Annotated in this window: 39 protein-coding genes (1 of these 39 running past the window's edge); 12 read left to right on the forward strand and 27 right to left on the reverse strand. The window is 43.2% G+C overall.

Annotated elements, in window-relative coordinates:
• Nucleotides 1-1,914 precede the first annotated feature (1,914 nt).
• Nucleotides 1,915-2,418 (forward strand): helix-turn-helix domain-containing protein, encoded by a 504-nt coding sequence (locus DCO56_RS28195; RefSeq protein WP_108637012.1) that lies wholly within the window; start codon nucleotides 1,915-1,917, stop codon nucleotides 2,416-2,418.
• Between the two features lie 315 nt (nucleotides 2,419-2,733).
• Here the strand turns inward: DCO56_RS28195 and DCO56_RS28200 are convergent, their stop codons facing one another.
• From DCO56_RS28200 to DCO56_RS28260, 13 genes are all read right to left on the reverse strand, one after another.
• Nucleotides 2,734-4,197, reverse strand: a complete 1,464-nt coding sequence (locus DCO56_RS28200; RefSeq protein WP_108637013.1) for a polysaccharide lyase 6 family protein — start codon at nucleotides 4,195-4,197, stop codon at nucleotides 2,734-2,736.
• A 26-nt stretch (nucleotides 4,198-4,223) separates the two neighbouring features.
• Nucleotides 4,224-4,991 (reverse strand): hypothetical protein, encoded by a 768-nt coding sequence (locus DCO56_RS28205; RefSeq protein WP_108637014.1) that lies wholly within the window; start codon nucleotides 4,989-4,991, stop codon nucleotides 4,224-4,226.
• Nucleotides 4,992-5,015: 24 nt separating this feature from the next.
• Nucleotides 5,016-6,560: a RagB/SusD family nutrient uptake outer membrane protein gene (locus tag DCO56_RS28210; RefSeq protein WP_108637015.1), complete on the reverse strand. Its 1,545-nt coding sequence runs from the start codon at nucleotides 6,558-6,560 to the stop codon at nucleotides 5,016-5,018.
• A gap of 12 nt (nucleotides 6,561-6,572) precedes the next feature.
• Nucleotides 6,573-9,671, reverse strand: coding sequence for a SusC/RagA family TonB-linked outer membrane protein (locus DCO56_RS28215; RefSeq protein WP_108637016.1), 3,099 nt, complete (start codon nucleotides 9,669-9,671; stop codon nucleotides 6,573-6,575).
• Between the two features lie 273 nt (nucleotides 9,672-9,944).
• Nucleotides 9,945-12,080 (reverse strand): glycoside hydrolase family 31 protein, encoded by a 2,136-nt coding sequence (locus DCO56_RS28220; RefSeq protein ID WP_108637017.1) that lies wholly within the window; start codon nucleotides 12,078-12,080, stop codon nucleotides 9,945-9,947.
• Between the two features lie 5 nt (nucleotides 12,081-12,085).
• Nucleotides 12,086-13,222: a glycoside hydrolase family 88/105 protein gene (locus DCO56_RS28225; protein ID WP_219929471.1), complete on the reverse strand. Its 1,137-nt coding sequence runs from the start codon at nucleotides 13,220-13,222 to the stop codon at nucleotides 12,086-12,088.
• A 117-nt stretch (nucleotides 13,223-13,339) separates the two neighbouring features.
• The gene (locus DCO56_RS28230; RefSeq protein ID WP_108637018.1) at nucleotides 13,340-14,509 is read right to left on the reverse strand and encodes an NRAMP family divalent metal transporter; all 1,170 of its coding nucleotides are present in this window, start codon (nucleotides 14,507-14,509) and stop codon (nucleotides 13,340-13,342) included.
• Nucleotides 14,506-15,264: a LamB/YcsF family protein gene (locus DCO56_RS28235; RefSeq protein ID WP_108637019.1), complete on the reverse strand. Its 759-nt coding sequence runs from the start codon at nucleotides 15,262-15,264 to the stop codon at nucleotides 14,506-14,508. Before DCO56_RS28235 ends, DCO56_RS28230 begins: the two co-directional genes overlap by 4 nt.
• Nucleotides 15,257-16,213 (reverse strand): 5-oxoprolinase subunit C family protein, encoded by a 957-nt coding sequence (locus DCO56_RS28240; RefSeq protein WP_181390703.1) that lies wholly within the window; start codon nucleotides 16,211-16,213, stop codon nucleotides 15,257-15,259. The genes DCO56_RS28235 and DCO56_RS28240 overlap by 8 nt, the downstream gene beginning before the upstream one ends.
• The gene (gene pxpB, locus DCO56_RS28245; protein ID WP_108637021.1) at nucleotides 16,203-16,928 is read right to left on the reverse strand and encodes a 5-oxoprolinase subunit PxpB; all 726 of its coding nucleotides are present in this window, start codon (nucleotides 16,926-16,928) and stop codon (nucleotides 16,203-16,205) included. Before pxpB ends, DCO56_RS28240 begins: the two co-directional genes overlap by 11 nt.
• A gap of 90 nt (nucleotides 16,929-17,018) precedes the next feature.
• A complete protein-coding gene (locus tag DCO56_RS29955) occupies nucleotides 17,019-17,150 on the reverse strand; it encodes a hypothetical protein (RefSeq protein WP_281259452.1) in 132 nt (43 codons plus the stop codon).
• Nucleotides 17,151-17,653: 503 nt separating this feature from the next.
• Nucleotides 17,654-19,189 carry an IS1182 family transposase gene (locus DCO56_RS28255; RefSeq protein ID WP_108634802.1) on the reverse strand — a complete coding sequence of 512 codons (1,536 nt, stop codon included), beginning with the start codon at nucleotides 19,187-19,189 and terminating at the stop codon, nucleotides 17,654-17,656.
• A 128-nt stretch (nucleotides 19,190-19,317) separates the two neighbouring features.
• Entirely contained in the window at nucleotides 19,318-22,629 is a 3,312-nt protein-coding gene (locus tag DCO56_RS28260) for a TonB-dependent receptor (protein WP_108637023.1), read from the reverse strand.
• 471 nt (nucleotides 22,630-23,100) lie between these two features.
• Between DCO56_RS28260 and DCO56_RS28265 the strand changes: the two genes are divergently transcribed.
• From DCO56_RS28265 to DCO56_RS28285, 5 genes are all read left to right on the forward strand, one after another.
• Nucleotides 23,101-23,577, forward strand: a complete 477-nt coding sequence (locus DCO56_RS28265) for a hypothetical protein (RefSeq protein ID WP_108637024.1) — start codon at nucleotides 23,101-23,103, stop codon at nucleotides 23,575-23,577.
• Nucleotides 23,578-24,214: 637 nt separating this feature from the next.
• Nucleotides 24,215-27,340 (forward strand): SusC/RagA family TonB-linked outer membrane protein, encoded by a 3,126-nt coding sequence (locus tag DCO56_RS28270; RefSeq protein ID WP_108637025.1) that lies wholly within the window; start codon nucleotides 24,215-24,217, stop codon nucleotides 27,338-27,340.
• 18 nt (nucleotides 27,341-27,358) lie between these two features.
• Nucleotides 27,359-29,314: a RagB/SusD family nutrient uptake outer membrane protein gene (locus tag DCO56_RS28275; RefSeq protein WP_108637026.1), complete on the forward strand. Its 1,956-nt coding sequence runs from the start codon at nucleotides 27,359-27,361 to the stop codon at nucleotides 29,312-29,314.
• Nucleotides 29,315-29,351: 37 nt separating this feature from the next.
• Complete coding sequence (locus tag DCO56_RS28280; RefSeq protein ID WP_108637027.1) at nucleotides 29,352-30,623, forward strand: DUF4959 domain-containing protein; 1,272 nt, start codon at nucleotides 29,352-29,354, stop codon at nucleotides 30,621-30,623.
• A 24-nt stretch (nucleotides 30,624-30,647) separates the two neighbouring features.
• The gene (locus DCO56_RS28285; protein ID WP_219929472.1) at nucleotides 30,648-32,324 is read left to right on the forward strand and encodes a DUF4998 domain-containing protein; all 1,677 of its coding nucleotides are present in this window, start codon (nucleotides 30,648-30,650) and stop codon (nucleotides 32,322-32,324) included.
• Nucleotides 32,325-32,497: 173 nt separating this feature from the next.
• Here DCO56_RS28285 and DCO56_RS28290 read toward each other — a convergent pair whose 3' ends face one another.
• The 4 genes from DCO56_RS28290 to DCO56_RS28305 all read right to left on the reverse strand — a co-directional run bounded on the left by DCO56_RS28290 (nucleotide 32,498) and on the right by DCO56_RS28305 (nucleotide 35,414).
• Nucleotides 32,498-33,310 (reverse strand): M48 family metallopeptidase, encoded by an 813-nt coding sequence (locus DCO56_RS28290; RefSeq protein WP_108637028.1) that lies wholly within the window; start codon nucleotides 33,308-33,310, stop codon nucleotides 32,498-32,500.
• A 43-nt stretch (nucleotides 33,311-33,353) separates the two neighbouring features.
• Entirely contained in the window at nucleotides 33,354-34,004 is a 651-nt protein-coding gene (gene plsY / locus DCO56_RS28295) for a glycerol-3-phosphate 1-O-acyltransferase PlsY (protein ID WP_108637029.1), read from the reverse strand.
• Between the two features lie 16 nt (nucleotides 34,005-34,020).
• Nucleotides 34,021-34,878, reverse strand: a complete 858-nt coding sequence (gene nadC / locus DCO56_RS28300) for a carboxylating nicotinate-nucleotide diphosphorylase (protein WP_108637030.1) — start codon at nucleotides 34,876-34,878, stop codon at nucleotides 34,021-34,023.
• 77 nt (nucleotides 34,879-34,955) lie between these two features.
• A complete protein-coding gene (locus DCO56_RS28305; protein WP_108637031.1) occupies nucleotides 34,956-35,414 on the reverse strand; it encodes a DUF4783 domain-containing protein in 459 nt (152 codons plus the stop codon).
• A 174-nt stretch (nucleotides 35,415-35,588) separates the two neighbouring features.
• On the opposite strand from DCO56_RS28305, the gene gpmI reads away from it, so the two are divergent.
• The 5 genes from gpmI (at nucleotide 35,589) to DCO56_RS28325 (ending at nucleotide 40,723) form a co-directional block, all read left to right on the forward strand.
• Nucleotides 35,589-37,121, forward strand: a complete 1,533-nt coding sequence (gpmI, locus tag DCO56_RS28310) for a 2,3-bisphosphoglycerate-independent phosphoglycerate mutase (RefSeq protein ID WP_108637032.1) — start codon at nucleotides 35,589-35,591, stop codon at nucleotides 37,119-37,121.
• Nucleotides 37,102-37,692, forward strand: a complete 591-nt coding sequence (locus DCO56_RS28315; protein ID WP_108637033.1) for a hypothetical protein — start codon at nucleotides 37,102-37,104, stop codon at nucleotides 37,690-37,692. The genes gpmI and DCO56_RS28315 overlap by 20 nt, the downstream gene beginning before the upstream one ends.
• 156 nt (nucleotides 37,693-37,848) lie before the next feature.
• Nucleotides 37,849-38,163 (forward strand): hypothetical protein, encoded by a 315-nt coding sequence (locus DCO56_RS29680; RefSeq protein WP_146191161.1) that lies wholly within the window; start codon nucleotides 37,849-37,851, stop codon nucleotides 38,161-38,163.
• A gap of 12 nt (nucleotides 38,164-38,175) precedes the next feature.
• Nucleotides 38,176-38,442, forward strand: a complete 267-nt coding sequence (locus DCO56_RS28320) for a hypothetical protein (RefSeq protein ID WP_108637034.1) — start codon at nucleotides 38,176-38,178, stop codon at nucleotides 38,440-38,442.
• Nucleotides 38,426-40,723, forward strand: a complete 2,298-nt coding sequence (locus DCO56_RS28325; RefSeq protein ID WP_108637035.1) for a TonB-dependent receptor — start codon at nucleotides 38,426-38,428, stop codon at nucleotides 40,721-40,723. The genes DCO56_RS28320 and DCO56_RS28325 overlap by 17 nt, the downstream gene beginning before the upstream one ends.
• A 110-nt stretch (nucleotides 40,724-40,833) precedes the next feature.
• Here the strand turns inward: DCO56_RS28325 and DCO56_RS28330 are convergent, their stop codons facing one another.
• Nucleotides 40,834-41,388 carry a ferritin gene (locus DCO56_RS28330; protein WP_108637036.1) on the reverse strand — a complete coding sequence of 185 codons (555 nt, stop codon included), beginning with the start codon at nucleotides 41,386-41,388 and terminating at the stop codon, nucleotides 40,834-40,836.
• Between the two features lie 213 nt (nucleotides 41,389-41,601).
• Nucleotides 41,602-42,252: a tetratricopeptide repeat protein gene (locus DCO56_RS28335; protein WP_108637037.1), complete on the reverse strand. Its 651-nt coding sequence runs from the start codon at nucleotides 42,250-42,252 to the stop codon at nucleotides 41,602-41,604.
• A gap of 346 nt (nucleotides 42,253-42,598) precedes the next feature.
• Between DCO56_RS28335 and lon the strand changes: the two genes are divergently transcribed.
• Nucleotides 42,599-45,076 (forward strand): endopeptidase La, encoded by a 2,478-nt coding sequence (gene lon / locus DCO56_RS28340; RefSeq protein ID WP_108637038.1) that lies wholly within the window; start codon nucleotides 42,599-42,601, stop codon nucleotides 45,074-45,076.
• A 126-nt stretch (nucleotides 45,077-45,202) separates the two neighbouring features.
• Here lon and dctA read toward each other — a convergent pair whose 3' ends face one another.
• The 8 genes from dctA to xylA form a co-directional block, all read right to left on the reverse strand.
• Nucleotides 45,203-46,456, reverse strand: coding sequence for a C4-dicarboxylate transporter DctA (gene dctA, locus DCO56_RS28345; RefSeq protein ID WP_108637039.1), 1,254 nt, complete (start codon nucleotides 46,454-46,456; stop codon nucleotides 45,203-45,205).
• A 4-nt stretch (nucleotides 46,457-46,460) separates the two neighbouring features.
• Nucleotides 46,461-47,516 (reverse strand): alpha/beta hydrolase, encoded by a 1,056-nt coding sequence (locus DCO56_RS28350; protein WP_108637100.1) that lies wholly within the window; start codon nucleotides 47,514-47,516, stop codon nucleotides 46,461-46,463.
• Between the two features lie 191 nt (nucleotides 47,517-47,707).
• Nucleotides 47,708-49,618, reverse strand: a complete 1,911-nt coding sequence (locus tag DCO56_RS28355; RefSeq protein ID WP_108637040.1) for an amidophosphoribosyltransferase — start codon at nucleotides 49,616-49,618, stop codon at nucleotides 47,708-47,710.
• A 120-nt stretch (nucleotides 49,619-49,738) separates the two neighbouring features.
• Nucleotides 49,739-51,616: an Nramp family divalent metal transporter gene (locus tag DCO56_RS28360; RefSeq protein WP_108637041.1), complete on the reverse strand. Its 1,878-nt coding sequence runs from the start codon at nucleotides 51,614-51,616 to the stop codon at nucleotides 49,739-49,741.
• 83 nt (nucleotides 51,617-51,699) lie between these two features.
• Nucleotides 51,700-52,302: a 2'-5' RNA ligase family protein gene (locus DCO56_RS28365; RefSeq protein ID WP_108637042.1), complete on the reverse strand. Its 603-nt coding sequence runs from the start codon at nucleotides 52,300-52,302 to the stop codon at nucleotides 51,700-51,702.
• Between the two features lie 122 nt (nucleotides 52,303-52,424).
• Nucleotides 52,425-54,377, reverse strand: coding sequence for a gamma-glutamyltransferase family protein (locus DCO56_RS28370; RefSeq protein ID WP_245935932.1), 1,953 nt, complete (start codon nucleotides 54,375-54,377; stop codon nucleotides 52,425-52,427).
• A gap of 253 nt (nucleotides 54,378-54,630) precedes the next feature.
• Entirely contained in the window at nucleotides 54,631-56,307 is a 1,677-nt protein-coding gene (locus DCO56_RS28375; RefSeq protein WP_108637043.1) for a sodium/sugar symporter, read from the reverse strand.
• A gap of 52 nt (nucleotides 56,308-56,359) precedes the next feature.
• A protein-coding gene (xylA, locus tag DCO56_RS28380) for a xylose isomerase (RefSeq protein ID WP_108637044.1) crosses the window boundary here: on the reverse strand, nucleotides 56,360-57,671 show its 3' portion. 17 nt of this gene lie beyond the right edge of the window; only the last 1,312 of its 1,329 coding nucleotides appear in the window; its start codon lies off the right edge, out of view — the gene reads right to left on this strand; it ends in the stop codon at nucleotides 56,360-56,362.

A 57,671-nucleotide genomic window follows, 5' to 3' on the forward strand; every position in this document is an offset into this window, starting at 1 on the left:
TTTTAAGCCAGAGAACGTTTGAACTTGTATATCCCTTTTTTTATTTATCACTGGCAATTTCAAACCAAGTTCAGAAACGGAATTACGAGTTGTTACCACCCCTTATTTTGAGATTACCCATATCGATTATCTATCCGATACATCCATTGATCTAGCTGTTTATATCCCACATTCTGAGATCATCAACAGCATTCGACGACTCTGATTTAATAGACTTACAGTTGTATATACCCTATATTTTGAGGTCATCAACATCTTTTTGTAAAACCGAATATAATTATAGTTAGTTGTGTATACCCTACTTTTTGAGGTCATCAACATCCTACCTTCTAGTATCATAATAATAATCAATAACATAGCATCAATTTTAACCAACATCTTTATAAAAAAGGGTATTCAGTGAGTCGCCCTGGCGCTCACCCTACGGCATAACAAGATGCCTCAATATATAATTTTGAAAATTCTAATATCACGCAAAGAAACAGTAGTAGCCCATGAGCTAGTTGCATAAACCCTAAATTTTGAGATCATCAACATAATCTGGATCCAAGCAACCGCTGGATTGTTCTCGCCGACAAGCCAGTGGCAACAATTGTCTACATATAAAGAAGCTATTTTAAAAAAAATGCATGCGCTTTATACCGAATCAAAGACATGATGGCATATCTTCGGATCGTTCTGCTCCAACTCGCCATCGAGATGCCCCGAACCGTATATAAGTTACGACAAATTGCAGCTATCTTGGCGTAAATCGCTAACCCTATGGGTCGAAACAGAACTAAGTTGCTTCAGCGCGCTGTCGTTCCCGTGCATAACGGGTCCGTTGTGCGACAGCATGCTTACGGTTTGGCCCAAAAAGGATACAGGATGCTCCATTACAGTTCCATTTTGTTTCATTTCGTATGAAAATCACTTCAAAACGTATACGAAATGAGGAAAAACGTATACGTTTTGGAGCAAAACGTATACGAAACGGTAAGCAAACACTCACCAAAAAACAGGGCTCCATTGCCGTCAAACATCGTTTTTTAGCCAAAATGCCAGCCGACAGGGTCTATCGGTTCACAACTATCCCCTACCGGACGTAAAGTTGACCCGATTAGCCCCCCTAGTACGATAACCGCTGTATTACCTTTAGCCATTAATTAAATTATTATAGAGACTGCCTGACTTTATCAGCAGACCCTATTTAAAAAGCTGTGGAAACCCCTCATTTTGAGATCATCAACATCCAGAATTCCTTAATACATACTACAGGATCAGTTGTGTATACCCTTCATTTCGACATCATCAACATCCTCCCCCAGCATCTCAATAAGAATCAAGGACATAGTATAGAATGTAACTCGACACTTTTAAAAAAAAGGGTATTCAGTGAGTCGCCACTGCGCTCACCCTACGGCATAACAAGATGCCTCTTATCATCATCAAACCGATCAGCAAAACATCCGATCAGCCTATATTTTTATATTCTCCTTTTTCAATACCAATAAGTCAAAGAACATCCCTCACGCAAAATAATTATGCTATTTTTGCGCAAAAACAGGGCTCAAATAAACTCCTTAAGGAGTCCATTTCAACGATTCAAATATTTTATTTTTTATTAATCCTATGCTTTGAATGGCAGTTACAAGTCAATAATAGGGGTTATCAACATAGGATGCTAGATACAAGTCTATAAAATTGAAATCAATTTTATTCTGGTGACTTTGCGATATTTTTAAAACTTAACTTTCTCATTCATTAGATTTTAGTCATAAACAACAGATTCAACCTCCTCTCCAAGGCTGTTGTTGCCTCCCATATTTTTTATCGGCTCTCGTTGAAACAAATATAAAAACAAATATTTATTTGCGCAAATAAAATTAAAATTTATTTATTCTAAAAATGCGCAAATAAGTTTTCCATTTGTATATGGGAGATATTAATGAGCAAATACTTGAGGAAATTGGCGAGCAATTGCGCATTCAACGTGAGAAAATATACTACTCACTGAAAGATGTAGCCAATATGACGGGATTAACGACCAATACAATAGCGGCTGTTGAAAGAGGAAAAGGCGCCTCGCTGAACAACTTTATCCTGATCTGCCGTGCTTTGAAAATTCAACCACATACCATATTCAAAAAACAGATAGATTTAACACCGCTCTACAATATCCCGCCTGAGTCAAAGCGCCGCATCGAAATGACCAAAGAACTGGATGACCTTGTTTACAATTCCAATTTTTTCGAAATACCCCGCCGCGTTTCTGATATCATACGACAACTGAATGCCAACAAAGAACAAAGCAATAAATTTTCTGTGTATCTCAGCAGTTATTGTGAGGAAGGTACACTGGAATACGAAAAACATGGAAATTATAAAGAATACCGAAAAAAGCATTCTCCAAAACCTGTCAAAAAGTATAGTAAATGATCGGTTTCGCACAGTAAAATTGCGATCCAGTCTCATGGAAGTTTCGCGAAGTCCTATGACTGCTACAAACAAAGCAATGGAACTTTGATTTCCCCTCGTGGAAAAATGAAACAAACGCGTGTTTGTCTCATCTTCCCGGGTAACTGAACGAAAAACTCCCCTGACTGCTTGTTGCAGTCAGGGGAGTTTTTCGTTCAGTCGATGGACTGTTTGATTTCCCCACGTGGAAAAACCGAACAGTCATCGGTTTGTTTCATACTTTTAGGTGGGGAATAGGTTTCCTTGTACAATGAAGAAAAATAATGTTCAGGATCATTAAGGATTAATAACCAAACTATTTCCCAATCCGGTCATAAATCCCGGACCGATATTTTGTGCTTTCAGAAGATCACGGTGTTTGTTGTCCAGTTTCGGAGCTCCGGCATCGGCTGCTGCCGCGAAAGGATAGTTACCTACAAAAGCATCCAGTACCGGGCTATTTCCGGTCGGTTCATAGATTCCCTCAGCGGTCAATGTATACTGTGGATTCTGACGTGTAAAGCCCGCCGGAAGCTGTTGGCTCGTCGGCACGTCATAGACGATATTTCCCTGATAGGTAAAGTTAACGGGTTGATCTGTGAAGGTCAGCATGGTTGAAGTCGCCGCTTGCGACACCACATTATTGGCGATATGTCCATCTGTCGGTGGCAAGGTACGGCTGCTCCCCCCTTTCCCCGAACCGATATCAAATGACTGTTTACATTTAATCATGGTATTGGCCACCACCTTTGCACGTTTTACTTGATAGTAACCGCTTAATGGTGAATTAGGTACCCCGTCCATTAAAACCAAGGGTGCTTTTTGTCCCGTTCCCGCCATATGTTGAAAATAATTATTGTAAACAATATGATCCTCACCGATGATACGGATTCCGCCGGCGGCGCTATTGCCGTTACCGACAAAATAGTTTCCATAGACGGCAGAACCGTTTCCATGTCTCAGGCACAATGTCCCTTGACTCTCGTGGAAGAAATTATTGCGAATGGTATCAGCTCCCATTTTGTTTGAGATAATTTCCATCTCACCATTGCAACGCTGAAAGATATTATCCTCGATCGTCGTATAGGCATTGGTCATGGACCAGTCACTCGTTCCGATACGGATAGTTTCGCCGCCGTTATTGGGCAGTTCCGCCCGCTCCCCAAAAAAATTATGGTCTATCCGGTGCTTCATGGTTTTGTTTGTTCCCCAGACCACCATCGTAGGGCCCTGATGTGATTTTCCTTTGAGATAGCAATGGTCAACACGGTGATTAGAGCCATTGATCGAAACCCAACGGTAGTCCGTTGTTGCCGTAGGTGGATTATAATCCACGATAGCACTATTTGTTAACCGGCAATTCGATGAAGATGAGGTGAAATCAACGACATTTTTGCCTGATGTATATCCATTCTGGAAAACCAGCCCGCTGACCACAAGCCATTTTCCCGTAATACTAACGGAAGACATACCTTTCAGAATCACTGTGCCGGGTTGTTCAGCCATCAGCACGATAGGCTGCTGACTTGTCCCCTGGGCGGCAAAGGTCAATTCCTGGTCTGTCCATTGCCCCGATTTCATAATCACCGTATCACCCGGATGCAGACTTAGGGCCTGCAGATCGGCCGCAGATTGAATGGTATGACATTGCACACAGGCGACACCATTTAATTGCATGTTGATCATAACCGGTTTCTCACAGCTGCTCCCGATCACGAATAAGAGTGAGAGCGAAGCAAATACCATTTTTTTTGCGTTCATATTTAAGTTTATCGAAGGTCTTTAATTTACTGTAAGGAAATAAAAGGATAGACAGTGGTGTTTCCCTTTACTCCGTAAACATGCACCACACCATTCGTGACCCCATATCCCCCCGATCTATTGGTTGTTTTATTATTAATCTGAATCGGAGCCAGATCACTATTGTTCACCAGCTTTAAATACATGGCTCCCTCCTGATCAAAACCTTTCCCCTCATTCAGGTAGCCCAGCAGCGATCCTTTACTGGCGACCGTATTTGCCGGCAATAAAGTTTTTGCTTTCACATTGTCGATGCTCAGATCAGCGAAGTTATATTTCCCTTGCAAGATGAGATAAAGAAAATAATTCCGTACGTCCTCTTTGCTATAATCTTCCCATTTCGCCGCAGGTTTGGTCAGTGGCTTTCCGGTTCCATCTACTCCTGTCACAATAGGAAAATCTAAAAAGAGTCCACCCGTTACCTTTTTTGTCTTCACATCCCAGATTTTAATGGCATCATTGTGCAAAAAAATAAATGTTCGATCTGCTTTTTCCAGTTCATTCAGATCAATGCCGGCGTATTCCAAACCCATGCGCATCCATTTGAAGGCGGTATCTGTTGGATTTTCAGGAGTTCCATAGGAACGGTTTTCTAAAAACTTCCTCGCGCTAATGCCAATATTAGGATCGAGCGTTTTATGTTCATAATCGTAATTTTCCTGCAATTCCATATCAAAAAGGGAACAGCCAGTTGTCAGTAAAGTCAGGAGCATCACTCCCACTTGTATCCACTTGATGTTAAAATTTCTTTTCATAATTTCCTTTTCTAAATTCCCGCATTAATCTGTGTACCCCGGATTTTGAACCAACAAACTATTGGAGTTCAAAACATTTCTATTCAATGGCCAGTAAGCTCGATTTTTAGGGTCTAAGAATCCCGGCATTTCCAGGTTTCCGGCATCCTCTTGTCTACGTTTCAGAATAGGGTCCATCACGACCTTGACACGGTTTGTTCTGACCAGGTCGAACCATCTTTTCCCTTCTCCGAAAAGCTCCAGCTGCCGCTCGTTCAGAATTGCGGTTTCCAGTGCATAAGGGGTTGCCAATTCGGGTGCGCTCACATCATATGCTGGAAGCTGAGCACGTTTGCGCACAAAATTCAAGTATTTAATGGCTTTTTCCCTGTCGCCCCTTGCGTTCAGGGCCTCGGCATACAGTAGATAAATGTCACTCAGGCGGTACATGGTCAGATAGACCGGAAGCAATTGATTGGTTGCAGGCCAGGGATCCGCTTTAGTTGGATTTGCTTCTGTCGGATACCATTTAATAAATCGATCCCGCTTATTGCTTGGCATACCGAAATAAACATCCAAGGTCTGTTTTGGCCGAATATCCGGACTTGGTGTACTTGTTGTCTGTGGCAGAAACCAGCTGGTCCAGATCCCTTCATCCACAATCACCTGTTTGTTATTTGATGTCCAGGAAGTTTGCATGCAGGCACAGCCATTTTTCAGGTAATCCCAGTGGATACTCCAGATGGTCTCTTTGCTGGAAGATGGATTTGTAAAGATGGTTTTCCAGGTCGCAGCATCCTGTAGATTGGTTTCATTTAAACCAGCATAAGTAACATTGGTCGGTGATTTTGCCAGGAATAATTTCTCTATCCACTTGATCGCATTTTCATGATCTCCCTGCCACATATATACATCGGCCATAATCGCACATATTCCAGCCTCACCGATTGTCCACAAGGGGCTTCTGGCATCTTTGGTAATCAATGAATAGGCTTTTTCCAGATCTGGAATAATTACATCTTTTAGGAGTTTCTCCTTCGGTTCACGCGCTCTTTCAACAGGTTGCTGCACATCTTCGTAGGGTTCTAACCAGATCGGTGCGTCACCCCAGACACGAACAATATAAAAGTAAGACATGGCGCGAAGCGCATAGCTCTGGGCCAAATAATCATTTTGCATAGCCATTGTTATCCGACTATCCAACTGTGCCGCCTGCGGGATATATTTGATGTTGTTATTCGCCCGCCCAATGGTTGTATACAGGCCACTCCAATCTGAAAAATCATTCGAAGGAGTGATACTGTTCAACACAATTTCATCGACATAGTCCTTGGTATAACTAATAAAGCGATCGAAATTATCGGACCGATATTCTCCCCAGTAAAGATATTTCTCGGTATACTGTTCTTTCCCGACCATTTCCAGCTGAAAAGCACTATACATGCCGGCCATTGCAGCCTGTACATCGTACATATTTTTGTAGTGCTGATCCAATGTCCCATCTGCAAGTGGTTTTTCGTCAAGGAATTTGTTACAGCCACCCAAGGTGCCTAAAAAAAGTAATGCTGCTAAAATTTTTATTTTGTACATAATTGAAATCTTCTAAAAATTAACATTTACACCGAAACCAAACTCTCTCCTTCTTGGATAACGGCCATCGTCCTCGCCCGGTGTCAACGGATTCGTTGTGCTGAATTCAGGGTCATAGCCTCTATAATTCGTCCAGGTCAATAGATTTGTTCCATAGATATAGGTTGTAAGGCCTTTCATTTTCAATTTATTGGCCAAATTTGGACTAAACGTATAGGCCAGACGTGCACTGGCAAGTCGAATAAACGAAGCATCTTCGATGTACAGACTGTTTTGGTTCGTCTTCATATTTCCACGGTTATTTCTTTCAGGGTAGTAAGGATACTTGGCCTCATCCCCCGGTTTCCGCCATACATTGTATACCATATCCGGTGACCCCGCTCCGGTATTTGAAGGATAGTTCTGGCGTTGCAACAAAGCATTATACACTTCTCCACCAATGGCCCCATTGAATAGCACATTTAAAGAAAAGCGTTTGTAGGTAAATGTCTGCATAAAACCAAAGTAGAAATCAGGGGTAGGATTTCCCAGGATCATGCGATCATCGTCATTGATCAAGCTATCGCGTTTGTTGTTGAACCACTCGGCATCGCCCCCCTTCAGCTTGCCGTCGGGAGCATATAGATGATGCACCGGACCCTCGTAATTTTGACCGTCTGATGTATAAACAGGCTTACCGTCACGATACAATGGCTTCCCCTGGTCATCAAGTACGAGGGTCAGTTTATCCCAGTTGTCGTTGTAGGCATTGGACTCATCCCAAGCATATACACCGAGATTACGCCATCCGTAAAAATTACCGATGCGTCCTCCCTCTTCGAGATACCATTTATTCCCCGGAAAGAAGGGAATGCCGTCGGCGAGTTTCACGACCTTGCCACGCTCAAAGGAGATGTTTCCATTGATTTCCCAGGTAAAATTCGATTGAACGATCGGTCGGGCATTAACGACAAACTCCATTCCGCGGGTCCGGATTGATCCCACATTTACCTGTAGTTTTGTGTATCCGGTTTCTTTTGGCAATTCTCTTGGATATAAAAGATCCGTGGTTGTCTTCACATAGTAGTCCACAGTAAAGCCCAATCTTCCATTGAGGAATGTAAGATCCAAACCCACATTGTTCTGTGTGGTCATTTCCCATTTGATCAAATAATTACCTAATGTCGGGGTCATTGAAGCTCCCCCCACACCATTATAATTTCCACCAAATGCTACTTTGGCGTAAGATTCGTAATCCCCTATTTTATCATTTCCTAGCTGCCCAAAACTATATCTGAGTTTAGCATCCTGTAATGCCGGTTTAGCCCATTTCATAAAATTTTCGTCCGAAAAACGCCAAGCGGCAGATCCCGAGAAAAAATTCCCCCATTTGTTGCTCGGTCCAAATCGTGAGGAGCCATCTCTTCGATAGGAAGCTTGCAAGAGGTAGCGGCTTTTATAGTTGTAGCCAATTCTGCTGAATAACGAGGCTGTTGCATTTGCAGTCGCCGATGTATACGTCTTCGATGAGGTTAGATAATCCGGAAATGTGACCAGGACCTCCTCGTTTACACTGTTCAGATATTCAGAATGGAAGCGATCGAAACGTCTACGATCGGCACTGAATCCCAACAGGGCATATACGTTATGGTCCTGTGCGAATGTTTTGTTATAATTGGCAAATGCCTGGAATTCCCAGGAGAAAGTCTTGGTAAATTCATTCGATCCATTGTTCTGATCTTTATTGGCCGATAGAAAACGAGGCGAAAAACCTGTATTTTGCAAGTTATCCAACCGTGCATTGAACAAAGTCGTCAATTTGAGATCATTCGTCAACTGATAGTCCAATTGGTTATTAAATTGACCAGAATAGGTTTCGTCAATATTTTGCTCATACAATGCATTGGCGACCGGATTTCGTTTAGATCCAACATAACTCGTCAATGATCCGTCAGGATAATAGATCAGCGAATAGGCCGGCCTGTCCATAACGACACGAACAGTATTGGCAATTGGAATGCTATTGCCTTTTTGCCAGGCAAAGGAAATATTGTTGGAGTATCTCAGTTTCGATGAGGCCTGATACTCCACATTGATCCGCGATTGCAAACGCTTTGCATAGCTATTCAGGATAATGGACTTATCATCCAGATAATTTAAACTGCTGTAATAACGAAGATTTTTTTGGCCACCACCTATACTCAACTTGATCTCTTTCTTTTGCGCAAGATTGCCGAGAAGCAACTTTTGAAGATCATTATCCGCATTAAAGCTCGGATTTAACGAGTCTATATTGCTATTTTGTCCCTGTATGTTTCTAAACTCGCGCACTTCAGCCGAATTACTCACCGGAATATAGTGTGCCAGACGGCCAAACAGGTGGTTGTAATTGACGTTAATCAGCGGTTTTCCTTCTGCACCACGCTTGGTTGTGATTAAAATAACACCATTTGCTGCGCGCGATCCATAGATTGAGGCAGAGGCAGCATCTTTTAACACTTCGATATTTTCGATATCCGTAGGGTTAATGTTTGCGCCATCCGGATTGATAACACCGTCGACCAGATACAAAGGCCCGTTGCCACCATTCAACGTTGAGGTTCCCCGCACCTGTATGGAGCCTGTTGCCCCCGGAGCACCACCACCATCGTTAACGATCAGTACGCCGGCAGCTTGTCCCTGTAAGGCATCAAATAGATTAATGGGTTGTCTTTCCTGAATTTTTTTTGCGCTGACAGAAGATATTGCCCCGGTTAGGTCTCGTTTTTTGGCGACGCTACCATAGCCGGTCACTACAATCTCATCCAGCGCATTATCGCTTTCGACCAACTGTACATCAATCTGTCGCTGACCGCCAATGGCCCGTTCCTCCTCTTTCATGCCGACCTGACTAAATACGAGGGTATTCGTAGGAGCAGCCTCAAGCTGATACTTCCCGGCGGCATCTGTGCTCGTTCCCTGACTCTTTCCTTTAATACGGACGCTCACCCCCTGTAGCGCATCGCCTTTACTGTTGCTCACTTTGCCTGAAATCCGGATATTCTGCTGGGCAAAGAGCGGTAAGCCCATACTGCCCATTAGTAAAAATAGGCAGAGTACAAAGCACCCCATTTTTGTGATACTTTTCATCATAAGTTAGATTTTTATTAATTGGTTATTTACTATACTATGGAATTCGGACCATCATGCTCCCATTTCGTCCCGGCTTCGCTATCGACCGAAGCTAATGACAGACTAACCCGTATTTCCCTATTTGGTTATTGTTTATAATTCGTTATTACCCAAATATCGGGCACTTCCTCTTGTCAAAGGGGGTAAATTCTGTTCTTTTTAGCAGTAAAAAATGGTCATTTTATCCAAAAAAGCACCTGATTCCACCATCAGTGACAAGCGGTTTTACTATTCCTATTTTGTCATAAATTCAAATTGAACCCTTCCAAACGTATTTGGTTTTCCTTGCTGCGGTTTGGATATTTCGCCACTCAGACTCCCTTTTTCATTTTTTTTGACCAACACCCTACGCCAGGCATAGCTTCCTTTTTCATAGTCAAAGCTCACACCATCATCATCATACAGCTGATAGCTTCCCTCTTTCTCCCCGTAATGACGGATGGTCAAATCAACCTTTTCATTTGAAAGTGGCGCATGTAAACGGCTGCCCATCATGGGTATAATACCACCATCTTTGACGTAGACCGGTATGCGGTCCATATCCGGCGAGGCTATGATCTCTTCTCCATTACCCGCGTATTTTCCTGTATAGAAATCATACCAATTACCTTTTGGCAACAACACTTTTCGGGATGACTCTCCAGCGAATAAGGGCGCGACCAGTATATATTCACCGCACATATACTGATCCTTGACTTCCCTGCTGACGGCTTCGAGATATGGATTTGTTTCCAGATCCTGATTGCCCAGCACCGCCTTGGACTGCCCCTGAAAACCTTCCTCCAATACCATCGCCCGGAAAGGAGGCGTACCCTCAAAGTGATACTTTGCAAATTCGGAATATAAATAAGGCATCAGCTCCATCCGCAATTGTGCATAATATTTCACCTGATCAGCGACTTCGGGAAAAGACCAGGGTTTTGTCCCACTGGACCAGGCATTGATCATGGCCATTGGCGAAAAGACAACGGACTGAAAGCGACGTAGCCACTCCTGCCCTGTTGTCGATCCCCGCACTTCCGGCGTCCATAGTACACCGCAAAATCCACTATTGACCAGTGCCGTGATAAAATCCTGATGACTGTAATAGTCATTGTAGATAACATAGGGCAAACTATTGGCTCCGGCATTCGATGCGCGTACCAGTCCATAGGTGCGTTTATTCAGACTTCTATACAAACTATCGGTTAATTTCTGCGCGAGTACACCATAGGTCTGCCGCATCTGGATACCACTGATACCCGATGGAAATTTGGCCATATCGGGCCAAAGATAATAATCGTAACCATCGACTTCATCCATTTTATAACCACTGACGCCAATCTTGAGCTGCGCATCCATGAATTGTTTAGCCAGGATTTTTTTGGCTTCGGGATGATTCAAATCGGGAACTGTACCATTCCACACCGTATGGGAGCCCGTATAAGGTTCGATCGCCTTACTGATCCCGGCTTCGGGTGAGATATACGGATTTGTCCAAAGATTTAGACGGATTCCCTTGGCAGCCAATTTCCTGATCAAAGAAGCTGGATCCGGAAAACGCCCTTTATCCCATTCAAACGTGCATGGATAGGCCCGCGACTGCCATCCGGGTTCAAGACCAATGAAATCAAGCGGAAAACCGTGTTCCTCGAACTGGGCGGCTTCATTCAGTACCTCTTCGGCCGTATAGAGTTTTTGTACTCGCTGTGTAAATCCCAACCCCCATCGTGGAGGCAATGTACCACCGCCACAGAATAGATTATACCGTTTGATTGCATCCAAGGGATTGATACCTGCAAAGACGTAGATCTCTACACCTGCTGTCGGGATATAGATCTCCACCGCATCCGAATACGGGCGCGAGTTCCAGCTTTTATCGGTATTGCGATCCTTGGCCTCTGCCGGCTCCTTGGCGTCTTTACGAACAGCAGTCCCCACGTAGTAGGTCAGATACTGTGCGGAATTAACAAGTACACCATAGCCCTTGGAGGAGACATAGAAAGGAACGGGGGCGTGTGTGCGTCCGTCGTCCTTGCCGCCATAATGGTCCACATGCAAGTTAAGTATCTTGCCGCGCTGGTGAACGGTCTGAAAATTCAGTCCCAGACCATAGATCTGTTCATTTTTTGTCAATGGCATCCGCACATAGGTTTTCCCGTCAATCAGTTCGGCATGAACCTCCATTTTCGGCAGCGGGAAGTCCGTTGACTGCAGCTGTTCAAGTGTTGCAGCGCGCGGTTTACTATCTGCAGCACCCAGCAGGGTGTATTTTTCAGGTTGACCAAAGGTGCCCTTCCATACACCGGGATATTGTTCTTTCCATTGGATAGGCTGTGCCTTTACATGGCTACAGAGCAACAGCAACAGGATAATCAGGATTTTTTCCATAATGGTTATTTTTTTAACAGGGCATATATGCACCAGAGTATTGGCGCCTGCCCATGCATATCACCTGTCTTTTGTTTTCGATCCAGGTAGTACTGATCATCATTTTTTCGGTTTGTCCCTTCACAGACATTGGCAATATCCCCTTCCTTATTGATATACCCGACCAGCGCCAACCAAGCCTTACGTGCGATTGGCGTGTATTCACTGGCATCAAGCCAGCCGTTCCGCACGCCTGTGATCAACGCATAGGTAAACATGGCCGACCCCGAAGTTTCTACCCAGGATTCCGGTCTATCGATCAGTTGCCCCCACAAGCCATCTTCACGTTGATATTTTTTGAGGCTGGCCATCATTTTTTTGTAAGAGGCCAAAATGGCAGGTCTATTGAGGTTATCCTTGGGCAAAGCAGATAGCAATTCGCTCATCCCGGCTGCCATCCAGCCATTTCCCCTACCCCAAAAGAAAGGTGCATCCGGGGCATGATAGAATAGACCGTTTTCTTTTTGAATGGTATCGAGGTAGACAAGCATTTCATGTGCTGCACGATCAATGTATTTACGCTTCCCGGTCACCTGAAATGCTTTGGACTGCAGCATGGTGATCATGTACATGTCATCTATCCAATAGCGTGTCTGCCAGGTCAGCCCCTTGTCCAGAAACTTTTGGTAGGAATCTTTCACCGTTTGGGGCGAATCAATAGGAATACTCCATTGCGCATCGGCAAAACGCATCCCCATCTCGCGAAAAGTTTTGTTTTTTGTCTGCCGGAAAAGTTCAAGTGGAACCGTTCCAAACACCGCAAAATCCACATGCCAGGGTCGCGGTACCAAGTGCTTCTCGGTATCAAAAAAAGGCATAAAGCGTTGTGTCAGCTTATCGAGCAGCGCTTTGTCCTGAGAGATTTCCGCAAACTTCAATGCCCCATACCAGGTACATACTTCAGGATAAGTAATGGATTTGGGCGGTGCCGGCGGTTTAAAGCTGTTATGTGGACTTTCGACAAAACGCTGTGCGACCAAACGGCCAACGGTCATGGGATTGGCCCCTTCGGGCCAGTTTTTTAAATCTATGTGCTGTGCCGGAGCATATAGTGCCAAAGACACAGCAATACCCGAAAGTATCGACCTCATAAAAGTTATCATCAGCTGGGTTTATATTTAGTTATTATACCAAATATCGTTATGCCGCTGCTTTTTTGAGGGGTAATTTTCGGTCATTTAGGTGGAAATATTGACATCTGCGGTTGCACCATCAAAAAATTATAGATCCATCATCACACGCAGGCTCATAAAGGCCATTAAGACAACGATTGTCACGCCAATCAGCGTGAGGATCAACGGTTGTTTATAGACACCGACAATTGCCGGTTTATATGCAGCGATTAACATCACTGTCAGCGAGACGGGCAATATAATCCCATTTACCGCACCGGCGATAATCAATAAATGAACGGGTTTACCTACAGAAACAAATATGATGGTCGAAATCAAGATAAAGGCAATAATAACCCAATTTTCATTTTTAGCGATCCGTGCACTGAATGTTTTTATAAATGATACGGAAGTATACGCCGAACCGATAATGGAGGTAATCGATGCCGCGAACATCACCAGGCCAAACAGGCGATAACCAAAATTGCCAGCAGCAAGCCGAAAGACCGAAGCTGTAGGATTACCATCCTCGATCAGCAGACCCTGGCTCAGCACGCCCAGTGCAGCCAAAAATAAACATACCCTGACCAGCGAAGCAACAGATATCCCCATGACAGCACTCCTATTGACGGTAGGTAAAGCATCAAATCCCTTTACCCCCGCATCAATCAGACGATGACCACCCGCGAAAGTGATGTAGCCACCGACAGTTCCTCCGACCAGCGTAATGATAGAGACAAAGTCAATTTTCGCAGGAGCCACCGTACGCAGTACCGCCTCGCCCAATGGTGGCGAAGATATCAGTGTGATGTAGATAAAAGCCAATATCATAATTGCTCCCATGAGCTGCGTAAAACGGTCCATGGCTTTGCCGATCTGCTTGTTGATAAAAACAGCAATGGCGATCAATGCAGAGATGCAGGCCCCGGTCATGACATGAACACCAAAGAGCGCCTCCAGCCCTAGTCCAGCCCCGGCGATGTTACCAATGTTAAATGCCAGTCCACCGAGGATAATAAGCAAGGAAATAAATCCCCCCAGCCCGGGCAGCAATTTATTGGCGATATCCTGTGCCCTCATTTCGGATACGGCGATCACACGCCAGATATTAAGCTGAACGCCAATATCAATCAGGATCGAAACCAGAATTACGAATCCAAAGCTGGCGCCCAGTGATTTGGTAAAAACCGTGGTCTGGGTCAGGAAACCCGGACCGATAGCCGATGTCGCCATCAACAATGCCGCACCAATAAGCGCTGAGGTGTTTTTTTGTTTCATCGGATAAGTATCTGCTTGTCTTTTAACGTCTGGTTGATTTTCTTGGCAAATTGAACGGCCTCTTCGCCATCGCCATGCAAGCAGATGGTATCGGCCCGGATATCGACCGCAGTACCTTGCAGGGAAATAACTTTTCCGGTTTTAATCATACCAACCACCTGCTCGGCGGCCTGTTCAGGATCATGGATCAGCGCATGTTTATCTGACCTTGCAGTCAATGTGCCATCCTGTTGGTAAGTACGGTCGGCAAAGACCTCACTATAAACATTCAATCCCTTTGCTCTGCCAGCTCTGATGAGTTCACTTCCCGAGAGCCCATATAATATAAGTCCGGGGTCTATATCATAGATGGCTGCTGCTATCGCATCTGCCAGTTCAGGTTTTCTTGCCGCCATATTATAAAGCGCACCATGCGGTTTTACATGTTGCAAAGTCGTTTGCTGAACTTTGGCACAAGCAGCAAGCGCCCCCACCTGATACACGACCAGTTCATACACTTCCCGCGCTGAAAGCTGCATCTCACGCCTACCGAAACCTACCAGATCCGGAAAGCCGGGATGGGCGCCTATTTTGACCTTGTACTTCAGAGCGAGCTGAACAGTCCTCATCATCGTTGCGGGATCTCCGGCATGAAAACCGCAGGCAATATTTACTGCGGAAACATAAGGCAGGATCGCCTCGTCATCGCCCATTTTCCAAGAGCCGAAGCTCTCGCCCAGGTCACAATTCAAATCTACGGTAAGCTGTTTATTCATATTTCAATGCGATTGCACTTTTCAGTTTTTTTAATTGCGTATGCTGTTTCTTCAGTAGGCCATGTGCCTCATCCAGGCTGATCCGTTCAAATCTGACACGATCATTTGGTCCTTTTTGAGCCAGAAGTGGCAGGTCTATGGTGGCCACCTGTGCAATCACCGGATAACCACCTGTGGTCGGATGGTCAGCCATTAGGATAATCGCATTGCCATCAGGCGGCACCTGTATGCTCCCGAAGGTCACCGCCGTTGACAACAGTTCCTTCTGTTCTGTTAGCCGAAGCGGTTTGGATGTCAGCCGGTACCCCATCCTATCTGAGTTGTTGCTGATGGTAAATACATCCGAAAAGAAGCTTTTTTGCGCGTTACTTTCAAAGCAGGTAAATTGAGGTCCATCCAGCACCCGAATAATCTCCGTGGTCAGGTCAGGATATAGGCCGGGATCCATGCTCCAATGGAACAAGCTATCTTTGCCCGTATAGTGATGTCGGAAAGCGATGCGGTCTCCTTCATGAAGCGCTCTTCCCTGCCAGCCACCCAATCCTCCTTTACTATAGGTCGACCTGCTTCCTAATATTTCGGGGATATCAAGCCCACCCTGAAAACAAATATAAGCCCGACAACCTAAATGTGGTCGGCCAAAAGAGAGCAGTGAACCAGCCTCAACCAGGACTGGTCTCCACATGGGCAGTGGATTACCATCAATCATGGGCGACAGGTCTGCCCCTGTCAAACAAATAAGTTGAGCCTGTTCAAAGCAAATTATCGGTCCAAGAACAGTACATTCTATCGCGGCTTCATTATCCGGATTTCCGAGGATGTTATTACCAAGACGGAGCGCATAGCTGTCCATCGCCCCACTCACAGCCATTCCGTAACGCTGTAGCCCGTAGCGCCCCAGGTCCTGTATCGTTGTTAGCATACCTGCTTTGACGATCTTAATGCCCATTGCTTTTCGTTTTTTGTTGTACAAACTCATCATAGCTTATGGGAACAAAGCATACGCGGTCACCCACTTCAAGCAGCGAAGGGCTCTCCCGCGTTAGGTCAAACAGTTGCTGCGGCGTATGTCCGATAATCTGCCAACCACCTGGAGTTTCGATTGGGTAAACGCCAGTCTGTTCCCCCGCGATGCCCACTGCACCCGCTTCTATTTTCAAACGGGGCACCTCCTTTCGTGGCGTCGCGATCCGACTGTCCATACCGCCCATATAGGGAAATCCGGGAACAAAACCGATCATATATACTCGGTATTCGGGGGTACTGTGTAGACGGATAACTTCTTCCTCTGTCAACCCATTATATTGGGCTACATAAGCTAGATCAGCCCCATTGTAATAGACAGGGATTTCCTTTTTTAGGCCTTTATATTCTGTATCCTCTGGTATATCTTGTACAATCATTTGGAGCGCCGACAATAGCTCCTGATAGGTAATCGTCAGCGGATCATAGTAAATCGTGATCGTCGTATAGGCCGGAACACATTCGATAAGACCGGGCTGTGACCAATTTTCGAGACAAGCCACAACCTTACGTACCTGCGTATTGAGCGCTTCGGAAAGCGTATCGCCGAAAGAGAGGACAATCGCCTGATCGCCCATGGGATAATACCGGATGGGATTTGGCAACGCTATACTTAGAGACTGCTCGTGGGAACTTCCCATAATTTATTTATTATAATCTACACAAAGATTATAAATACCGGACGATAATCAAAAAATAATTGGGTTGTTAGGTAGTAGTGGACTATATGATTAAAGCTTTTCGATTTCCTCGGCAGATAAATCTGTATAACGCATTATCTGCGCCATTGGAACGCCATCTTGTTTCATTGTACGTGCAAATTCAATAGCTTTTTGATGTTTGCCTTCTTCAACGCCAACCATTCGACCTTCTTTGAGTCCAACCTTTCGACAGTAGTTACCTTCAGAACTCAACTATACACTTTCCTTCTATGATTTCCTAGCTTGGTTTTAAGTTTCACCTACTGTTGACCTACATTTAGCCTACTATTGGCCTACTGTAATAGGTAAACAGTAGGCTAAATGTAAACCAAAAGAGGGACAAAGGGCAAATAATGTCAGGAAAAATGGCGAAGAAAATAGGAAGTTAGTGCGAAGGATATTTTGTACTAGTTGTTGATCCTATCTTCGAAACTCATTCGGAACTACTTCGCCGCTTGTTCGGCGGCGACCTTACTTTTCTTCATTAGTCACCTATGATTTCGCAGTTTTTTTTTTCAAACAGATTAAATTAAAAGAGGCTGTCTCAAATTTATTTGGGACAGTTTTTTTGTTTAAAAAGTCTATGAGATAGATCTGTGTGTTGTTTGTTGGTTATTTTGGAAAAAGACTCATATGAAAGAGAAAAATGAACAAAAAGTAGCTTTTTAGGCCGCTTTTTTTCTTAGATTTTGCGCTATTGCCAATAATCCCCATTCTATGGACACTTTTTCTTTACCCCGGAGCATAAATCTTCGGAACCCATGGTTCTGTTTAATGTTTGCAAAGACAGGTTCGACATCATGGCACCTCTGTTTTCGTTTGGCTACACCTACATCGCTGTTGAGCAATTCGTATGCCCTGTCCCTGTACATCTCAAGTTGCTTATTCACCCCGATGATCCTATTTCCCTGTGATTTGTGACAGGCGCCATTCAACGGGCAGTTTGTGCAGTTTTTTGCCTGATACTTTTTGATTTCCTGCCGGAAGCCTGCGGAGGTCTTTTGGTTAAATGTACCTATACAATGCATTTCCTGTCCCATTGGACAGATATAGCAATCCTGTGAAGGATTATAATGTAATTTATCTGCAGAAAATGGTTTCTTATCCCGACAGCTCTTTTTCTGCCCTTTGTCAAACATACCATATTTCACATAGCCCTCAATATTTTTTGCTGCCAGTAATGCATAGTTTTCTTCACTGCCATAACCGGCATCCGCGGTAAGGGTTCCCGGTGTTTTTCCAAAGCTGTCCTCATGTTGTTGCAAATGACCGGATAATGTTCTGGTATCTGTGGGATTGGAATGTATGGTATAATTGACAATGTATTGATTGGACGTGGATATCTGGATATTATATCCTGGTCTGAGCTGGCCATTTTTCATATGATCCTCTTTCATCCGCATAAAGGTGGCATCGGGATCTGTTTTGCTATAACTGTTTCTGTCTCCCAGGGTAGCTTCCTGCTCTTCATATTGTGCGATCTTCTCCGGATAGTTTTTGGTTACATAACGCAACTTTGCTTTCATCTTCTTATTTACCGAAGCTTTGTCGGATAAGACCCTGTTCAGCTTATCGACCGTAGCCCGGACTTTTTCGCTGTCAATTGTCGTCAGATCGGGAGGATCCGGAAGGTTGTCCTCCGACTTGGCGATACTTTGGGCGTAGTCCCATATATCTTTTAAAGCAGCTTTCATCTTTTCCTTATTGGTATGGATAGCTTTTTTCCAAACGAAAGTGTATCTGTTTGCATTAGCCTCTATCTTGGTGCCATCGGTGTAGACATCTTCTATGCTTAACAACCCTTCTTCGGCCAGGAGCTTAACAACTTCTTCAAATACACTGCGAAGTGCTTCCTTTAAGCGGACACCACGAAATCTGTTGATAGTATTATGATCGGGGTAGCTCATGCCGCTCAGCCACATGAAGTTGATGTTCTCCCGGCAGGCTGTTTCCAGTTTCCGACTGCTGTAGACATTGCTTACATAGCCAAACACCAGAACCTTCAACAGCATTTGCGGATGATAACTGGAACAGCCTTTTATCTTGTAGGCATCCAAAAGACCCTGTATGTTGATACGGTTGATCACATCGTTAACAATACGTACCGGATGTCCTTTGGAGACCAATTCGTCCAAAGTTGGAGGAATTGCCATAATCTGGTCCTGATAGTAAGGCTTAAAAGTAGGTCTTTGAGATGACATATATCTTTTTTTACACTTTAAATATATGAAAATCAGTTAATTGAACCAAATTAAACATAATGAAATAATATAAAAAAGAGGCTGTCTTTTTGAGACAACCTCTTCAAAAAAATTATATTCCAAAAATTTTAGTTAAACTTAAATTTCACACCAAATTGCATATAATATGTTGAAGTAATCGTCTGATTTACACGAGTAGTTTCTCTGATTACATCACCATTGGCACCATTTAATCTAAATTCTGGTTTCACATTACCTTGTACATCCAATGCCGGAGTAGTTTTTGTGCTAACCATATTTGTTGGAATCAACAATTGATTGTTACTAGTTTTGAACACCCCCCAATCAGAATTAAATAAGTTACCAATATTAAACACATCCCAGAAAAACTCCAATGAATTTTTCTTACCACCAATTCCATTGAATAATTCTTGTGTAAATCTCAAATCAAACTGATGTCTCCAAGGCATAATTCCACCATTACGCTCAGCATACTGTCCTTTTCTTGATTTAAGATAATCATCACCGTCAATCATTGCAAAGAAAATATCTGATTGCTCTTTTGCTGTATAACCTTTTCCACCATAAATTGAACCCGGTGTCGCTGTGATATCTACAAATTTGATTTCAGATGCATCTTTAGGAACATAAATCAAGTCGTTATTTTGTCCATCACGGTTAAAGTCAGCAGAATAACCATAAGATACCCGACCCATTGAAGAACCTGAATAAAATAAAGTAACTGAGGTATTTAGGTTTTTAATCCATTTATTCGTATAGGATACCGATCCTACCAAGCGATCTGGTAAAACATTATCTGTGTAACCTAGTGTAGGGTCATTTGAATTACCGATAGACTGGTAAGGTAGTGACCATAAATTTGCGATCTGGCTACCAGCTCCATCACCATAGTTTTTAGCACCGCTTCTTGTATAGGCTAAACTTGCCGAGAAACCATCTTCAAAAGCTTTCGCTAACTGAGCAGTTACAGACCAATAGTGTCCACCTTTAGCATTAGACATTTGGATTGCAGAAAATGCACCTGTTCCAGTAGTAGAAGGTTGACCTTTGTCCACTTTATTAATGTACTTATCTTTATTAGCATCAGCATATATGAAACGATTATCTCCATAACCAGAAATACTCATTTGTGTTGGGTCAGCTAAATTGATATTTCTTGCAACGGCCGCATTGATATCCTTATTGTAAATGGCTTCCAAAGTACCAACAACTCCGAATGGCAATTTGTAATCAACTGCTAAACTTGACTTCCAAGTGGACGGGAATTTCAAATTCGGATCCATGACAGAAACACTTGTCGTTGAGATCGATTTTGTAGGATCGGCAATCGTTTTAGGATAGTTCGCACGAATATCTGGGCTGAAATCTGGAATTGCGCTTCCATCTGCAGGGGAATTAACCAATGCCTGTAGCATTCCTGAATCACCAGATTGCGATACGATCCATACAAATGGAATACGGCCGGTAAAAATTCCTGTTCCACCTCGAAGCATCAAAGAACGGTCACCCTTCACGTCATAATTGAACCCAAATCGAGGCGATAACATTACCTTAGTTTTTGGTAATACACCTGTATTTACTTTCAAACCATTTGCAAATGTCATCGCAGAAATGAGTGGATGTTCTCTAATTTCGCTTACACCTGGATACCCTGGCAATTCTAAGCGTAAGCCTCCAGTCAATTTCAATTTATCATTGACTGTAAACTGATCTTGAATATATAAAGAGATCTGATTAAACTTAAATCTAGGAAAAGCTTGGGATCCATCAGGTGTTAACGGATATGTTAACGCATAATTAATTGCTTTTTTTCCCTCTTTAAAATCCTCCCATGAATTGAACAAGTAATATCCTGCCCCAAAACGTTGGAAACCGTTTTTTACATCGCTAGTTTCAAATTGACCACCGAATGTAAAATCATGATTCTCGTATGTGTAGTTTCCATCCAAATTTGCTGTCCAAGTTTTCACTGACCGCAAGTTTCCATAGGAGAATGGTTCATAACCAAAAGTAGTGACTACATTGTCTCCTCTTTTGATATCTACCAGTGGGAATTCACCACCATTAACAGAACGCGGCTCGTCTTGATTGACATAAGATATCCGTGCAGAGGTATTTACGTTACCAAGTTTACCAGTATATTCCATTGTCCCGGAAAACAAGTTCGTTTCCTGGAAATAATTTGAGTTTGAGAAATGTAAGGCATTACTTCCCGTACGGCTTAAACCCGAAACACCTGAGTTTGTGTAGGAATTACTTATTTCGGATGGTGATTTTGCTTTAACCTGGTTGTATCTAAAGTTAATTTTATGGTTTTCGGCAATGTTCCAATCTATACGTGCAAAGATTTTATCGTTATTGCTTTTATTAGAATAACCCTGGTAAGGTCCTGGATCATAGCCATATTTTTCTTTTAAAAATGTCGACACCTCATTCATAAAGTCTTCATTCGGTCTGGCAACAAAATTAGGTGTACCCGGTTTACCAAATTCATCCCCCTTTGAAGCTATTTTAACCGGCCCAGGTTGTTCTGTTTTGTTTTGCTCCAAATTGACGAAGAAAAAGACCTTATCTTTTACAATAGGCCCTCCCAAACTTACTCCGTATTGTTTCACTGATAATTGGTTAACGGGCGTTAATACGTCGCCGATTCTCGTTCCTTGTTGCTTATCTGAACGTCCCGTATAAAAGGCAGAACCAAAGAATTCGTTTCGTCCTGAACGCGTAACTGCATTAATTGCTGCTCCTGTAAATCCAGACTGACGTACATCATATGGAGTCACATTAACTGAAATTTGTTCAATCGCATCTATAGAAATTGGCGACCCATCAGCAGGAACGTTGCTACCAATACCGAATTGATTATTGAAGTTCGCTCCATCCAACGTAAAGTTATTTGATCTAAAGTTACCGCCACCTATTGAAGTTCCATTGGCTTGAGGTGTCAAACGTGTCAAATCGTTTACACTACGTGTGATAGAAGGTAAATTTTCAATCTGGCGACGTCCAACAATCGTAGATGCACCATTTTTTTCACTTTTTAAAGCAGCTCCGCGAGTTACTAGGACTTCCTCAAGATTAGTCGCTGCATTATCTCCAAAAACTGGGTTTAAAACAAACGGTTCACCCAATTGTAAGTAAACATCTTCGTAAACGATAGGCTGTTGTCCAACATAGGTCACTTCAATTTTGTAAGGTCCCCCAACACGCATGTTTGCCAAGTTAAACCGTCCAGCAGCATTTGCCGATCCCGAATAAACCGTTCCCGAGGGCACGTGCGTTGCCTTGATTGTAGCTCCTGAAGTTAGACTGCCATTTGCTTCTTTTACAATACCTGTAACGCTACTTGTTGTGACCTGAGCTTGTACAGCACCATAACTGGCCATTACAAGAGCGAAAAAGAGTAAAGATCTTTTCATATAATGTGATTTGTTAAAAAATGTTAAGCAAAATTACTAAGAGATTTCAAATAACAAAGGACTTAATATAAACTTAACACACTACAGCACATTCATTTCCTAACATTTACCGGCAAATTCCTGCTTTCTAACACAATTTTTAAATAAAAAAAACGTTATAACACCTTTTAAACTGCCATTAACAAAGAATTAAATCCAAACAAAATAGTTTTCCACACCGCATCAAACCATCCTATTTGTAACAACATTCTTCCAATCATAAAGAAAGCTTTTTAAAAAAAATTCACTAACTTTCTGTCAACCGAGCATTTTATTAATCAACTCGTTTTTTTGTAGCAATGACGCTACTAACCTAGGATTTGTATTAAAACAGTAAACTATTGTCCCTGCGAACTAGTTTTCTAATAAAAATCTGTTTTAAAAAATGGATAACTTTTTAGAAATTCGCACACCTTTATAATTCTCTTTTTCATGGAAGTCGGTATTCAAAATTCTTCTTTTCACGAACCCGCTGACATTAAACTGTCTCCAGCAGGGCTCGCTTTCTTAGCTTCAGCAGCTAAATGGGCCAATTTTTTGGCTATTGTCTGTTTTATTTTTATCGGAATATCGGCCATCACCATGATTAGCCTGATCTTTGGCGCGAGTGCTTTATCCCTCGGTCAGGGCGAATATGTCTCGGCCGGTACAATATCCACCTTCGGGGTGCTCTATCTCCTGTTCCTGGCTTTCTCCTGCCTCCCAATTTATTATTTGTATAATTTCGGATCCAAAGCACGAAAAGCAATAGAAAACCGCGATAGCATTCAGCTTGAACTCTGCCTCGATGCCCTAAAAAAACATTATAAATTCATCGGAATCATCGTCATTATCACGATCGCATTTAATTTTCTGGGCCTTATTCTCGGCATCGTCATGGGTATCTCTGATGCGATAGCTGCCGTATAGATCAGAGACAGACTAGCAACGGAATAGTTCCACTATTCCGTTGTCTATCAATGGCCTCTCCTTTCTTATCCTATTTACATCAATCCTAACGATACGATCAGAGAAACAAATTGTTTTCGACATGTTTTTTTAGAAACTCCCCTCCTCTAATCAAGCAATTATTGGTCAGACCAAAAAGAACAACCAACAAATAATTAAACTGCAAAAAACTAAACTGCTAACAACAAAAATATTTTCTATTTATTTTATTTTTTCCAAACAAAATCTGATTTAAATCGTTATAGCAATAGTGAAAGGAAAAATAAGATCGACAGTTCTTAAGCTTTCAGTTTGAAAATAACCAATTTGTATAACCCAAAACCTAACCTTTATGCAAAAAATAGAGAATTATTTACCATTGTAACCTGCTTTAGCTAATTAGGGAGCTTGCTAAAACAGACAGTCTGGGCTGTACCGAACCCCTGAATAAAGAAGAAGTAACCAAATTATTTAAAACACCACTTAACCATTTTTATTTTTTATGGCAACTCCTGTCTTGGGGGCCCCTTGTCTTTAAAAAGGAAGAATTGATCAGCACATCACGCATCTTCTTCCTAGCGTAAATCAACCAATTTATTTATCTAATTACCTAACAATTATGCAAAAACGAAAAGAAAAACTGTTTCTTTTCCTATTGCTCTTTACCTTACCAATGCTGTCTTTTGCTCAAAAGCAGCTTACCGGTATTGTGAAAGATGCGTCAAATGGAGAGAAAATTGAAGGTGTTACCATCCTCAAAAACAAAGTTCCGGTAACAAAATCCAATACGAATGGAGAGTTTCAACTTTCTGGTATTGTGGGCGACAGCCTAGTCTTTAAGTTTGTTGGAAAGAAAGATGAAACTCGTGTCATCGGTCCACAGAACATTATCGAAGTATTAATGTATGATGATGGAAAGAGTCTTGATGAAGTCACCGTCGTCGCCTTCGGAACACAGAAGAAAGCAACGGTAGTCGGTGCCATTACAACGGTGAAAGCCTCGGATTTAAAAATTCCGGCAACCAACCTCACCAGTGCCTTCGCAGGGCGCATACCCGGTGTGATTTCCTTTCAGAATTCAGGCGAACCGGGCGCAGATAATGCCCAGTTCTTTGTCCGTGGGGTAACAACTTTCGGCTATCAGGCTTCTCCCTTGATACTGATTGACGGCTTTGAATCGACTACAGACAATCTCGCCCGAATGCAGCCAGATGATATAGAAAGCTTTTCAATATTAAAAGACGCCTCAGCAACCGTACTCTATGGAGCCCGTGGCGCTAATGGTATTATCATGGTCACCACCAAAGCGGGAAGAGAAGGTCCTGTAGGATTGAATGCCCGTGTAGATGTCAATACCGCATCACCTACCCGAATGATTAAAATGGTTGATGGTATTGAATACATGAAACTCTATAATGAGGCGCGCATGACCCGAGATCCCATTCTTGGTCCTTATTACTCTCAGCAGAAAATACAGTCGACAATAGATAATGAAAATCCCATGATCTTCCCTAACATCGACTGGTACAACACCCTACTCAAAAACTATACTGTCAATACAAAGGCCAATGTCAATCTTAGCGGTGGTGGACAAGTGGCCACATATTATGTATCAGGTGGTTTTGATAAGGAGTCTGGATTGCTTAAAGTAGATGATCGAAATAATTTCAATAACAACATCAATATCAACCGTTTTTTCATCCGGTCAAATGTGATCTTCAAATTGACAAAAACCACCACCTTAGATACTCGGATCCAAGGTCGGTTTGAACGTTATAACGGTCCTTTCAGATCGGCAAGCGATATCTTCCGGATGGTAATGAACAGTAATCCCGTTGATTTTCCGGCGGTGTTTTCTCCTGATGCCAAAAACGAATTTACTCAACACACGTTATTTGGAAATACTTTTGTAACAGGATCACTCAAAAACAATCCCTATGCGGAAATGGTAAGGGGCTATGAGGACCGTAATGAAAATACCATCACGGCGCAGGCTACGCTGATGCAGGACCTGGCATTTTTGACTCCAGGTCTAAAACTCCAAGGTCGAGCTTCGGTAACAACATGGAGCAAATATGCCGGCACCAGAAGCTATGATCCTTTTTATTACGATCTGGAAAATTACAACCAGATTACTGGCGAATACAGTCTCTATGCACTCAACCCCACAACAGGTCGAGCTACGTTGGGCGATGTCGATCCCAAAAGGGATGCCAGCTCCAATTATTATTTCGAAGCCCGGCTTAACTGGAACCGTAGTTTTGGTCATCACAACTTAGGCGCCATGACCGTAGGTATGATTGAGGAAAAATTACTAACATCCGGCAATAGCAACTCCATTTACGAAACCTTACCCGAACGTAATATGGGGAACTCAGGGCGTCTGACCTATGATTTCGACAATAAATACTTCGCGGAATTTGCTTATGGTTTAAATGGTTCGGAAAAATTCATGGGGCAAAAACGTTTCGGTTTCTTCCCTTCTTTGGGTGGAGGCTGGATGGTCTCGAGCGAACACTTTTTTGAATCACTTAAATCTGTCGTCAGTACATTAAAACTACGTGGTACCTGGGGACGTGTCGGAAACGACGCCATTGCCGAGCGGAAAGATCGTTTCTTTTACCTATCGGATATTTCAAGGGGTGGTAATGCCATGTATCGTTGGGGAACCGATTTTATGAATGCTTATAATGGATTTAATGTAAACCGCTACGCTAATCCAGATATCACCTGGGAAGAGTCTGAAAAATGGAATGTTGGTATAGAAGCCAATTTCTTTAATGAGTCACTCAAATTGCAAGGTGACTTTTTTAAAGATGTACGGAGCAAAATTTACATGCGACGGGAAAACTTCCCTGCATCTGCCGGTTTGGAGGCGGCAATCAGTGGTAATGTGGGTAAAGTCAGTTCGCAGGGATTTGATGGTTCGCTGACCTATCAAAAATTCTTCGGATCGGATCTCTGGCTTTCGGCCCGGGCCAATTTCACCTATGCAACCAACAAATATCTTGCACTGGACGAGAAAAATTATGCAGATTCCTATCTAAAGAAACTAGGACACAATTTGAGGCAAGAATGGGGGCTACTTGCCGAGAGACTATTTGTCGATCAGTATGAAATAGATAATTCACCCAAACAGGATTTCGGTGAATACATGGCAGGTGATATCAAATACAAGGATATCAATGGTGACGGAATTATCAATGATAACGACAGGATCCCAATGGGATACCCTACTGTTCCGGAGATCCAATACGGTTTCGGTATGTCTGCGGGTTATAAAGCTTTTGATTTTTCCTTTTTCTTTCAGGGGAATAAAAATGTCTCTTTCTTTATTAACTCCACGGCTGAATCCAACCCAAGTACCGGATCTTATGGAATAGCTCCGTTTGCTTTCCGTAGAAATGCATTGGCTATTATCGCCGAAGACTACTGGAGCGAAACTAGCCCAAATACCCATGCATTCTGGCCTCGTTTGTCTACTGATCCCATTAATAATAATACACAACAATCTTCCTGGTGGCTGCGCGATGGTTCCTTTATCCGTCTCAAATCGCTTGAAATCGGTTATAGCCCGCGAAATTTAGAACGCTTTGGCTTTGGCAAAGGCAGCCGGATCTATATCAGTGGCGAAAATCTGGCTGTATTCAGCCCATTCAAACTCTGGGATCCGGAATCGGGACGAAATGGACTCGGCTATCCGCCAAACCGACGGTTTAATGTTGGTATTCAATTATCATTTTAACGCATAACGGACTTACACATGAAAACAATAAAATATATCGCAATTGCAACAGCATTCTTTTTGGGGTCTTGCTCCAAGTACCTCGATGTGGTACCTGACAATACCCTAAAATTAGAAGATATATTCAACATCAAAGTTGAAGCATACAACGCACTGGCAAAAGTATACAGCTACCTGCCCAATGATGATCAGACACATGTCACGTCCTGGTCGCTGGGAGACGAATGGCTTGGCCGGCTAGATCTAAATACGAATACAGGCAACCTACGGGCAATCCGTATTATGCGGGGATTACAATCACAGACCTCACCTCAATTGGGTCTTTGGTCTGGTACTGAAGGTGGCAAACCGCTCTATCAGGGCATACGCCAATGTGAGGTCTTTCTGGCAAATATTGACAAAGTTCGTGATATGACCGAAGGGGAGAAAGCGGAATGGAAGGCCCAAGTCAAATTTCTGAAGGGCTATTTTGCTTTTTTACTGATTCAGCGCTATGGACCTATTGTCCTACCTACCGGCCTAGCATCACCTACATCCACACCAGAGGAATTGTTTTTGAGTCGTTCCAAAGTGGAAGACTGCTTTAATTATGTACTCAACTTAATGAATGAGGCTATTCCGAATCTGACCGAACGTGTATCGTCCAACAACCTTGGACAGATCGACCAAGTGGCAGCCAAAGCAATCAAAGCTAGGGTGCTTGTGTTCAGAGCAAGTCCATTTTTCAATGGTAACCGCGAATACTTTGGTGATTTTATGGACAGTGATGGCCAGCCTTTTTTTCCACAAGCCGAAGATAAAGAGAAATGGAAAGCAGCTATTGATGCGCTTAACGAATCGATTACGTTGTGCGAAGCAAATGGACTGGGACTCTATCATTTTGCCAAGGAGCCTTTTATTTACGACCGTCCCGCGTTCACGGCCAATCCCGAAAGAATGCAAACATTGTATGACCTACGCATGCTTATTGTAGATCCATGGAATAAAGAACTAGTTTGGGGAAATTCAAACCTCAATTACTATGACCAAGGTGAATTGGCTCATTCCTCCAATATCCGCTTGCCTGAAGGCTATGGTGATGGGGTCGTGAACGAACCCTCTTATTCTTGGCAATGGATGGGTGCCACCTATCAAATGGCTGAACGTTACTACACCGAAAATGGATTACCCATTGATGAGGATCTGACCTATGATTTCAGCAACAAATATGAAATCATAAAGACACCAGCATCCAGTGAAAGCAGCTATACGCAATGGAACGGCTATATGCAGCCCAATACCGAAACCATCAAATTATATATGAACAGAGAACCTCGGTTTTACGCCAACTTAGGCATTACAGCTGGCTATTGGCGGTCACATACCGTCCGCATAAATACCATGTTTTATGGAAATTCACATGGCGGCTACAATTCATCGCAGCATACCACTGATTTTTTTGCCACTGGTATTGGCACACAAAAAATGGTGCACCCAGAGTCACAGTCCGGTGCTTGGCAGCGTACGATTAAATTCCCCTATCCCATTATCCGAATGGCAGACCTGTATCTGATGAAAGCGGAAGCGCTAAATGAATATTCAGGCCCCTCACAGGAGGTATATACGCTCTTGGATCGTATTCGCGAGCGCGCTGGAATCCCCTCTGTGGAAAAAGCCTGGTCTGATGCATCACTCGCCAAGACTGTCAACAAACATCGCTCGAAAGAGGGACTTCGGGACATTATTCTGCAGGAGCGCAGTATTGAGTTTGCATTTGAAGGCATCCATTTCTGGGACATGATGCGCCACAAACGGGCAACATCCGCATTCTCAATGCCAATATGGGGATGGAACCATACAGGTACCTCGGGAACCTCGTTCTTTGTCCTTGATGTAAAACAGGAAAGACGATTCACCATTCGGGACTGCCTATGGCCGATTGATCTCAACGAGATGAATACAAATGGTAAACTTATTCAAAATCCGGGCTGGTAATGCTAAATTTTTATTGTAACAATTAATTAAGACAAACATGATCAAATTAAATCTCCCATATATCGCATTCAGTTTCCTTTTGCTTTTCTTTGCCTGTAAAGAGACTGAACGATTTTCTCCGGCTGCGGACGATGGTACGCCGCCCGGAAAGATAGAACTGCGCAAGTATACCCCTTTATACGGTGGAGCACGCTTTTTTTATAATATACCAAAAGATGAAGATCTCATCAGCATCGAAGCCGTTTATACCAACCCCAAAGGGAAGTCTTTCACCTTTTCGGCATCTTATTTTGTGGATTCCCTGGATGTGTATGGGCTGCCCAGCACCGATGAATACACCATAAAACTGTATGCCGTAGACCGTACCGGTAACAGGTCAGAACCGCTGGATGTAAAAGTACAGTCGCTGGAACCTGCATTTACCCGGGTGGCCAGTTCCATACAGGTAAAACCAGGCTTCAGTTCCTTCTTCCTGGACTGGGAAAATGAGCTCAAACAGGATGTCAATGTTTATGTCGACTTTACTTTTAATCAAAATGGTACGCCTCGCAGTCTGACCTCGGTCTTTTCGTCCAATCTACCGACCGACCGCAGGTTTATCAACGACCTGGTGCTCCCGTCGACAGAAAAAGTAAGTGTGAAAGTTCGTGTCGAAGACAGCTATGGAAATACCACGGCAACAATAGACAAAGGGAATATATCCCTCCTCGAAGATACGAAAATACCGAAAAAAGACTGGGTATTACCTAAAACGGCTGATCTCATTGGTGGTGTCCCGATGGCATTCGGTGACGGGTTGGAAGGGCGCTCACGCTATGTGATAGACGATATCATAGACCGTGGTGACAACCTCAACTTCATGCATACGCACGGACGGGGACGAACCGGAAAAACGGCTGATGGCAATATGCCGTGGAACTTTATCATCGACCTGGGTGCCCATTATGAACTGAGCCGCATTATTACCGTACAACGGCATTCTGGAGGATTAGCCAATATCTCCAGAGGTCAGTATTATCGGAGCGAAAATGTCGGAAGATACAAAATGTATATCTGGGACGACGCTAGACAGGATTGGGAGCTGGTATCGGAGCACTTCATTCCTGTGCCGTTCGGGCTCAGCGAACTAGAATATGTGAAAAAAGGCGAAGCCGGTGACATGGCCTATATGTATCCCGACAATCCAAAGTATACAAAGAAGACAAGATGGTTCAGGTATGAAGCAGTAAAGGGTTTTACATCTGACTATACCTTAGATGATGCGAACTGTCTTTCCGAAATCACGCTCTACGGACGCAAAAGCAATTAAATAGGAACAATAAAGACATAAAGTATGAAAACAAAAAATAAGTTCAGAAAAATAGCTGGGTTTTTAGTTGTCTTGACGTTAATGGCTTTTAGCTTTTCCTGCAAGAAAATGTACGATAATATAAAACCCTACGCGGAGGAAACTGTGTATCCGCAACGCTACGATACCATCACTGCCAAAATCGGCTATGAACGGGTCGAAATTGATCTGATAAAGGCAGGACGGATTCCCTCGAATCAGATCCGGATGGGAAAATCCAAAAAAACGATTGTTGAATATGACAATCAGAAAATCATCATTGATTCATTGGTTTCCTGGTTAAATATCAAAGAACTCAAGCAGTCTAAATTATACCGTTTCAAAGTCTATACCATAGACGAATTTGAGAATAAGTCGGTGCCACAGCAAATTGCTGTGATTCCATTTACCGAAAGTGATATAAAAAACCTGGTCATCGCCTCACCGCGGATTATGACCTCGCCAAATGCGATAGTCATCGACTGGACAAGTTCGCTGTCATCAATCTTATTGACTTATAAAAGCCTTTCTTTTGAATACAAAGATAAAACCGGAAAAGTAATTACAGGAACCCGAGGGGCCTCACCGCGTATATTTGCGGCAAACCTCAATCCCGGATCAACGGTGTCGATGAAACTATCCTATAATGTGATTCCGAAAGTCGGCGGACAGGAAATAGTAGACTCCATCACCTATACTCAGACGCTCGATATTACCTTGCCTACCGGAGAGACGACCTTCAATCCAACAGAAAGGGATGTCCTGGTCACAAACGGAATCACAACCTTCAATGCGAATGTTGCGGCGGCGGTTAAGAAATTGACTTTTCCAATCCACACCAATAGCTTACAGGATTTATTCTATTTTTCCAATGTAACAGAATTGGACCTGACCGGTGGTGACTTATTTAATGTTAAAACGCTTGACTACAACAGAAATGGCGTGGTCAAAACGATAGGCGGTGGCAAGTTTCAGCCATTCATACGCCACGTATCTGCGATATCAGATGCTAATGCCCAAGCGATGTTGGATCTCCTGGACCTAGGGACAATCAAAAAAATTAAATATATCCCCAATTCGTTAGGAATAGATGAGCTACTGAAACGCTATGATGGCAAAAACATTGTCGAATGGGTGACACCTCCGGATGAAAGTTTGATTCCGATGAATTTCTTCCTAGACGGAAAGATTCAGGACAATAACTGGGCAACGGATATTGTCAATCCGGCGGTGGACGCTCCTGCAGGAACAGATATTGTGAATCCGATGAAAATAACACTAAAGGCCGCGAGTTCTTCTTTTGTATTTACGCTTCCTAAGGAATATCGGTTTAATATCGCTACCTATAAGTATCTCAAATTTAAGGTCTATGCACCCGACAAATCTAAGTTTACAGGTAATTACAGCGCTTTTCAAAAATTGTGGCCAAGATTTATGAACTACATGTGGGCTTTTTCCGGTGAAAGTACTTTTGGTCAGGAATACTGGGATATGGACAGAAATGCCAACCAAATTCTGGATGGCGACCTAACAAAATGGAAGGATATAACCATTGATCTGTCTTCGGCAAAAGACAAACACAACAGGGTCATCGTGATTAACATTGGTGGTGAACCCGGAGGGACATTCAGTCCACCGGCAGATATCGTTTATTACTTTTCTAATTTTAGGTTTTCAAAATAACCCAAAGAAATGGTCTCTCAAAAAAGGTTTAGTGTCGAATAACCAAAAATAAACGATAAGAGGGATTCTAAAAAAATGAATAAAAACGGGAGTGTCCAAAAAGATTGGACACTCCCGTTTTTTATTATTCGATATCAAGCGTATAGACTATGCTTGTAATCTTAGTTACATCTCTACTTTTTGTAATACCGCATTGCATTTGGAATCTGTTTTTCAATATCCGCAATACGACGGGCATCACTCGGGTGGGTGCTCAAAAATTCAGGTTGCCCTTTTTGACTGCCCGATGCCATACGCTTCCAAAATCCAATGGCTTCATTCGGATCGTAACCGGCCAATGCCATAATAATCAGACCTGCTTGATCGGCAGAAGACTCATCACTTCGTGAGAATTTCAACTGTGCCAAGCTGCCACCCAAGCCATATAGGTTGTTAAAAATACCTAGTGAACTGCTACCCGTCATCCCCGCTGCTGATCCCAAGATCTGACCGCCCATTTGTAAAGCCATCTGGTTGGATGCCTGAGCCACGGAATGCTCTTCAATCGCATGGGCAATTTCATGCCCCATGACTGTCGCCATACCTGCTTCCGTACGCGTTACCTGTAATATTCCTGTATAAACGGCAACTTTACCGCCCGGCATACACCAAGCATTCACATCGTCGCTCTTCACCAAGTTAAATTCCCAGTTGAAATTATATTTATTGGCTATACCCTTGCTTTGCAGATATTGGTTGACCGCTGTTGCCAATCGGTTACCCACACGTTTCACCATCGCCGCATCGGCTGTACCGGTAATCACCTTTGCACTATTTTTCGATAAAAAATCTTTATAAGCTAATGCTGCCTGCTGATTCACCTGGTCAGCACTGACCAATTTCAAATATTTCTTTCCAGTAACCGCTGAAGTTGCACAACCTGACATCCCCGATGCTAGCGCAACACAGGCCAAAACCATAGCCGAATACTTAAATATGCCTTTCATAATATTCTATTAAAATCCGTTTTACAGGATACAATTATTGTGCCTATTCTTTTTCTTTCGATTTTTTCTTGAACAGATAAATCTTGGATTCATGTCCCTTTAGCAGACGCTCAATATTCTTTTGATGGGTAATTAACAAGAGTATACAGATCGCGATACCATAAAGTAATACTGAAGGAATCGTGGTCTTAAAAATAAATGCCAAACTAAACGGAAAGGCAAATCCGGCAGATATCGAACTTAAAGACACATAATGGGTGGTCAATAGGATAATGATAAATACGGACACACAGACCAAAGCCGCAGGTGTATGTATTGCAAGGATCATCCCGCACAATGTTGCCACCCCTTTTCCTCCCCGAAAGCCTGCAAACACTGGAAATAGGTGCCCGATCACAGCAATCACCCCCAGTGCCAACTGAAAATTAACGAACTGAACATCACTGGTATTCTGCCCCAGCTCAATCAGGTAAGCAAGATTTGTCGCCGTCCACCCCTTAAATATATCCACAAACATCACGATGGAACCTGCACGCGGCCCTAATACGCGAAAGGTGTTAGTCGCTCCAGCATTACCACTCCCATACTCACGCACATCTACGCCATAAAATGCCTGACCCAACCAAACTGCTGTAGGTATAGAACCAAACAAATAAGCTAGTAATACTGCAATTACTAAATAAATCGATATCATTAAATTAAATCAGTTCTTATAATAATTTGGCCTTCAAACTAAGATCCAAACTCTTGACACTGTGTGTCAAAGCGCCCACCGAGATATAGTCTACTCCAGCCTCTGCATAGGCCCGAATGGTTTCAAATGTTATTCCTCCAGAGGCTTCTGTCTTAAATCGATGACCGATAATTTTAACAGCTTCGGCCACATCCACAGGTGAAAAATTATCCAACATGATTCGGTCCACTTCGCCAAAGTTAAGAACTTCGTCAAGTTCCGCAAAATTTCGGACCTCAATTTCTATTTCTATCGGTTTATTTAATTTCTTTCGATAGTCGTTTGCACGTGTCAATGCAGGTACAATTCCGCCACTATAATCCACATGGTTGTCCTTGATCAGGATCATGTCGAATAAACCAAAACGGTGATTGGTGCCCCCGCCAATTTTGACTGCTTCCTTTTCCAATACACGGAGTAAAGGTGTCGTCTTACGGGTATCCAATACTTGGGTACCTGTACCTTTCAACAGGTCTACATATTTTCGGGTTGTCGTCGCAATGCCACTCATACGTTGCATCACATTCAACACCAAACGCTCTGCCAACAAAATACTCCGAATATTCCCGCGCACAAAAAAGGCTATATCACCAACTTTTACCTGGCTCCCATCTTGAATAAACACGTCACAGGCTAAGGTCTCATCGATGTAGCTGATGATCGCCTGAGCAACTTCAACACCCGCCAAAACGCCATCGTCTTTCACGATCAGTTTCGCTTCGCCCTGCGCTCCTGCCGCAATCGTGGATAATGAGGTATGATCGCCATCCCCAACATCCTCCGCGACTGATTGTTTTACAAATTGCGCCAAATAGTCCTTGATTTCCTTCTCCATAAATACAATTTATTGGGCTAAGATGTGGAATAATTTTTTAATCGGAAAATAGAATGATAAAAAAAATAGTGTCTGGCTTAACTTTTATCGACCCGAAGTTCCTCGATGGACTGATTATTGGATCCAGCTCCGATCTTAATAAATACGCGGTAGTTTGCCTGTTCGGTAGCCAGTGAAAAGGTGTAGTATTGATAACCATTATTCGCATTGCTGGCCTGGGTCAGTTTGACTGTTTTGGGTTTATGTTGATTAAAAAATGTAGCTAGCATAATCTCGGACTGGTACTTGGTATACACCCCGTTTTCACCCAAAATGGACAAGGTTAGATTGGATCCAAAATATTTAGCTATATTCTTTGCGTTCCCCTCCCTTAAATAGGTTTTAAGTTCTTCGGAAATACTTCCCAAAGACAACTCCTCGACCTGTAAAGCAGGCTGCGCTAAGTCATTAAAATCTTTCGAATTATGCCCTGAGGCGTCAGTGTGTATAAAAAGACTATAGACAAATATAAATACGCAATAGCTAAAAAGTTTCATATAGCTCAGAATAAAATAGAACAGTTTCCACAATAGATGTATCAATTATTAGGTAGCATAGTTTACACCGAACATAAACTATGCCACAAACCTATAAAATTATTAGATATAAACAAGGGAAGATTTTAAAGATGCATTGATAGATTCTAAAATTAAGGTTATCTTTGTTATACGATGAATAAGAAAAAAGTTGCACTCATGATCCTAGACGGACTAGGGTACGGAAAACATGATAAATCAAATGCAGTTGAAGCTGCAAATACCCCATTTTTAGATCATTTATTGGACACATACCCAAATTCAAGTCTGGAAGCTTCCGGTGAAGCCGTGGGCCTTCCCGACGGACAGATGGGAAATTCAGAGGTCGGTCACATGAATCTTGGCGCCGGAAGAATTGTCTACCAGGAACTAGGACGTATCCACAAGGCCGTAAATGACGGCGTATTCAATACAGATATCGTTATCCAGGACGCATTTAAATACGCGCTTGAAAACAATAAAAAAGTACACTTTATCGGTTTGCTTTCCGATGGTGGCGTGCATGCGCATACCAAACACCTGAAAGGTCTTTGTGACGCCGCAAAACATGCCGGACTAAACAGTGACCAGGTATTTATCCACGCATTCCTTGACGGTCGTGATACAGACCCCAATTCCGGGATCGGCTATGTCAAAGATCTACAAGAATATCTAAATACAACCTCAGGCACCTTCGCTTCTGCCATCGGTAGATATTATGCGATGGACCGTGATAACAGATGGGAACGCGTTAAGCTGGCTTACGACCTATTGGTGAAAGCCGAAGGCGAAAAATCCAATGACTTGGTTGCCTCCATCCAAAAATCTTACGATGCCGGTGTAACCGACGAGTTCGTTAAACCCATCTCATTGGTGAATACAGATGGTACCGCAGTAGCAACAATCCAGGACGGTGACGTGGTCTTCTGTTACAATTTCAGAACAGACCGTGGTCGTGAAATCACGATTGCACTAACACAAAAAGCGTTCCCTGAGTATGATCTGGTGCCATTAAACCTGTATTATGTCACCATGACTGCCTATGATGAAACGTTCCAAAACGTACGCGTTGTCTTCCAAAAAGATAACCTGACCAATACACTTGGTGAAGTTTTGGAAGCTAACAAGAAAACACAGACCCGTATCGCTGAAACAGAAAAATATCCACACGTGACATTCTTCTTCTCCGGTGGCCGTGAACAACAATTCGAAGGTGAAAACCGTCTTTTGGTACCTTCACCGAAAGTAGCCACTTACGACCTCCAACCTGAAATGTCTGCCAGCGGAATCACCGAAGCCATCGTCAATGATATGGAAACCCTTCAGCCTGACTTTATCTGCCTTAACTTTGCCAATCCGGACATGGTAGGCCATACCGGCGTATTTGAGGCTGTTGTAAAAGCAGTAGAAACGGTGGATCAATGCACAAAAACAGTGGTGGAAACTGGATTGAAAAATGGTTATTCATTTATCATCCTGGCTGACCACGGCAATTCAGAATTTATGGTCAATGAGGATGGCTCACCAAATACAGCACATACAACGAATTTGGTTCCATGCATCTTGATAGATGATCATTACAAAAAAATAGCAGATGGTAAATTGGGAGATATCGCTCCAACCGTCCTTAAACTTTTGGGCGTAGATATCCCTCTTGAAATGACAGGAAATGTATTGGTATCAGAATAAGAATCTATATAAAAAATTAAGCAGCGCACTTCCACTACTGGTGGGAAGTGCGCTGCTTTTTTGGAGCTGTAGCTCCCCCTCGGGTCAACAGAAAGCTAAAAAGACGACGGATATCTTTTCAGTAGACTCTTTCTTCAGTGCCGAAGCGCAACGCCTGCAGCAGCTCAATCCTTCGGTATTAAAATCTGTCAATAAAGACGGCGAAAAAGAACAACGTGAAATTAAAATCGCAAACTGGAAAAATGAACTTTCAGCTTTTCAGTCGGCAGATATCAGTAAAAACTTCGATCCTGCCCTCTATGATGTCAAAGCTGTAGATTGTGTGACAGAGTTTACCGCTAAAAAGGAAGAATTGCAGATACAAAAACTCAGGATCGAATTTGATCGCAACAACGAAAAGGTCAAACATATCCATATCGATAAAAAGATTGCAAACTCCCTGTACGATAGCAATGAAAAGCTGGATTACTATAGCGACTCCTTGTATAGCATCGTAAAATTACAGGATGTACAAGGTCTCGATGCAAATCAATATGAGATTATAGGAAAGTTTGTACAATCCAAAAAATAAACTACTAAAAAATGTCTTTATGTGAATCCATAAGGACATTTTTTTTATTTCCCCTTCCAATACAAACAAATAAATGCAACATCATTGCTTTATTTATTTTTTTACCTATATTTGCCCATTATATGTCTACAAAGACGACAGTTTAGAAAAAACAAGGTGCGCGGTATTCCATTGAACAAATTAGTAGCGTTTACGCTTTTAATGACCTTTTTAATCGGTCAGTTCATTGTCTATACCCATTCCCATAAGCCGTCGGTATTAAGTATCGTGGACTGCAATTCGAAAAAACATCATGCAGATCATCCCAAATGCTCCATCTGCGACCAAAATTCACATCCGCAACTACTCTTTAGTTTCATCCAAAGCGAATTTTTGCTTCCCGAACGGGAAATAGTATTTGGTCTTTTTGTACCCGGCGACCAGATGGTCAGGGCATTGCTATCGGGCAATCGCGGTCCCCCCATGTGTTGATTTTGATCCAATATGCAACAATGGCTGTTTTTATCAAAAGCGGCTGTATGCGATGATATATCGGCTTTCCCTGTTCCCAGTTTTAGCGATCAGTGCTGCCGTTTTCATCATGAATTTTCTTCATATTCAACAATCAAAGTGATTCATCTGATGGATCCTTCGAACCCAATGGCGATTTTCACAACAGATGAAGTTCAGCTTTTAAATTCGATGGAATCATCGGGATGGTTTCCATCTACTCATGGCATAAAAATATTTACAGATGAAACTCAAAATTAAAGACGGCATACTCATGCTTGTCTGCTATTTCCTGCTATTTTCTGCTACTGCTGCAACCATATCTGGTCGAGTGACAGATTCAAAAACAAATCAACCGATCGCCGGAGCGACGATCTCGCTGCTCCAGCTGCGCTCGAGCACCTCTTCTGACCAACAGGGACGTTATGCTTTCAAATCACTTCCTTCGAGTGGACGTTATCTCGTCGAAGTACGTTTTATTGGTTACCAATCGCTGATCAAAACGATAGCGCTGACATCGGAAGATGTGACTGTCGATTTTGCATTGAATGAAAGTATTATCGAAACAAATGAAGTCGTGGTTACAGGTACGCTTGTCACTTCACAAAGCCGCCGAAACAGCACCTCTGTCTCCGTTGTCTCCAAAGACGAACTGCAGGGTGGTGCGACAAACCTAATCGACGCACTTGCACGTCAGGTACCCGGATTAAGCCAGATTACAACGGGACAGGGAATTTCCAAACCCGTCATCCGCGGTCTTGGCTATAACCGCGTTGTCACCGTCAATGATGGTGTAAAACAAATGGGCCAACAATGGGGAGACGAACATGGCATCGAGATTGACCAGAACCAACCGGACCGTGTAGAGGTCCTGCGGGGAGCAGCTTCGCTGATGTACGGATCGGATGCCATCGGTGGTGTCATCAATATCCTTGAACCCAGTGTGCCCACTGCCGGTCAGATAAAAGGTGAATTACTTTCGAGCTACTCGACCAACAATGGTCTGACCAATAATTCATTGATGCTTACAGGTAATGAAAATGGCTTTGTATGGCGCGGGCGTGGATCTTATCAAAATGCTCATGCCTACAATACACCAGAAGGACGCTATATCAATAGCGGTTTTAATAATACGAATTTCAGCGGAATGCTGGGTTTGAACAAACAATGGGGATATTCACACCTCAACTTCTCTTACCTCAAAAATAACATCGGTTTTTACGATGCCGACCCCGGAGATCCTTTATACAATAATTCCAAAAGCCGGACATTGGATTTCCCAAAACAGGACATCCGTCATTATAAGCTTGCCCTCAACAATAATTTTGTGATCGGTTCGGGAAATTTAAAACTGGATCTGGGCTACCAAAAAAATCAACGTCGCGAACTGGAGTCGGCAACTCCTTCCCTCTTTTTCGATTTAAATACTTATTCTTTGGATGCTAAATATTACCTGGCGGAACGAAACGGTTGGCAGCATGTTGTTGGTATCAGCGCCAGTCAGGAACATAGCACCAATAAGGGCGTTGAATTTTTGATCCCGGCTTATGACCAGATCGAACTGGGGGCATTTGGTTATGCCAAGAAAAGCTGGGGCGAGAATACCTTTAATATGGGATTACGGTACGATTTCGTCCATACCAAAGGTAAACAGCTCCTTGTCGATAATGAGGAACAATTTCCGGGATTTAAAAACAGGTTCAGCAATATTAGCGGCGCGCTGGGGTATACGCATAGTTTCAGTGAAGATTTCAACTTTAAAGCCAATGCAGGATCAGCTTTCAGAGCACCTAACCCAGCGGAACTTGGTTCCAATGGTGTACACGAAGGGACATCCCGCTATGAAATCGGAAATGAAAACCTAAAGGCAGAACGTAGTTTCCAGGCAGATGCCACCCTCGAATTTGGACATAGCATCGTCACGGGCAGCATCGGCATCTACGAAAATTATATCCATAATTTTATTTATGCTTCGGCTAAAAAAGGAGATACCAAAACCATCGTTGATGAAGATAATAACGAACAGACCTACGATGTCTATCGCTATGGCCAGGTCAATGCCAATCTCTTTGGCTTTGAAGGGAGTTTAAACTTCCATCCGCTCAACTGGGTTCACCTGGACAACACGTTTACCTATACACATGCGCAAAACAAGACTTTTGACCGGCCATTGGCATTGATCCCTGCAGGTGTTTTACATAACACGCTACGTCTCGAACCTAAGATCAATGGCCTACATGCTTTCTATGTATCGGTAGGTTTAGACAATTATTTTAAACAGAATCGCATTGACGAAACCTTTGAAACGGCCACAGATTCGTATTCACTGATCAACGCTGGAATAGGTACGACCTTACACGTAGGAAAACAACAAGTGAAGGTATATGCAGTGGCATCCAATCTAACCAACAAACGCTATTACGATGCCTTGAGCAGATTACGCCCGGGAAGATTATCGCAGGACGATCCGAGCTATGGGGTTTACAATATGGGAAGGAATATGACCTTCGGCGTCTACCTCCCACTCAGCATAAAAAATTAAAAAAAACATAAAAAAGCAGGGATCCAAAAAGAATCCCTGCTTTTTTATGGGCTATTCCAATCCATTCAAATGATACAAGAATAGCTCCTTGACATTATTTGGGGCCATTATTATTTGGGGGCGTTAGCTGTTGCTTCGCGTGCCAAAGGCACGTCGTCAGGCATGCTTTCTAAGGACGAATCCAATGCAAACAGTGATTCGTCCGAAGCCCGGTCTCCACCTGCAATCTTTAATTTATCAATCAGCTCAAGAGCAAGTTTCTCTTCTTCGATCTGCTCTTTGACAAACCATTGCGCAAAATTCCATGTCGCCCAATCTTTCTGTTCCATAGCCAGATTGACAATACGATAAATTGCTTCGGTGTTGTCCACCTCATGTTTAAATACACGTTGGAAACATTCAGTCAGAGTGCTCGGATCTGATGGCGGTGCCGCTATCGCCTGAATTCGGGGACGGCCACCACGCTCGAGGATGTAACCCATGATTTTTGTCATATGATTCCGTTCCTCCTGCGCATGCCGATATAGAAAATTGGCAATTCCACCGTAGCCCTGATCATCGGCCCAAACGCCCAGAGCCAAATAAATTTGTGCGGCTTCTGCTTCTTTCGTCATCTGACTGATTAAAATGTCCTGCATCTCCGCTGACAATCGATTCGTTTCCATATACTAAATTCTTGTTGATTCAAGTATAGAACAGTATTGCCCAACATTTCGTTTGCAAATTTGTCAAAGACAGCGTAAAGAACCGACCTGTCAAAACGCAGATACCATCGCAAGGCATTGGTTCAGCAGACAGAATAGAAAAGGTAAGGGACAGCCGGACACAAAAAAAGGGAAACCCGGCTGGGTTTCCCTTTTTATTATCTGTCGTACAGATTATTTCAAGTTATCTCTATACACTTTAGCTTTTTTGACTTCTGTCTGAATGTCTTTTTTAGACGAATCAAAGCTCAATACTTTTTCATAATCCTTGATGGCATTATTATAAGCATCTGTAGCCATTGCTTTGTTGTAATTAGGTGTACCTGCCGTACCGATCAAGATTCCTAGATCGCGGTTCGCGATCGCTCTATTTTGGTAAAATTTGGAGTCTGTAGGTGTGATGGCAATCGCTTTTGAATAATCTTCAATCGCTACGCGCAACAATTGCTCTTTGTTTGCCGCAGACACTCTGTTTGCCTGAATGGCAAGCGTGTTGTTTGCTTTCGCTTTGAAGTAAAGCGCATTTGCATTTTTAGGATTTAAAGCAACCACCTTTCCGAATGTTTCAGCAGACTTTTTATAATCACCATTTTGAAATTGGGAGTAACCCAACATATACAAGACATCCGGATCTTTGCCTTCCTCAGGTAAAGCTTTTGTCAAGTATGACTCTGCGTTTTTGAAGTCACCGTCCAAAAGAGCTTTTTGCCCCATTCTCACATTGGCATTGCTATGCTCAGCTTGTTTTTGTTGTGCATTGGCGCTAAGTGCGACCAAAGCAAAAACTCCTGTGAACAAACCTAATTTAAGTGATTTTAAGTTCATATCTAAATAGTTACGTTTTTTCAATATACCTTATTATTGACCAATATTGATCGTTTATTACCCTATGAAAAAATAACCCCATTGCTTCACCTCTCGCAAGAATCTGCCATCGTCTATTCTTTCACATTCCAATATTACAATTATTATGCCTATTTATCCAATAAATGGCAGATAAATTTTATTTAACCTGCCTTTTTTTCCTATTCTAAAAAATAGATTTGTAATTTTGCTACCTTTTAGCAATTGGCACTTCCCTTGCACTATAGGGGAAACAATATTTGAAGCTTAAAATTTGAACGTCTACCGACAACATGTCAGCGACTGACAAATACACAAAATAAACACTATGAGCAAATTCGAAACTTTTGATTTCAGTCAGGCTATTCCAATTGTTGCGGAAGACACCGAATTCTTCCCTTTATTGACACAGCAGGATGAAGACGATATGGCTAACGCTGAAATTCCAGAAGCACTATCTATTTTGCCTTTACGCAATACCGTATTATTTCCCGGTGTTGTCATTCCGATCACTGTAGGAAGAGATAAATCCATCAAATTGGTTAAAGAAGCCTATAAAGGCAGCAAAACAATCGGTGTGGTCTCCCAGAAGGATATGACAGTAGAGGATCCCGGATTTGAAGAACTGAATAAAGTGGGTACTGTTGCCCATATTATTAAAGTACTTCAGATGCCCGACGGAAACACCACCGTAATCATTCAGGGAAAGCAACGTTTCAACCTGGTGGAAATCGTCGAGACCGAACCTTATCTGAAAGCTCGTGTCGAGAAATTCAACGAGGCGAAACCTAAGATGACCAAACATTTCAAAGCGACAATCTCGACCTTGAAAGAAATGGCATTGCAGATTATTCAGCTTTCACCAAACCTACCTAGCGAAGCTGGTATAGCAATAAAAAATATTGAAAGTCCCTCTTTTCTGATCAACTTTATTTCGTCGAACATCAATGTCGAAATGATCAAAAAACAAGAGTTGCTACAAATCCCAAAAGTGGAAAACCGCGCCAAACTCCTTCTGGAACTGTTGACCACAGAAATCCAGATGCTGGAACTGAAACATCAGATCCAAAACAAGGTGCGCGTTGACTTGGACAAGCAACAACGGGATTATTTCCTCAACCAACAGTTGAAAACCATCCAGGAAGAACTGGGCGGAAACACACCTGACCTGGAACTTGAAGAGCTCAAGAAACGTGGTAAAACAAAAAAATGGTCTCTTGATGTTGAAAAACATTTTAACAAGGAACTTGAAAAATTATCACGTATCAATCCAGCAGCGGCAGATTATTCTGTTCAGCTGAATTATCTGGAGCTCCTGCTTGATCTTCCATGGAATGAAACAACCAAAGATAATTTTGACTTAAATAAGGCGCAGAAAGTCCTGGACAGAGATCACTATGGATTGGAAAAAGTCAAAAAGCGTATCGTTGAATACCTTGCGGTATTGAAATTGAAAAATGATATGAAAGCCCCGATCCTTTGTCTGGTAGGCCCTCCGGGAGTGGGTAAGACCTCTCTGGGCCGCTCTATCGCCAAAGCATTGGGCCGCAAATATACCCGTATGGCCTTGGGGGGCGTACGTGACGAAGCCGAAATCAGAGGCCACCGCAAGACGTATATCGGTGCCATGCCCGGTCGTATTATCCAATCGCTAAAAAAAGCAGGCACGGCCAATCCAGTGTTTATTCTGGATGAAATTGATAAAATGAATGCTGATTTTAAAGGCGATCCTTCTTCGGCCTTATTGGAGGTGCTGGATCCTGAGCAAAACACGCATTTCTATGACCATTATGTCGAAATGGAATTTGACCTTTCCAAAGTGATGTTTATTGCAACAGCCAACTCGCTGAGTTCCATCCAGCCCGCTTTATTGGACCGTATGGAGATCATCGAAGTCAATGGATACACCATCGAAGAAAAGATTGAAATAGCGAAAAAACACTTGCTTCCAAAACAGCGCGAAATGCACGGGATGGCTGCCAAGGATGTTGCCCTAAAAGGTAAGATCATCGAGAAAATCATCGAAGACTATACCCGTGAATCCGGTGTGCGCGGACTGGAAAAGAAAATTGGTTCGATCGTCCGTGGTATTGCCACACGCATCGTCATGGAAAAAGATTACAACCCAAGCATCAATGATCAGGATGTCGTGGATATCCTGGGGGCACCGATCTTTGATAAAGATATTTACGAAAACAATAATGTCGCCGGTGTCGTAACCGGGCTTGCCTGGACTTCGGTAGGTGGTGATATTTTATTTATCGAATCTTCTTTAAGTCCCGGAAAAGGACGCTTGAGCCTGACAGGTAATCTGGGCGATGTCATGAAAGAGTCCGCCTCCATTGCTTTAGCCTATTTAAAAGCACATGCAGCCGACTTTGGCATTGACTACCACGTATTCGACCATTGGGATATCCATATCCACGTTCCGGCAGGTGCCATTCCTAAGGATGGTCCATCCGCTGGCGTAACAATGCTCACTGCGCTGACATCTTTATTTACACAACGTAAGGTGAAAGAAAAACTGGCGATGACAGGGGAAATTACCTTGCGTGGAAAAGTGTTACCGGTAGGTGGTATAAAAGAAAAAATCCTTGCCGCCAAACGGGCGAATATCAAAGATATCATACTGTGCAAATCCAACGAAAAAGATATTCTTGAAATCAAGGAAGATTATATCAAAGATATGCAGTTCCACTACGTGACCGAAATGGCACAGGTAATCAAGCTCGCACTTCTGGAAGAAAAAGTAGATGGCGCCTTAGATCTATCCCAGGGAATTGAAAACACAAAAAAAGAGGGGTAATCGCCGCTCAGAAATTTAGAATAATAGATAAAAAACAGGGCGTCCAATAAAAATTGAACGCCCTGTTTTTCTTTTATGCTGACCCCCTCGCGGTTGCAGGTCAACTAATCAATACAGCATACGCTATCAGCCAAGTTTCTCATGTAGCAGTTCCTCATCCAGGCTATTTTCATATTTTGAGATCACCAGCGTCGCCGCTGAATTGCCGATCAGATTGGTGATGGCTCTTGCCTCACTCATAAAGCGGTCTACGCCAAAGACCAATGCGACGGACTCGACAGGCACATGTCCGACAACAGGGAGCGTTGCCGCTAAAGTCACAAAGCCGCTTCCCGTCACACCCGCAGCTCCTTTTGAGGTCAGCAACAGCACCAGCAGTAAGGTAATTTCCTGCTCCAGACTCAGGTGCATATTCAGCGCCTGTGAAATAAATACCGCAGCCATTGTCAGATAAATACTCGTCCCATCGAGATTAAAGGAATAGCCCGTAGGAATCACCAGTCCCACGACCGATTTGGCACAGCCCGCATCTTCCATTTTCTGCATAATGCCCGGTAATGCGGATTCCGAAGAGGAGGTGCCCAATACAATCAAAATTTCACCTTTGATATACTTCAGAAATTTGAAAATATTAACCTTGACATAGAAGTGCAATACGGCCCCGATCACAATCACGATAAAGATAATACAAGTCAGGTAGAAGCTTACCATTAACATCCCCAGCTTGGTCAGGGCCTGAATACCGAATGCGCCAATGGTAAACCCCATCGCTCCCATCGCCCCTATAGGCGCCAGGTACATCACCATCTTAATAATGGCAAAAAGTACCTTTAGAAAAGATTGCAGCACATTGATCACCGGCTCTGAGGCCTTTTTACCGATCTTGGTCATGCCGACCCCAAAGAGTACCGCAAAAACCAGTACCTGCAGCAGATTATCTGAAGCCACTGAAGCGACAACATTCTCCGGGATAATATCCATGATAAAATCCATGAAACTATGCGGTTTCTTGGATTCCGAAATATAGTGTGACACCGAGGATATATCCAGGGTCGACGGATCGGCATTCATGCCTGTACCGGGCTGAATCACGTTGACAAAGATCAAACCGATAATCAATGCGACCGTCGTCATGACTTCGAAATAAATTATGGAGGTGAGTCCGATCTTGCCCACTTTTTTCACATCCTGCATTCCGGCAATTCCGATGACGATCGAACTGAAGATCAGGGGGGCAATCACCATCTTGATCAGTTTGATAAAGGCATCCCCCAATGGCTTCAGCTTTACGGCAAAATCCGGAAAAAAGGCGCCGCAGAAAATACCGACCAATATACCGACGATAACCTGAAAATAGAGACTCTTAAAAATATGCTTCATGGTGCTAACGATTAACGGCAATTCCCTCGGCCTTCAACATGGTTTTAAATTTGGGGTTGCGGATATATTTATTAAAATCATGGCTTTTCATACCGGTAAAATCCGTATACTTCATGATCGGATAATGTTTTACCAACTCATTGCAGACATCAGCTTTATACCCTAAATCCGTTGCTTTCAGCTTATTGGATAAAAAACCAACAAACTTCTTCAACATCACATCGGTATTATTGATGGTGATATGGATTTTCTTCACCTGTTTGCTCAAACTACAGAATGAATCCGTTCCCGAAGTCATATCCCTGATCTTAAAGTCATCGAGACCTATCGCCGGTGCGAGCATAATGCAGGTAATGTCATTGCCATTTTCCGCAAGCTTTTTTGCCGCATCAACATCTACGTTGTGGTTCTCCAGTGTACCCTTGGCAAAACTCTCGCTGAATGTTGCACTGCTTAAAGCACTCAGCACAACTGATGCTCCCCGACTATGGGAGATTAAAACGATCTTTTTGTTATGGATGCTATTTAACAAATTCCGTAGTCCAAATTCACCCGCCATCTGACTGAATGAGGTAGCAGAAAACCAAACTTTGGCGCCACTAAAGGGATTCGTGGTATGTAAACCATCCCAATAAAATTTAACGACCTCATCTTTATTTGAATTGAGCTTCAACAGCTTACGCATATATTCATAGCTCTCATTGACTTCATCAGACGGTGCATTAAAACCATGTACAAAGATAAACACGCGGTCTTTCGCTTTCACTTTACTCTTCACAGCCAACATGCGGGTCTTTTCAAAACTTTTCAGCTGGCTTTCCAGGCCTTTTTCCGTTGCGATCTTCATCAGCGAGTAGGCATTGATGTCACCACTTTTAGGGGGGGCACCATACGTCTTACGCCAATTATCCGGATAGAAATTGCCGTTTTGGTCTACAAATGAATTGACGATATTCGGTTTATCGAATGAATTGGGATATGGGTCCTTGGGTACATTATGGGTTATTCCACAGGAAACCATTAAAAAAAGAAGAAAAAAATAGAAAAGTTGTCCTCTCATGAAGCTATTTTTTAAGCTGTTAAAAACCATAATTTCATTATGGAAAAGATTGATCGAATCATAAATGTATATATTGGCAAAATATAGTGAACACTTTACGCCATGTGCGGCACCATTTTAATCAATCCGTCCTACGAATATAAAAAAAAGGGATGCATAAATGCATCCCTTCCTCTGATATTTTTTAGTCTTTAATTACTAAAGTAGGCACGTACATTTTTACCTTCAATCCAGTTCATAAAGGCTTTGTTCACAACCTTATTTCCACCCGGAGTAGGATAATCACCGGAGAAGTACCAGTCACCGGTATGTGCCGGACATGCTTTGTGCAGGTTATCCAATGTCTGATACACCACCTCAAGTTCGGCTTTCAAATGGTGCGGTCTGACGATACGACCAATTTCCTCGGAAATCTCCTGATCTGTAAATGGCGCATAAATCGCCTTTACATAGTTCTCAATTTCATTGACATCCTGGGTCATCGACAACAGACATTTTTGATATACGTCATCAATAATATGTGCCATACCACGTTGTTTCAACAGGTTGATTGCCGCTTCAAACGCTACGAATTCACCCATACGTGACATGTCTATACCGTAACAGTCCGGATAACGGATTTGAGGAGCCGACGAAACAATCACAATTTTCTTTGGATTCAAACGATCCAGGATCGTCAGGATACTTTGTTTCAACGTGGTCCCACGTACAATGGAATCGTCAATCGCAACGATGGTATCTTCATGATCTTTAACGATACCGTAAGTGGTATCATACACATGTTGTACCATATCCGTACGATCGGCGTCCTGTGTAATAAAGGTACGCAATTTGGCATCCTTCACATTCAGTTTTTCAAAACGGGGTTTGATGCTTAATATATCATCCAGCTCCTCGTCAGAAATTTTCTCCGAACGTTTTAACAAGGTTTCTTTTTGAAAATCCCGCACGTAAGTATTGATACCGTCCATTAAACCGTAGTAAGATACTTCGGCCGTATTGGGGATAAAAGAGAATACGGTATTTTTAATATTACTTTTGACAGATTCCAGCACCTGAGGCACCAGTAGTCTACCCAATTCTTTACGTTCTTTATAGATATCAGCATCCGATCCGCGTGAGAAATAAATACGCTCAAAAGAACAAGAACGTTGTTCAACAGGTTGTCTAAACATTTCCTGTGACACTGTACCGTCTTTTTTAGCGATCAGCGCATGCCCCGGTTTAATTTCTTTCACGGCACCGATAGGTACATTGAATGCAGTTTGAATGACAGGTCTTTCCGAAGCGACCACCAAAATTTCTTCATCCTGATAGTAGAATGCCGGACGGATACCCGCAGGATCACGCATCACGAAAGCATCCCCGTGACCAAAAATACCGGCAATGGTATACCCACCGTCCCAAGTTTTCGCTGAACGCTTCAGGATCTTGGAAACATCAATATTTTTGGCAATCAATGAACTGATTTCCACATTAGAATAACCTTCTTTTTTGAATTGATCAAAAAGCTCCTGATTTTCATCATCTAAGAAATGTCCAATTTTTTCCAAAACGGTGACGGTATCCGCCTTTTCTTTTGGATGTTGGCCCAACTCGTACAGCTGTTGCAAAAGTTCGTCCACATTGGTCATGTTGAAGTTACCCGCAACAACAAGATTGCGTGACATCCAGTTGTTTTGTCTTAAAAATGGGTGACAGCTTTCGATACTGTTCTTTCCATGCGTTCCATAACGCAAATGTCCTAAAAGTACTTCTCCAGTAAAACTGACATTATCTTTTAACCATTGGGTATCCTTTGACTCTTCTGGAAATGCCTTCTGAACAGAAGCAAATTTTTTCTGTACATATTCGAATATATCTGCCACGGCAGTTGAGCCCATAGCTCTGTAACGCGAAATGTAACGATTTCCAGGTTTAACATCAAATTTAATGGTTGCAATTCCAGCCCCGTCTTGACCACGGTTGTGCTGTTTTTCCATTAATAGGTACAATTTGTTGATGCCATAGAATGGCGTACCATATTTTTCCTGATAATAAGATAAGGGTTTTAACAGGCGAATTAGTGCGATTCCGCACTCGTGTTTAATAGCGTCGCTCATATCTTGATTTGATGTCGCAAAAATAAGAATTATTTAGAACTTACTACCCCCTACCCACACTTTTTCCGTAATAAAATTACAGTGAATCAACAGTGCCTCTTCGAGATAGGTTTCAAAGCCTTATTGCGCGATAAAAACCGGAACTTTTACAGCATGGCGCAGCTTGTTGACGGTCTCTCCAAAAACAAAGTCTTTGACTCCGGTATGACCGTGGCTCCCCACGACCAATAGATCTGCATGATATTTTTCACAAACTTCGGCAATGCTCCGGATCCGATTGTTGTAGCCGAGTTCATATTCCGTCTGATGCCCTTTGGACAGTAAAAAATCTGCATATAGCTTCAGGCGCTCCAAATCCTGCCGCGACTCAAAATCATCAGTAGACTCGCCGGTGTATTTGACAGAGGCACTTTCGACAATATGGACAACGACAAAGCTGGTATCGGGATGTGACAACTGCAGGGCGTACTGGATCACTTTCTGATCCGAATTTGAAAAATCCAGCGCGATCACCACTTTCTTGAACGAACCTCTGTCCTCAAAATGTAGGGCCTCAAATGGGGGATGTACTTCCAATTCGATCGGTTTTGATTTACGTAAAATGGGAATCAATACGGTCATGATCAACAAAAAGAGCAGACCAACAGCACCCAGAATAAGTAACACCGTGACCAAAGGATTGTTTGCTTCGGCAATCCAGCCCCTGACCTCGTCATAAACCAGTTTAAAATTCAACACCGCGATCACAGCGGCAATTAGCCAGGCAAATGCTTTTGTCAGCGGTTTAATCGCAAAGATTCCCATCTTGGCCTTGTCACTCACAAAGTGAATCAGCGGGATCACCGCAAAGGCCAGTTGCATGCTCAGGATGACCTGACTAAAGATCAACAGCTGCCCTACCTGACCTTCGCCAGAAATCAGGATCACCAGGACCGCAGGTATAATCGCTAAAAGTCGTGTAATAATCCGCCGTAGCGTAGGACTGATCCGCAGACGCAGGTAGCCCTCCATGACGATCTGTCCGGCCAGTGTGCCCGTAACCGTTGAACTCTGTCCTGCCAGAATCAATGCCACCGCAAATAGTTTCGATGCCCATTCGGTGCCAAGTAAATTCCCCAGCAGGTGGTAGGCATCTTCCAGCTCGGCGACATCGTGCATACCATTCTTATGAAACACTGATGCTGCCAGGATCAGAATGGCGGCATTGACCAAAAATGCCAAATTTAATGCAATGGCACTGTCCCAGAAATTATATTTTAAGGATTTCCGTATGGAGACTTCATTGCGGTCAATCTTTCGGGTCTGCACCAAAGCTGAATGGAGGTAGAGGTTGTGCGGCATGACCGTGGCACCGATGATGCCAATGGCAATATAAAGTGCGGCACTATTGGGAATGCTCGGAATAAAACCCGTAGCCACCTCCGCAAAATCAGGTTTGGCCAAAAACATCTCCACCATAAAGCACATACCGATCAGGGAAATCAAACCGATAATAAAGAGTTCCATCTTGCGCATCCCCAGCTTCTGCAAGTAGAGCAACAGGAAGGTATCGGCAAAACTGATCAGCACCCCCCAGAGCAAATCAATGCCAAAGAGCAGGTTAAGCCCAATGGCCATCCCCAGCACTTCGGCCAGATCGCAGGCGGCTATAGCAATCTCGGCCAGGATATACAGCACAAAATTCATGCGCTTGGGATAGGTCTCCCGATTACACTGTGCTAAGTCCTTACCCCGCACAATTCCCAAACGGGCACAGAGATTCTGCAGCAATAAGGCCATAATATTGCTCATCAGCAACACCCAGATCAAGGCATAGCCAAACTGGCTCCCCCCGGCGAGATCCGTCGCCCAGTTGCCCGGATCCATATAACCTACACTGATCAGATAGGCAGGGCCAAAAAAACTGAGTACCTTTTTAAACTTTGATTTTCCTTGATTGACATCCACACTTTCGTGGATATCGGATAATGATTTATGATGGGAGTCGTCGTGATGCATAGCTTACATTAGGACAATATCTTTTATTGCTAGGGCTAAAGATAAAAAGCTTTACAGTATTAGGCAATTAAACAGCCATATAATTAGAATTTAAATGTAAGTTGGCCCGAGTTTTCTTTCGACTGGTTGCCGAATTTAACAAAATCAACCGGTTCATACTGCCCCATATCAGGATTAAAGCGGCGGATATAAACACCGTTACACATAAAGCTCAGATCGACCGAACGTAGCATTTTCTTTGCAAATTCAAGTCGTGCAGGCTCCAGTCGGCGTCCGATGGAGATATGGGGTTCATCACTGATCTCGATCAGGTCAAAGGGACTCAATGTGTGCACAACCTTTCGTGCTCTATCCTTCAGGTAACTACGGGCATGTACCGTCGGACCGATATAGAAAGCACCACCAGCAAAGGAAGCAAAGTGATCAAAATACACATATTGGCTGCGCTCACAGCGCAGGGATTGTTGCAATGCTGCGATAGCCTGTGCCAACGTATCCTCATTTCCTGTAAAAGCACAAATAGTCACATGGGCTTTGGAATTGCAGCTGTGGTACCAGCCTTTATCCTTATCCGGAAATTCCTCCGCCAATGCTGCCCGCAAGCGCTGCTTTAACCCATCTACCAATACCAAACCAGCTTCATCAGGCTGAAAAACAAACGAATATTTATTGACGCTACCCTCCATAACAAAAAATCAACTTTTGATCAGTAGGTAAGATACCAAATCCGATGGAGATAACAAAACGATGCGGCTCTTCTGCTCAGACGTTGCCTGGCTCATAGCGGTAGCTGCAGCATGTACAGATGCTACCAGCCGATTCCGTAATCCTCCCCATTATTGCTGCTACCGCCCCAGAGTGTACCATGCTGCTGATCAAAATAAATGGCGTTGATCGGACCACTGTTGCGCTCACCAAACTGTATACTGTAACCCATTTTCTGAAGCTTTTCGACGACTTCAGGCGCTGTGCGTTTATCCAGTAGCAAACTTCCCGCGCGTGGTTTTCGGTCATCCAATTTGGTACCGCCCAAAGACAGCCACAACTGATTGCTGTTGATATTTGGCGCCTCGCTGGCTTGCTGCGGCGTCATGCCGAACTCTACAGTATTCAAAAAGAATTGAAGCAGGTTTTGATCCTGTGTATCCCCGCCCTGCACCGCAAAAGAAAGGTAAGGCTTTCCATCTTTCAAGGCTAAAGAAGGTGTGAGCGTGACCCGAGGGCGTTTGCCCGGTGTCACCACATTGAAAGGATTAATGAGGGAGTCGAGGACAAAGCTTTGTAAACGCTGGCTCATGCCTACCCCCGTATTTCCAGCAATACAGGCCGGTAACCAGCCTCCACTTGGTGTAATGGAAACAACCCAGCCTTCGGCATCCGCTGCCTCCACACTTGTGGTTCCGCGCAATAAGCGGTCCATATACACACTATCTGGGTTTTGGGATGCCCAACGAGCAGTATCTGACAGGGATAGCAAAGATGAGGTGGAACTCACATCGTGCTTGGGCACAAAATCCTTGTTTGATTCGGTATTCGGCGTGAATTGCTTGCTGCGCTCCCGAAGCAGGCCGGTAAAAGGGTTCTGCTTCCCTTCATAGGGGTAAGGATCACCCGGAAGTACCTGCGGATTGTTACGTGCCGGGTCAATGGTGGCAGCCCGCGCCTTGGCGTAGGATTCACTTAAGAGCCCCCGAATAGGTGCTTTAGGTTTGAAATAGGGGTCACCATAATAGAAATCCCGGTCAGCAAAGGCCAGATTCATCACTTGATAAAGCGTATGGATATAGGGAGCTGAATTATATCCCATGGCTTTTAAATCAAAATTTTTCAGCAGCTGCAAGCTCTGTAGCATGGCCGGTCCCTGTGTCCATTCCTGCAATTTATAAACGTCAATACCTTTATAGTTGACATGTAAAGGTTCTTCCTCAATGGGTTTCCAATTGGCCAGATCCGCTTTGGAGATCAAGCCCCCCTGTTCCTTACTGCCACGGACAAATTCATCGGCGATATCGCCCTTATAAAAACGGTCATAGGCGGCCATAATCGCTGTTTTCCGATCCTTGCCAGCTGCAAGGGCTTTCTTTTCAGCTTCAACAAGTTTGGTTAATGTCCCGTGCAGGTCTTGCTGTACAAAGATTTCCCCTGCTTCGGGTGCTTCCCTTTCCTTGCCTTCATGCACGAGAAAAACTTTTTTGCTGTAAGGCCATTCTTTGATACGTGCTTTACCACGTTCAATGCTATTGGCCGTCTGGGCATCAATGGGATAGCCCGCCGCCATCTCCATGGCTGGCGCCAGGACTTCAGCCAGGCTTTTGGTGCCGTACTGTGCCAACATATAACATAAGCCTCCGGGTGTGCCGGGGGTAACCGCAGCAAGCGGACCGTATTCCGGCGGGAATTCATAACCCTTCGACCGAAAAAAATCGACCGTTGCTCCTGTCGGTGCCACGCCCAAAGCATTGATGGCAATTACCTTTTTCAATTTTGGATGATAGATCAAAGCCTGTGTTTCCCCGCCCCAGCTCAGGACATCCCACATGGTACAGGTTGCCGCAAGCATCGCACAGGCCGCATCGACCGCATTTCCACCTTGCTGGAACAGCTGTGCACCGGCAGTGGCCGCCAAAGGCTTTCCGGTGATGGCCATCCAATGCTTGCCGTGCAAAGGCGGTTTCTCCGTCCGTTGTGCGCGGGCCTGCACCGGCACCAATGCGGTCATTATCCCTGCAAGAGCAGTAAATAGCGTATATCTTCTTTTCATCCCTGTTATTATTTTAGTGTCCAAAGTCCGCAATTCTAGTCTCCTCCGATGTTGAAATAAGGATACCAGACCGGATTTGCGCATAGCAGCGCATGTAATTTTATTGAAGACAAGATAGGAATTTTTTAAAAAACCATCAGACCATTGCTGCAAATCCAGGTTATAAAAGGCCTGAAAAATTGTTCTGAAAACAAAAAGCCCATATCAACTGATGTTGATATGGGCTCTCTATACGGCCTTTTTGATGATCGGATTACCAATAGATGGAATACAATGCTGTCACCAATAAGGCAACAATCAATGCTCCGATCAAAAATGCTTTATGCGGTTTAAACATTGTCGTATCTACTTCCAGTCCCGCAGGCACTACACCACGCTTGTTGTCAATCATACTGATAATGATCATACCAACAATACAAATGACAAAGACAAAGCCCATCCGATCCAAAAACGGAATTTCGTAAACACCGGTTGTCGGATTTGGAATAGAAAATCCAGTAGAGGCCAAGAACGAAAGATCTGCCCAGTCCGGTAATTTTTTGAAAATAATAGACAAGATAAATCCACCGATCGTCGCAAATAACGCAGCATTGGACGTCGTCTTCTTCCAGAAGAATCCTAAGATAAACATGGCAAAGATACCCGGCGACACAAATCCGGTGTACTCCTGAATATACTGAAATCCACCTTTTTTGTCGATACCCAAATGTGGCGCGATGATCACGGCCAGAATCATGGCAACAACAACAGTCAGTTTACCAATATTGACCAATTTCTTGTCAGTAGCTTCGGTATTGAATACTTTTTTATAAATATCCAGCGAAAAAATTGTCGCAATACTATTTGCCTTACCCGCCAACGAAGCAACTACCGCAGCAGTCAATGCCGCAAATGAAAGTCCTTTCAGTCCTGACGGCAACAGATTCAATAAAACAGGGTAAGCATGATCTGGGTTTACCTCGCCATGTTGCATCATTTCATTTTGGAATAAGCCATCTTTCCACATCACGTAAGCGGCAATACCCGGCAATACCACAATAATCGGCATTAACAATTTTAAGAATGCTGCAAACAAGATTCCGTTGCGTGCAGTCTTTAGATCAGCGCCTAATGCACGCTGTGTGATATATTGATTACAGCCCCAATAGTTTAGGTTTACAATCCACATACCACCGATCAAAACGGTTAATCCCGGTAAATCGAGGTAGTTTTCGTTCTTACGATCCAGGATCATATGGAAGTGATCAGAGGCTTTCTCTGTCATCAAGTGATAGCCCTGCAATATGCCCGAACCACCGTAATGTTCTGAAACCAGATTCAATGCCAAATAGGTTGTTGCCAAACCACCCAACACCAAAAAGAACACTTGAATAATATCCGTATAGCCAATCACCTTCATACCGCCCAAGGTAATGATAACGGCAAAAATAGCAATGGCATACATGCATGCTTCCAGACTGATACCCGAAATACTGCTGACGGCAATGGCTCCCAAATAAAGAATAGAAGTCAGGTTGACCACAACGTATAACAGCAACCAAAAAACGGCCATAATCATGGCAACGGTACCATTATATCGCTTGTGCAGAAATTGTGGCATGGTAAAGATCTTGTTTTTGAGGTAGACCGGTATAAAAAATACCGCAACCACAATCAAGGTAATTGCTGCCATCCATTCGTAAGTCGCAATCGCTAGTCCCATCTTGAAGCCCGAACCACTCATACCAATAAATTGCTCCGCAGAAATATTGGACGCAATCAGCGAGGCTCCGATCGCCCACCAAGTAAGGGACCCTTCGGCAAGGAAATAATCCTTTGAGCCTACAGATTCAGACTTTTTGCGATAATACACCCATAATCCATAGCCTGCAACAATGACAAAGTATATCAGGAAAACGATGTAATCTTTTGTACTTAAATAATTATTCATGTGTTGGTAATTGGTTTAATTTGATCGCCTAATATAGAAATATTTTGAATAACTATATATATCTATTGATCAAATTTTCTAAATACTCCTGTCTGCCGCTGATCGTTTGTGGCTCACCGAATTCTACGGCCAGATCTCTTAAACGCTCCAAACTCAAGGTTCCTTGCTCAAAAGAAGCCCCATTGCCACTATCGAAAGAAGCATAGCGGTCGGCCCGTATTTTACGGTACTCAGAGTCTTCCAAGATGCGTTCGGCGGTAAGCAAAGCCCTTGCAAAAAGATCCATTCCTCCGATATGGGCATAGAATAGGTCTTGCGGATCGGTTGAGTTCCTGCGAATTTTGGCATCAAAATTAACTCCACCACCCTGGAAGCCGCCGCCTTCCAAAATGATTAACATAGATTCGGTTAGTTCATTGATATCATTTGGAAATTGATCGGTATCCCAGCCATTTTGATAATCACCTCGGTTGGCGTCAATGGAGCCTAATTTTCCGGCATCAATCGCGACCTGCAATTCGTGCTGGAAAGTGTGGCCTGCTAAGGTAGCATGGTTTACTTCAAGATTAAGTTTGAAATCGTCCAAAAGATCATATTGTCTTAAGAATCCCAACACCGTGGCCGCATCGTAATCATATTGGTGCTTGGTCGGTTCGCATGGTTTTGGTTCGATAAAGAATGTGCCTTTGAAACCATTTTTACGCGCATAGTCCTTCGCTAAGTGTAAAAACTTGGCAAGATGCTCCTGTTCACGTTTCATATTGGTATTAAGTAGGCTCATATAACCTTCCCTTCCTCCCCAGAACACATAGTTTTCACCACCTAGGGCAATTGTTGCATCCAATGCAGCTTTTACCTGCGCAGCACCGTGTGTCAATACCTGAAAATCCGGGTTGGTCGCTGCCCCATTCATGTAGCGCTTATGGCTAAAAAGATTGGCTGTACCCCAAAGCAGCTTGATACCACTCGCCTGCTGTTTCTCTTTGGCGTAATCCACGATAGTTGCCAATCTTTTTTCATTTTCCAGCACGTTGTCGGTATAATCAACCAAGTCCACATCATGAAAACAGTAATATGGAATATTCATTTTGCTGATAAATTCAAAAGCGGCATCCATCTTGTCCTTTGCACGTGTGATCGCATCCGTGCTCTCATCCCAAGGGAAATTGTGCGTAGCACCGCCGAATGGATCCGAGCCATCACCATTGAACGAATGCCAATAGGAACAGGCAAACTTAAAATACTCCTCCATCGTTTTACCCGCAACGATTTGTTTCGGATTGTAATAACGGAAAGCAAATGGATTTTTACTTTCTTTTCCTTCAAATTCGATCTGCCCGATCCCTTTGAAAAACTCTTTTTGT

Source organism: Sphingobacterium athyrii (assembly GCF_003071065.1).
GTDB lineage: Bacteria > Bacteroidota > Bacteroidia > Sphingobacteriales > Sphingobacteriaceae > Sphingobacterium > Sphingobacterium athyrii.

What these genes read in the sequence shown, in the direction of transcription:
- DCO56_RS28275 (WP_108637026.1), top strand. Translation starts at nt 27,359, where the DNA reads ATGAAAACAATAAAATATATCGCAATTGCAACAGCATTCTTTTTGGGG.
- dctA (WP_108637039.1), bottom strand. Translation starts at nt 46,456, where the DNA reads ATGAAGCATATTTTTAAGAGTCTCTATTTTCAGGTTATCGTCGGTATA.
- DCO56_RS28220 (WP_108637017.1), bottom strand. Translation starts at nt 12,080, where the DNA reads ATGGAAAAAATCCTGATTATCCTGTTGCTGTTGCTCTGTAGCCATGTA.
- DCO56_RS29955 (WP_281259452.1), bottom strand. Translation starts at nt 17,150, where the DNA reads ATGGTTGGCGTTGAAGAAGGCAAACATCAAAAAGCTATTGAATTTGCA.
- DCO56_RS28320 (WP_108637034.1), top strand. Translation starts at nt 38,176, where the DNA reads ATGCAACAATGGCTGTTTTTATCAAAAGCGGCTGTATGCGATGATATA.
- DCO56_RS28360 (WP_108637041.1), bottom strand. Translation starts at nt 51,616, where the DNA reads ATGCATCACGACGACTCCCATCATAAATCATTATCCGATATCCACGAA.
- DCO56_RS28240 (WP_181390703.1), bottom strand. Translation starts at nt 16,213, where the DNA reads ATGGGCATTAAGATCGTCAAAGCAGGTATGCTAACAACGATACAGGAC.
- DCO56_RS28235 (WP_108637019.1), bottom strand. Translation starts at nt 15,264, where the DNA reads ATGAATAAACAGCTTACCGTAGATTTGAATTGTGACCTGGGCGAGAGC.
- nadC (WP_108637030.1), bottom strand. Translation starts at nt 34,878, where the DNA reads ATGGAGAAGGAAATCAAGGACTATTTGGCGCAATTTGTAAAACAATCA.
- DCO56_RS28285 (WP_219929472.1), top strand. Translation starts at nt 30,648, where the DNA reads ATGAAAACAAAAAATAAGTTCAGAAAAATAGCTGGGTTTTTAGTTGTC.
- DCO56_RS28365 (WP_108637042.1), bottom strand. Translation starts at nt 52,302, where the DNA reads ATGGAGGGTAGCGTCAATAAATATTCGTTTGTTTTTCAGCCTGATGAA.
- DCO56_RS28230 (WP_108637018.1), bottom strand. Translation starts at nt 14,509, where the DNA reads ATGAAACAAAAAAACACCTCAGCGCTTATTGGTGCGGCATTGTTGATG.
- DCO56_RS28375 (WP_108637043.1), bottom strand. Translation starts at nt 56,307, where the DNA reads ATGAATAATTATTTAAGTACAAAAGATTACATCGTTTTCCTGATATAC.
- DCO56_RS28280 (WP_108637027.1), top strand. Translation starts at nt 29,352, where the DNA reads ATGATCAAATTAAATCTCCCATATATCGCATTCAGTTTCCTTTTGCTT.
- DCO56_RS28225 (WP_219929471.1), bottom strand. Translation starts at nt 13,222, where the DNA reads ATGATAACTTTTATGAGGTCGATACTTTCGGGTATTGCTGTGTCTTTG.
- DCO56_RS28290 (WP_108637028.1), bottom strand. Translation starts at nt 33,310, where the DNA reads ATGAAAGGCATATTTAAGTATTCGGCTATGGTTTTGGCCTGTGTTGCG.
- DCO56_RS28270 (WP_108637025.1), top strand. Translation starts at nt 24,215, where the DNA reads ATGCAAAAACGAAAAGAAAAACTGTTTCTTTTCCTATTGCTCTTTACC.
- DCO56_RS28335 (WP_108637037.1), bottom strand. Translation starts at nt 42,252, where the DNA reads ATGAACTTAAAATCACTTAAATTAGGTTTGTTCACAGGAGTTTTTGCT.
- DCO56_RS28325 (WP_108637035.1), top strand. Translation starts at nt 38,426, where the DNA reads ATGAAACTCAAAATTAAAGACGGCATACTCATGCTTGTCTGCTATTTC.
- DCO56_RS28215 (WP_108637016.1), bottom strand. Translation starts at nt 9,671, where the DNA reads ATGATGAAAAGTATCACAAAAATGGGGTGCTTTGTACTCTGCCTATTT.
- DCO56_RS28370 (WP_245935932.1), bottom strand. Translation starts at nt 54,377, where the DNA reads ATGAAAAGAAGATATACGCTATTTACTGCTCTTGCAGGGATAATGACC.
- plsY (WP_108637029.1), bottom strand. Translation starts at nt 34,004, where the DNA reads ATGATATCGATTTATTTAGTAATTGCAGTATTACTAGCTTATTTGTTT.
- DCO56_RS28200 (WP_108637013.1), bottom strand. Translation starts at nt 4,197, where the DNA reads ATGAACGCAAAAAAAATGGTATTTGCTTCGCTCTCACTCTTATTCGTG.
- DCO56_RS28350 (WP_108637100.1), bottom strand. Translation starts at nt 47,516, where the DNA reads ATGAGAGGACAACTTTTCTATTTTTTTCTTCTTTTTTTAATGGTTTCC.
- DCO56_RS28265 (WP_108637024.1), top strand. Translation starts at nt 23,101, where the DNA reads ATGGAAGTCGGTATTCAAAATTCTTCTTTTCACGAACCCGCTGACATT.
- DCO56_RS28315 (WP_108637033.1), top strand. Translation starts at nt 37,102, where the DNA reads ATGTATTGGTATCAGAATAAGAATCTATATAAAAAATTAAGCAGCGCA.
- pxpB (WP_108637021.1), bottom strand. Translation starts at nt 16,928, where the DNA reads ATGGGAAGTTCCCACGAGCAGTCTCTAAGTATAGCGTTGCCAAATCCC.
- DCO56_RS28330 (WP_108637036.1), bottom strand. Translation starts at nt 41,388, where the DNA reads ATGGAAACGAATCGATTGTCAGCGGAGATGCAGGACATTTTAATCAGT.
- DCO56_RS28255 (WP_108634802.1), bottom strand. Translation starts at nt 19,189, where the DNA reads ATGTCATCTCAAAGACCTACTTTTAAGCCTTACTATCAGGACCAGATT.
- DCO56_RS28260 (WP_108637023.1), bottom strand. Translation starts at nt 22,629, where the DNA reads ATGAAAAGATCTTTACTCTTTTTCGCTCTTGTAATGGCCAGTTATGGT.
- DCO56_RS28305 (WP_108637031.1), bottom strand. Translation starts at nt 35,414, where the DNA reads ATGAAACTTTTTAGCTATTGCGTATTTATATTTGTCTATAGTCTTTTT.
- DCO56_RS28205 (WP_108637014.1), bottom strand. Translation starts at nt 4,991, where the DNA reads ATGAAAAGAAATTTTAACATCAAGTGGATACAAGTGGGAGTGATGCTC.
- DCO56_RS28210 (WP_108637015.1), bottom strand. Translation starts at nt 6,560, where the DNA reads ATGTACAAAATAAAAATTTTAGCAGCATTACTTTTTTTAGGCACCTTG.
- DCO56_RS28355 (WP_108637040.1), bottom strand. Translation starts at nt 49,618, where the DNA reads ATGAGCGACGCTATTAAACACGAGTGCGGAATCGCACTAATTCGCCTG.
- lon (WP_108637038.1), top strand. Translation starts at nt 42,599, where the DNA reads ATGAGCAAATTCGAAACTTTTGATTTCAGTCAGGCTATTCCAATTGTT.
- DCO56_RS28195 (WP_108637012.1), top strand. Translation starts at nt 1,915, where the DNA reads ATGGGAGATATTAATGAGCAAATACTTGAGGAAATTGGCGAGCAATTG.
- gpmI (WP_108637032.1), top strand. Translation starts at nt 35,589, where the DNA reads ATGAATAAGAAAAAAGTTGCACTCATGATCCTAGACGGACTAGGGTAC.